The organism is Sphingobacterium populi (genome assembly GCF_001586775.1).
Classification (GTDB): Bacteria; Bacteroidota; Bacteroidia; order Sphingobacteriales; family Sphingobacteriaceae; genus Sphingobacterium; species Sphingobacterium populi.
This window is the reverse complement of sequence record NZ_LQXS01000007.1, coordinates 1-57671: the sequence shown is the minus strand read 5'-3', so window position 1 is coordinate 57671 and position 57671 is coordinate 1. Positions and strand designations below refer to the sequence as shown.

General features: G+C 42.1%; 52 protein-coding genes (1 of these 52 running past the window's edge). 21 read left to right on the top strand and 31 right to left on the bottom strand.

Annotated elements, in window-relative coordinates:
• A protein-coding gene (locus A0125_RS14415) for a GH92 family glycosyl hydrolase (RefSeq protein ID WP_066757863.1) crosses the window boundary here: on the top strand, positions 1–162 show its 3' end. 2109 nt of this gene lie to the left of the window's left edge; only the last 162 of its 2271 coding nucleotides appear in the window; the start codon falls outside the window, past its left edge; it ends in the stop codon at positions 160–162.
• 66 nt (positions 163–228) lie between these two features.
• On the opposite strand, the gene A0125_RS14410 is transcribed toward A0125_RS14415, so the two are convergent.
• The 4 genes from A0125_RS14410 to A0125_RS14395 all read right to left on the bottom strand — a co-directional run bounded on the left by A0125_RS14410 (position 229) and on the right by A0125_RS14395 (position 4098).
• Entirely contained in the window at positions 229–1473 is a 1245-nt protein-coding gene (locus A0125_RS14410; RefSeq protein ID WP_066757861.1) for a nucleoside permease, read from the bottom strand.
• A 40-nt stretch (positions 1474–1513) separates the two neighbouring features.
• Positions 1514–2179, bottom strand: a complete 666-nt coding sequence (locus A0125_RS14405; RefSeq protein WP_066757858.1) for a bifunctional nuclease family protein — start codon at positions 2177–2179, stop codon at positions 1514–1516.
• 184 nt (positions 2180–2363) lie between these two features.
• Positions 2364–3341 carry an electron transfer flavoprotein subunit alpha/FixB family protein gene (locus A0125_RS14400; protein ID WP_066757855.1) on the bottom strand — a complete coding sequence of 326 codons (978 nt, stop codon included), beginning with the start codon at positions 3339–3341 and terminating at the stop codon, positions 2364–2366.
• A 25-nt stretch (positions 3342–3366) separates the two neighbouring features.
• Complete coding sequence (locus A0125_RS14395; RefSeq protein WP_066757852.1) at positions 3367–4098, bottom strand: electron transfer flavoprotein subunit beta/FixA family protein; 732 nt, start codon at positions 4096–4098, stop codon at positions 3367–3369.
• Between the two features lie 320 nt (positions 4099–4418).
• Between A0125_RS14395 and A0125_RS14390 the strand changes: the two genes are divergently transcribed.
• Together A0125_RS14390 and A0125_RS14385 are read left to right on the top strand one after the other, a co-directional pair.
• Positions 4419–4754 (top strand): hypothetical protein, encoded by a 336-nt coding sequence (locus A0125_RS14390; protein ID WP_066757849.1) that lies wholly within the window; start codon positions 4419–4421, stop codon positions 4752–4754.
• Positions 4755–4845: 91 nt separating this feature from the next.
• Positions 4846–5259 (top strand): copper resistance protein NlpE, encoded by a 414-nt coding sequence (locus A0125_RS14385; protein ID WP_197464890.1) that lies wholly within the window; start codon positions 4846–4848, stop codon positions 5257–5259.
• Between the two features lie 88 nt (positions 5260–5347).
• Here A0125_RS14385 and A0125_RS14380 read toward each other — a convergent pair whose 3' ends face one another.
• The 6 genes from A0125_RS14380 to A0125_RS14355 all read right to left on the bottom strand — a co-directional run bounded on the left by A0125_RS14380 (position 5348) and on the right by A0125_RS14355 (position 10339).
• The gene (locus tag A0125_RS14380; RefSeq protein ID WP_066757843.1) at positions 5348–6481 is read right to left on the bottom strand and encodes a cysteine desulfurase family protein; all 1134 of its coding nucleotides are present in this window, start codon (positions 6479–6481) and stop codon (positions 5348–5350) included.
• Positions 6482–6516: 35 nt separating this feature from the next.
• Positions 6517–8127 carry an apolipoprotein N-acyltransferase gene (lnt, locus tag A0125_RS14375; protein WP_066757834.1) on the bottom strand — a complete coding sequence of 537 codons (1611 nt, stop codon included), beginning with the start codon at positions 8125–8127 and terminating at the stop codon, positions 6517–6519.
• A gap of 8 nt (positions 8128–8135) precedes the next feature.
• Entirely contained in the window at positions 8136–8840 is a 705-nt protein-coding gene (locus A0125_RS14370) for a PH domain-containing protein (RefSeq protein WP_066757832.1), read from the bottom strand.
• A 64-nt stretch (positions 8841–8904) separates the two neighbouring features.
• Complete coding sequence (gene rsmI, locus A0125_RS14365) at positions 8905–9573, bottom strand: 16S rRNA (cytidine(1402)-2'-O)-methyltransferase (RefSeq protein ID WP_066757830.1); 669 nt, start codon at positions 9571–9573, stop codon at positions 8905–8907.
• A 22-nt stretch (positions 9574–9595) separates the two neighbouring features.
• Positions 9596–10045, bottom strand: a complete 450-nt coding sequence (locus A0125_RS14360; protein WP_066757825.1) for an acyl-CoA thioesterase — start codon at positions 10043–10045, stop codon at positions 9596–9598.
• Positions 10046–10126: 81 nt separating this feature from the next.
• Positions 10127–10339, bottom strand: a complete 213-nt coding sequence (locus A0125_RS14355; protein ID WP_066757818.1) for a DUF6965 family protein — start codon at positions 10337–10339, stop codon at positions 10127–10129.
• 84 nt (positions 10340–10423) lie between these two features.
• Here A0125_RS14355 and A0125_RS14350 point away from each other — a divergent pair, with 84 nt between their 5' ends.
• A complete protein-coding gene (locus A0125_RS14350) occupies positions 10424–10630 on the top strand; it encodes a YwbE family protein (protein ID WP_066757815.1) in 207 nt (68 codons plus the stop codon).
• Between the two features lie 27 nt (positions 10631–10657).
• Here the strand turns inward: A0125_RS14350 and A0125_RS14345 are convergent, their stop codons facing one another.
• On the bottom strand, positions 10658–12892 hold the full coding sequence (locus A0125_RS14345; RefSeq protein WP_066757807.1) for a GAF domain-containing sensor histidine kinase: 2235 nt from the start codon (positions 12890–12892) through the stop codon (positions 10658–10660).
• Positions 12893–13011: 119 nt separating this feature from the next.
• Between A0125_RS14345 and A0125_RS14340 the strand changes: the two genes are divergently transcribed.
• Positions 13012–13257, top strand: coding sequence for a hypothetical protein (locus tag A0125_RS14340; RefSeq protein WP_066757804.1), 246 nt, complete (start codon positions 13012–13014; stop codon positions 13255–13257).
• 185 nt (positions 13258–13442) lie between these two features.
• Entirely contained in the window at positions 13443–14555 is a 1113-nt protein-coding gene (locus A0125_RS14335) for a DEAD/DEAH box helicase (protein WP_066758032.1), read from the top strand.
• Between the two features lie 108 nt (positions 14556–14663).
• Here the strand turns inward: A0125_RS14335 and A0125_RS14330 are convergent, their stop codons facing one another.
• The 4 genes from A0125_RS14330 to A0125_RS14315 all read right to left on the bottom strand — a co-directional run bounded on the left by A0125_RS14330 (position 14664) and on the right by A0125_RS14315 (position 18112).
• On the bottom strand, positions 14664–15095 hold the full coding sequence (locus A0125_RS14330) for a cold-shock protein (protein ID WP_116776776.1): 432 nt from the start codon (positions 15093–15095) through the stop codon (positions 14664–14666).
• Positions 15096–15368: 273 nt separating this feature from the next.
• A complete protein-coding gene (locus A0125_RS14325; protein ID WP_197464889.1) occupies positions 15369–15842 on the bottom strand; it encodes a PA2169 family four-helix-bundle protein in 474 nt (157 codons plus the stop codon).
• 108 nt (positions 15843–15950) lie between these two features.
• Positions 15951–17027, bottom strand: a complete 1077-nt coding sequence (locus tag A0125_RS14320; protein ID WP_066757801.1) for an NADH:flavin oxidoreductase/NADH oxidase — start codon at positions 17025–17027, stop codon at positions 15951–15953.
• A 59-nt stretch (positions 17028–17086) separates the two neighbouring features.
• Complete coding sequence (locus A0125_RS14315; RefSeq protein ID WP_317038827.1) at positions 17087–18112, bottom strand: NAD(P)-dependent alcohol dehydrogenase; 1026 nt, start codon at positions 18110–18112, stop codon at positions 17087–17089.
• A gap of 260 nt (positions 18113–18372) precedes the next feature.
• On the opposite strand from A0125_RS14315, the gene A0125_RS14310 reads away from it, so the two are divergent.
• Positions 18373–19092, top strand: a complete 720-nt coding sequence (locus tag A0125_RS14310; protein ID WP_066757798.1) for a ferritin-like domain-containing protein — start codon at positions 18373–18375, stop codon at positions 19090–19092.
• Positions 19093–19115: 23 nt separating this feature from the next.
• Positions 19116–19949, top strand: coding sequence for a ferritin-like domain-containing protein (locus A0125_RS14305; RefSeq protein WP_066757796.1), 834 nt, complete (start codon positions 19116–19118; stop codon positions 19947–19949).
• A 244-nt stretch (positions 19950–20193) separates the two neighbouring features.
• On the opposite strand, the gene A0125_RS14300 is transcribed toward A0125_RS14305, so the two are convergent.
• Positions 20194–21015 (bottom strand): anti-sigma factor, encoded by an 822-nt coding sequence (locus A0125_RS14300; RefSeq protein ID WP_156472567.1) that lies wholly within the window; start codon positions 21013–21015, stop codon positions 20194–20196.
• A 5-nt stretch (positions 21016–21020) separates the two neighbouring features.
• Positions 21021–21587 (bottom strand): RNA polymerase sigma factor, encoded by a 567-nt coding sequence (locus A0125_RS14295; RefSeq protein ID WP_066757786.1) that lies wholly within the window; start codon positions 21585–21587, stop codon positions 21021–21023.
• A 136-nt stretch (positions 21588–21723) separates the two neighbouring features.
• Here A0125_RS14295 and msrB point away from each other — a divergent pair, with 136 nt between their 5' ends.
• The gene (msrB, locus tag A0125_RS14290) at positions 21724–22257 is read left to right on the top strand and encodes a peptide-methionine (R)-S-oxide reductase MsrB (protein ID WP_066757784.1); all 534 of its coding nucleotides are present in this window, start codon (positions 21724–21726) and stop codon (positions 22255–22257) included.
• 85 nt (positions 22258–22342) lie between these two features.
• A complete protein-coding gene (locus A0125_RS14285; RefSeq protein ID WP_082785057.1) occupies positions 22343–22906 on the top strand; it encodes a fasciclin domain-containing protein in 564 nt (187 codons plus the stop codon).
• Between the two features lie 80 nt (positions 22907–22986).
• Here the strand turns inward: A0125_RS14285 and pafA are convergent, their stop codons facing one another.
• Positions 22987–24633 carry an alkaline phosphatase PafA gene (pafA, locus tag A0125_RS14280; protein ID WP_066757783.1) on the bottom strand — a complete coding sequence of 549 codons (1647 nt, stop codon included), beginning with the start codon at positions 24631–24633 and terminating at the stop codon, positions 22987–22989.
• A 141-nt stretch (positions 24634–24774) separates the two neighbouring features.
• A complete protein-coding gene (locus A0125_RS14275; RefSeq protein ID WP_156472566.1) occupies positions 24775–24969 on the bottom strand; it encodes a hypothetical protein in 195 nt (64 codons plus the stop codon).
• 600 nt (positions 24970–25569) lie between these two features.
• Between A0125_RS14275 and A0125_RS14270 the strand changes: the two genes are divergently transcribed.
• From A0125_RS14270 to A0125_RS14245, 6 genes are all read left to right on the top strand, one after another.
• On the top strand, positions 25570–26661 hold the full coding sequence (locus tag A0125_RS14270) for a sensor histidine kinase (protein ID WP_066757776.1): 1092 nt from the start codon (positions 25570–25572) through the stop codon (positions 26659–26661).
• Entirely contained in the window at positions 26658–27410 is a 753-nt protein-coding gene (locus tag A0125_RS14265) for a LytR/AlgR family response regulator transcription factor (protein ID WP_066757774.1), read from the top strand. The genes A0125_RS14270 and A0125_RS14265 overlap by 4 nt, the downstream gene beginning before the upstream one ends.
• A gap of 129 nt (positions 27411–27539) precedes the next feature.
• Positions 27540–28679 (top strand): efflux RND transporter periplasmic adaptor subunit, encoded by a 1140-nt coding sequence (locus A0125_RS14260; RefSeq protein WP_066757772.1) that lies wholly within the window; start codon positions 27540–27542, stop codon positions 28677–28679.
• Positions 28680–28716: 37 nt separating this feature from the next.
• Positions 28717–31866 carry an efflux RND transporter permease subunit gene (locus A0125_RS14255; protein WP_066757766.1) on the top strand — a complete coding sequence of 1050 codons (3150 nt, stop codon included), beginning with the start codon at positions 28717–28719 and terminating at the stop codon, positions 31864–31866.
• A 2-nt stretch (positions 31867–31868) separates the two neighbouring features.
• Positions 31869–33284: an efflux transporter outer membrane subunit gene (locus A0125_RS14250; RefSeq protein ID WP_156472571.1), complete on the top strand. Its 1416-nt coding sequence runs from the start codon at positions 31869–31871 to the stop codon at positions 33282–33284.
• 86 nt (positions 33285–33370) lie between these two features.
• A complete protein-coding gene (locus A0125_RS14245) occupies positions 33371–34249 on the top strand; it encodes a pirin family protein (protein ID WP_066757762.1) in 879 nt (292 codons plus the stop codon).
• Between the two features lie 124 nt (positions 34250–34373).
• On the opposite strand, the gene A0125_RS14240 is transcribed toward A0125_RS14245, so the two are convergent.
• The 7 genes from A0125_RS14240 to A0125_RS14210 all read right to left on the bottom strand — a co-directional run bounded on the left by A0125_RS14240 (position 34374) and on the right by A0125_RS14210 (position 46784).
• Positions 34374–40190, bottom strand: coding sequence for an alpha-2-macroglobulin family protein (locus tag A0125_RS14240; RefSeq protein ID WP_066757761.1), 5817 nt, complete (start codon positions 40188–40190; stop codon positions 34374–34376).
• A gap of 297 nt (positions 40191–40487) precedes the next feature.
• On the bottom strand, positions 40488–41336 hold the full coding sequence (locus A0125_RS14235) for a sulfurtransferase (protein WP_066757760.1): 849 nt from the start codon (positions 41334–41336) through the stop codon (positions 40488–40490).
• Positions 41337–41438: 102 nt separating this feature from the next.
• The gene (gene rpsA / locus A0125_RS14230) at positions 41439–43373 is read right to left on the bottom strand and encodes a 30S ribosomal protein S1 (protein ID WP_066757759.1); all 1935 of its coding nucleotides are present in this window, start codon (positions 43371–43373) and stop codon (positions 41439–41441) included.
• Between the two features lie 124 nt (positions 43374–43497).
• The gene (locus A0125_RS14225) at positions 43498–44475 is read right to left on the bottom strand and encodes a YihY/virulence factor BrkB family protein (protein ID WP_066757757.1); all 978 of its coding nucleotides are present in this window, start codon (positions 44473–44475) and stop codon (positions 43498–43500) included.
• 1 nt (position 44476) lies between these two features.
• Positions 44477–44884, bottom strand: coding sequence for an acyl-CoA thioesterase (locus A0125_RS14220; RefSeq protein WP_066757755.1), 408 nt, complete (start codon positions 44882–44884; stop codon positions 44477–44479).
• Between the two features lie 59 nt (positions 44885–44943).
• Positions 44944–45993 carry an endolytic transglycosylase MltG gene (gene mltG / locus A0125_RS14215; RefSeq protein ID WP_066757753.1) on the bottom strand — a complete coding sequence of 350 codons (1050 nt, stop codon included), beginning with the start codon at positions 45991–45993 and terminating at the stop codon, positions 44944–44946.
• 11 nt (positions 45994–46004) lie between these two features.
• Positions 46005–46784, bottom strand: a complete 780-nt coding sequence (locus A0125_RS14210) for a PASTA domain-containing protein (RefSeq protein WP_066757750.1) — start codon at positions 46782–46784, stop codon at positions 46005–46007.
• Positions 46785–47072: 288 nt separating this feature from the next.
• On the opposite strand from A0125_RS14210, the gene A0125_RS14205 reads away from it, so the two are divergent.
• From A0125_RS14205 to A0125_RS14190, 4 genes are all read left to right on the top strand, one after another.
• A complete protein-coding gene (locus A0125_RS14205; RefSeq protein ID WP_066757748.1) occupies positions 47073–47489 on the top strand; it encodes a DUF3995 domain-containing protein in 417 nt (138 codons plus the stop codon).
• A 58-nt stretch (positions 47490–47547) separates the two neighbouring features.
• On the top strand, positions 47548–48573 hold the full coding sequence (locus A0125_RS14200; RefSeq protein ID WP_066757746.1) for a D-alanine--D-alanine ligase family protein: 1026 nt from the start codon (positions 47548–47550) through the stop codon (positions 48571–48573).
• 206 nt (positions 48574–48779) lie between these two features.
• Positions 48780–49499: an N-acetylglucosamine kinase gene (locus tag A0125_RS14195; protein WP_231863237.1), complete on the top strand. Its 720-nt coding sequence runs from the start codon at positions 48780–48782 to the stop codon at positions 49497–49499.
• A gap of 25 nt (positions 49500–49524) precedes the next feature.
• The gene (locus A0125_RS14190; RefSeq protein WP_066757744.1) at positions 49525–50046 is read left to right on the top strand and encodes a glutathione peroxidase; all 522 of its coding nucleotides are present in this window, start codon (positions 49525–49527) and stop codon (positions 50044–50046) included.
• A gap of 163 nt (positions 50047–50209) precedes the next feature.
• On the opposite strand, the gene A0125_RS14185 is transcribed toward A0125_RS14190, so the two are convergent.
• The 5 genes from A0125_RS14185 to A0125_RS14170 form a co-directional block, all read right to left on the bottom strand.
• On the bottom strand, positions 50210–50884 hold the full coding sequence (locus tag A0125_RS14185) for a TetR/AcrR family transcriptional regulator (protein WP_066757739.1): 675 nt from the start codon (positions 50882–50884) through the stop codon (positions 50210–50212).
• Positions 50885–50948: 64 nt separating this feature from the next.
• Complete coding sequence (locus A0125_RS14180) at positions 50949–52214, bottom strand: aminotransferase class I/II-fold pyridoxal phosphate-dependent enzyme (protein ID WP_066757737.1); 1266 nt, start codon at positions 52212–52214, stop codon at positions 50949–50951.
• A 263-nt stretch (positions 52215–52477) separates the two neighbouring features.
• Positions 52478–52741 (bottom strand): hypothetical protein, encoded by a 264-nt coding sequence (locus tag A0125_RS14175; RefSeq protein ID WP_066757736.1) that lies wholly within the window; start codon positions 52739–52741, stop codon positions 52478–52480.
• Positions 52708–52905: a hypothetical protein gene (locus tag A0125_RS15655; RefSeq protein ID WP_156472565.1), complete on the bottom strand. Its 198-nt coding sequence runs from the start codon at positions 52903–52905 to the stop codon at positions 52708–52710. The genes A0125_RS14175 and A0125_RS15655 overlap by 34 nt, the downstream gene beginning before the upstream one ends.
• Before the next feature lie 160 nt (positions 52906–53065).
• A complete protein-coding gene (locus A0125_RS14170) occupies positions 53066–55618 on the bottom strand; it encodes an ATP-dependent Clp protease ATP-binding subunit (protein WP_066757733.1) in 2553 nt (850 codons plus the stop codon).
• 174 nt (positions 55619–55792) lie between these two features.
• Between A0125_RS14170 and ettA the strand changes: the two genes are divergently transcribed.
• Positions 55793–57475, top strand: coding sequence for an energy-dependent translational throttle protein EttA (gene ettA, locus A0125_RS14165; protein ID WP_066757730.1), 1683 nt, complete (start codon positions 55793–55795; stop codon positions 57473–57475).
• The last annotated feature ends 196 nt before the right edge of the window (positions 57476–57671 follow it).

The following is a 57671-nucleotide window of genomic DNA, read 5'->3' as shown; positions in this document are numbered from 1 at the left end:
AAATACATACAGTCGGCAACGCTTAATGGCAAAACTTGGGACAAACCCTGGTTTACCCACCAGGAATTGGCGCAAGGCGGCGTGTTAGAATTTCAGATGGGCGATCGCCCCAATAGAGATTGGGGAGCCGATGCGCCGCCACCATCATTTCAAATGCCTTAGGGAAACCTAAGGCATTTGCCGTTTTATTAATGTCTATGATTGGAAATAAATCTTTCTAAAGGAATGTTAGGCGGCAATCGCCGGATCGTGCTTATGCTTAAACATAAAGGAGAATAGGAAGGCGATCACGAGCGAATAACCGGCAAAGCAAAGCCAAATCTCCGTCCACATCATGTTTCCCTGTGCATCTAGCAAGAAAGTATCTATCGCATAACCACTCAGGCGGCTACCTAAGATAGCACCAAAACCGTTAGTCATCATCATAAACATACCTTGAGCCGAAGAGCGGATATCTGGCGTGGTGGAAGTTTCCACAAAAAGAGAACCCGAGATATTAAAAAAATCAAAGGCCATGCCATATACAATACATGAAAGTACGATCATCCACAAGCCATCAGCTGGATCACTGTATGCCAATAGCGCAAAGCGCAATACCCAAGCCAACATACTGATCAACATCACTTGCTTAATACCAAATCGCTTCAAAAAGAATGGAATTGCTAAAATGAAAACCGTCTCTGAAATCTGAGAAATGGACATAATGATGGTCGAATTGCGTACGATTAACGAATCGGCATATTCTGGATACGATTCAAAATGGGATAGAAACGTATCGCCATACATATTCGTAAGCTGCAATGCAGCACCTAAAAACATCGAGAAAACGAAGAAAAGCGCCATTTTGTAGTTCGCAAAAAGGCGAAATGCCTTTAATCCGAGCTGTCCTGCCAAGGTGGATTTTTCGGATTTCGAACGCAACGGTGGACAGGCAGGTAAAGTAAATGCATAAATCCCTAAAGCGAATGCAGCAAATGCAGAAAGGTAAAACTGACCTTCGGATGCTTTATTTCCGGATAAATTGGTCACCCACATCGCAGCGATAAAACCGATCGTACCCCATACACGAATCGGCGGAAATACTTTGACGACATCCAACTTGGATTTCTCCAGAATAGTGTAGGCTATAGAATTGGATAAGGCGATGGTCGGCATATAACAAAACATGGCCGCGAGTATAATCCAAAAGAATTGGTTTGGATCGTCGACTTGCGGCAGGTAAAGAAAAATGGCACCAAATAAGATGTGCAGCACACCGTACAACTTCTCCACATTTAACCATTTGTCTGCAATAATACCTGTCAACGCGGGCATTATTAAGGAAGAAATCCCTAAGGTCGAAAATACGGCTCCAAAATCATTGCCTGACCAACCTTTGTTTTGAAACCAGTAGACACCAATAGTAATCAACCACGCTCCCCACACAAAAAATTGGAGGAAACTCATGATGGTCAATCGCAATTTTATAGACATATAAAAAAGTAGTAAGAAAAAATGCTATGTATTTTGATTGTTATGCTTTTCTTTGATCGATTTCGTCGCGAATTTTCGCTGCGGTCTCGTACTGCTCATTTTGTATCGCTTTTTCCAAATTGATTTCTAATTGTTCTAGAGATAAGGAAGTGTATGGCGAAACGGGAGCTGGTGCATTTTGAGCAGTATTGTTAGCCTTTGCATCTTTATTGTCCGAAGGCTCATCCTGCTGTACGTTGCCCGTGTGCGTACTCTCAAAGCGTTCAATATTCTCCAAGAAAGCGAAATCGTTGCCTTCAATTACTATTCCAGCTGAGCTCATGATAAAGTCGTAGGTATAGATTGGGCATTTGAATCGAACCGCCAAAGCGACAGCATCTGAGGTGCGTGCGTCAATCTCCGTAACTACTTGCTCTTTGTTTCGACAGTGTAATTTAGCGTAGAAAATACCATCTACCAGATTATAAATCAATACTTCAGAAACGGTTAGGAAGAATGTTTCTGCAAAGGTTTTGAAAAGATCATGCGTCAGTGGCCTGCTAGGGGTCATTTTTTCAATTTCTACCGCAATGGCTTGGGCTTCAAATCCACCAATGATGATGGGTAACCTCCGGTTGCCTCCTACTTCGCCTAATACTAGCGCGTAAGCGCCAGACTGGGTTTGACTGTAGGATAGTCCTACGATATCTAATTGTATTTTCTTCATGCACAATGTCCCGTTGGTCGTTTGCGAAGTCTTTTTTATCGTTCGAAAAAATCTCTGTTCGATGGCCAAGACCAAGTTGATCCGTTTCCGTTACAAAGATGAGAATATTAACAGCAAAAAAAAGCAACCAGGCCATTTTTTACAGCGTGGTTGCCTTTGAATCAGCAATTAACCAATTTGTTTCTTAGGAGTTTGCTTTATGCGCCTGTATCGCTGCGGTCAGCTTTGGTACAATCTCTAAAGCATCGCCCACAATACCATAATCTGCTACTTTGAAGAATGGTGCTTCTGGATCTTTGTTGATGACAACTATTGTTTTAGACGAACTAACACCGGCTAAATGTTGAATGGCTCCTGAGATGCCAATTGCGATATACAAATTGGGACTCACTACAATTCCAGTTTGGCCCACATGCTCCGAATGAGGGCGCCAGCCGGCATCAGACACGGGTTTGGAGCAAGCGGTTGCTGCACCCAGTACCTCAGCAAGTTCTTCTATTATGGCCCAGTTTTCTGGACCTTTCAAGCCACGACCCGCGGATACAACAATTTCTGCTTCTGGTAAAGAAATTTTATCGGTAGCGCGTACGATATCTTTAATCACAATGTTGAGGTCGGCAGCATCTAATGAAGGAGTAAGTGTTTCAATTGTTGCGCTTGCTTCATCACGTACAGGTTCATGCGAGTTAGGATTTACTGCAATCACTTTTTTAGTTGCCGTGATCACTTCCGTTGCAAACGCTTTGTTGGAGAAAGCAGTCTTCTTGACCTGCAGATCAGACCCAGAAAAGGTGGGTAACTCCATCGCGCCGTCTGCCAAACCGGCCTCCAGCTTGGCAGCTAATCTCGGTGCAAGCCCTTTACCACTAAAAGAGTTGGATAGTATAATGAGATCTGCCTGTTCGCTCGCAGCGGCAGCTGCTATAACCGCGGCATAGGCTTTATTGATAAACTGATTAAGTTGATCTTGATCGACCTTTAGAATTTTGGAAGCACCAAACCCTGCTAATTTGTTCAACTCTTCGTCGGCGACATTGCCGATAGAAAGCGCTGTGACATCGGTTCCTTGTTCATTAGCGATGGCTTTAGCGTAAGAAACGACCTCGAAGGCCGATTTTTTAAATTTGCCCTCTATATTCTCTACATATACAAGTATTGCCATGATATTTTTTTCTTTTTTGTATTGATTATAAAACCTTAGCTTTTGTATGCAATAGGTTTACAAGTTGTTCCACATCATCTACCATAGCTACCTGGCCACGAGGCGCCGGAGATTCGTATTTAGATATTGTGCTTAAGGTAGGCACGTCTACTGCCGGCAAAACTTGTAAAGGCTTGGTCCGGGCAGACATGATTCCGCGCATATTGGGTATTCTTGGCTCTGCGACTCCCTCTGCTGTGCCCAAGATAACGGGCAGTTGAGTGCTCAGCACTTCTTTGCCACCTTCGATCTCGCGCTCAATAGTAATATCGCGATCCTGAATGTCAAATTTCTTTACGATCGATACAGATGGAATATTTAGTAATTCTCCTACTAAGGCTGCTACTTGTGAGCCATTGAAATCAATTGATTCACGTCCGGTTAGAATCAAATCAAAGGATTGTTCAGATGCATATTGCGCGATTTGCTTGGCTACAAACCATGCGTCGCGAGGTGCAGCATCGATGCGTACAGCATCAGTAGCACCAGCAGCTAATGCTTTTCGAATAGTAGGCTCGGTACTAGCATCACCGACATTGATAACCGTAACGGTTCCGTCAGTTCCCTCAACTAGCTCCACAGCACGCGATAATGCGATTTCGTCGTATGGGTTAATGATAAATTGTACACCGGACTGGTTGAATTCGGTGTGGTCACTATTGAAAGTGATTTTGGACGTTGTGTCCGGCACATGACTAATGCAAACTAGGATTCTCATAATTTATATTTAAACAATGTGTGTGCGTTCTATCTCAAACTTACAGTATTAATAACCAAATCTTGCATTGTATTGTTGTGTTGTTCTCTACAATTTCTTTTTATTTAATTATTAATAACACATTTCTTTGTCTTATTTGTTGTATTATGTTTAATAATAAGTTCATTATATTATAAATTCTTGTTCTTTAAGGTGATTTGGGTGTGTTTTTCATAAATATCAATTTTATGTCAAAATCTATGCTAGCATAGTAAATGTGCTGGTCGATTGTCTTTATTCTCCTTCTTCGTAATAGCGCTTCAATTTGCTAACTTTGAAATATGAACGAACGTTTAGTGCAATTACAACAGTTATTGAAAGAATCGCCGAAAGACCCTTTTTTACATTATGCTATCACGATGGAGCATGTCAAATTAGAGAATAAGGATGATGCATTAGCTGGATTTGAAGGCCTAATATCGAGTTTTGCTGACTACGTGGGCACGTACTATCATTTTGGTAAATTTTTGGAGCAGCAGCAGCAGCTAGATCGTGCCTTAGAAATTTATCAGCAAGGAATGAAAGTAGCTCAGAGCAAACGGAATATGCACGCCTTGGGGGAGTTGAGGGGTGCGTATGCGATGGCTATCGGAGAAAGTGATGATGACGACGAATAATTGTTAAACATCATATAATGTTAATTATGCAAACAAATTAGGGGAATGGTACATTTTTTGTTTGGGTGTAGTAAGTGTGAAATTTATGCGCATGAGGATCTACTTACATATCATCTCCCTGTTGGCTACATGCTTTATGTTGGTATCCTGTATCAATAATAAAGCTAATGCTGATGTAGAATCAACAGCGGATCGCACTCGACATAAATACAATCTTTCAGGCCGTTACGAAGGGAATCTACCATGTGCAGATTGTTCTGCGATATCAACCACGTTAGTGCTTAATAGAGATCGCACCTACTCATTGCATTATAAATACGTTGGTAAGAGTGACGAATTATTTCGTAGAGATGGCGTTTGGCGGGTAGACGCAGATATTTTACATCTAGACACCGAAGATTACAATTATAAAATTGAAGAAGATAGATTGAGTCAACTGGATTTATCTGGTAAAGAAATGACCGGAAATCTTGCTGGAAAATATATTTTAGATAAAGTACGCTAATAAACTTACTATACAGAGCATTACGATATAAAATTAAGTAAAATACCAAAGCGGGCTTATCAGATAATGATAAGCCCGCTTTGCATACTTATGATTTTACATAGAGTTTTTCGATTTCGTCAACGACATAGTTGATTTCCTCATGCGTGTTGTATTTGCAAAATGAGAAACGTACAGACGGTCTTTGAGGATCTGCGCCAATACCACGCAATACGTGTGATCCGATATCGGAACCCGAACTACAAGCACTACCGCCCGATGCAGATACGCCCTTAATATCTAAGTTGAATAGCATCATGTCTGCCATACTGTTTGGAGGCAAGGAAACGTTCAGTACAGTGTACAGCGAATCACTGTCCTCCGTCACACCATTGAAAGCTACGCCAGGAATGCGATCAATCAATAGTTGTTTCATGTACGACTTTAGCTCTTGGATCGTTTGCTGATGGCTCTCCATATCTTCGTAAGCAAGTTCCAGGGCTTTGGCTAAACCAACGATACCGTATACATTTTCAGTGCCACCACGCATGTTGCGTTCCTGCGCGCCACCAAATAGCAAGGGTTTTATTTTATTTTTTCCGTTGATGTAAAGAAATCCTACACCTTTAGGTCCGTGAAACTTATGTGCCGCACCAGTAATGAAGTCGATCTGCAAATCTTTTAAATCATGTTTATAATGACCCATGGTTTGGACTGTATCCGAATGGAAAATCGCTTCGTATTGCTGGCAGATTTGCGATACGCGTGCAAGGTCGGTCAGATTACCCAACTCATTGTTTGCATGCATGATCGATACGAATGTCTTTGGGTTTTTAGCCAACAATTCTTCCAAATGTGCTAGATCAATTACTCCTTTTTCAGAAACACGCAGTAAGTCTAAATGCACTTTACCTTCCTTTTCCAATTCTTCTAAAGTATGCAACACCGCATGGTGTTCTAAAGGCGACGTAATTGCATGCGTAATGCCATAGCCTTCGATCGCACGTACGATTGCCATATTGTCGGCTTCTGTACCACCCGAAGTGAAGAAAATCTCCGAAGGTGAGGCATTGATCAGATTTGCAACCGTTTTGCGTGCCCGTTCGATCATTGTCTTTACCTCACGGCCATGTCCATGAATAGACGATGGATTTCCATAACTTTTTGTCATAGCTTCTACCATTACTTCGATCACCGAAGGATCGATCGGGGTAGTAGCGGCATTATCCAGATAAACTTGCATGGCGCAAATATAGCAAATGACAAAACAAAAACGTATTATCTCTTAGGTCGCACAAATAATAAAATGCATGAAAGCAGACCGGTGACCAAAAAGCCGTAAGCGATGAGGTCCTTGAATTGGGTGTAGAAGGTGAGTTCCTCATTCAGATTGATTTCTTGACTCAAAGCGGCCGGTACCCACCAGTCACTTTTTTGTACGACATCGCCGCGCTGATTGATAAACCCCGAAATACCTGTGTTAGCCGATCTTACGATCCAGCGGCGGTTTTCGATAGCGCGAAGGCGCGCATACTGAAAGTGCTGATCTTTGCCAGAAGTATCACTCCACCATCCATCGTTCGTTACGATGGCAATAAATTGTGCTCCAGCTTCAATATATTTAGCCACATAATCGCCCCATATAGATTCGTAACAGATCACCGGTGCAGCGCCAATGCCACTTTGCGAATAAAAAACAGAGGGTTCTGCTTGGCTACCATATCCGCCTGTAGTGCCACCAAAGTGGGCAAACAACGGTTTCATAAAAGCCATCATCTCTCCAAACGGAAGCTGCTCCGCTCCGGGAACCAATTTCGATTTATGATAAAAATCTAATTTACTGGATTGATCGATCAACACCGCAGCGTTGAAATGATCGATATATACGCCTTCGTTATATTTTCTCGCGGTAATGCTCTGCTGATCCGAATAGATGCGGTAACTTTCGATTCCCGAGAGCACATTACCGTTGCGATATTCATTCAAAAATTCGAAAATCCGATCATATGCCGAATATTCTCTAAAATCATCTTCATTAATACCGCTTGGGGAAGATATTGCCGTCTCTGGCCACACAAAAAACTCCGTGTTTGGTGGAGCAACTTGACGTGAAAGATCTAGCAAGATATTGAGCTGTTGATCTGGGGTGATCGTTCCAAATTTTTGATAAGGATCAATATTCGGTTGTACCACAACGATTTGTGACGGATTGATGTGCTCTTCGTATTGCGTATAACGCCATACGGATATGGTAACGGGTAGGATAATGACAGCGGCCAATATCATTGCTAATGTACGTGACGAATACGTATTGATCCGCATTTTGTATTGCCAGAAAATGAGGAAAATCAAAATATTAACAAGCCAGATCCATACCGTACCACCATATACTCCAGTGTATTCGTACCACTGTATGAGCTGATGAGCTGATGCAAAACCATTGCCTAAAGTCATCCATGGGAAAGACAGATCCCATGTCTGGTGCAAATATTCGTACGCGATCCAGAAGGAAACAAGACCAAGGAAGCTGAGCCAAATATTCCATTTCTTACGCAATGCGTAATATCCTCGAAAAGCCAGAGCCATCAGTAAAGGGCCTAAGCAAAACGGAATAAGCGCGACCAATAGCGAAGCACCAACGGGTAAAAATGCGTTCATGGCATTGTACACCCAGTATATACAAGCAGTATTCCACACAGCTCCAGTTGCAAAAGACAGCAAAAATACGTTGCGGCCTTTTTGTGAGAAATCTCCACGTATAACCTGCTCTATAGCGATTAGTAAGGGTACAAATCCGATAAATAGGAGTGGGCTGCTAAACGGAATAGGCGGCCAAGCAAACCACAATAAAAAGGCACTTAAAAGTGCCAAAAGATATTTGTTGCGCATTATGCGGTTTATAAGTCTCTTAAAATTTCTGCTTTCTTCGTTTCATATTCCGCTTGGGAGATGAGTTGTCTGTCGAACAGATTTTTCAAACGAGTCAGTTTTTTTGTACTCTCATCGTCTTCTTCTTTAGGCGAAGAAGGTGTTGGCGTTGTGGCAGGTGGCGGCTCGACTGCGGTCGGCGCCGGGCGATCTAAACTTGGCGCATGCTGTCCAGGAAGCTTGCTTTCAGCATCATCAAATGTAATAGCTTTTGGTGCTGGTGGCGTACTCGTAGGCTGTGGCGTAGCAGGCGTGCTTTCAGTCACTTTCGGACTGCCTTTTGCGTCTTGCAATGTATCCAAAGCTTCTTTAATAAGTTGGTACAGTTTGCGCGCTTGTACTTTTGGGATATAATCTACTGTGAGGTTTTCGCCCGTAAATGGAATCACGGTCACTTTAGAACCAAATATTTCTTCCTTAAAAGAGATGTCCTTGATATCTTGCCACGAAAATATTTCAAAATTGGTAGCCAAGCCCAATTTTGCAAATTCACATAAAAAAATCCGTTTGTTACTCAGTGTGATGCTGTCCGGTAATAGCGTTACCGCTGGTTTTTTTTGCACAGCGATATAGTTGATGGATTCTCCAGAGGTCAGCATATCCAGGATTTTACCATGGATTTTCTCGACAACTTTGGCATCTTGGCCATCCCATGTATATTTTTCGATACTCATTTCTAATCTATAAAATGTTTAAAACGAAGGCTATGTATTTCTCAAAGATACGTAAAATGCGGTACTAACTTTCCTGTCCGGCTACGCAGAATACAAATTCGCCTTTCGGTGGATTTTGCTCGAAATGTTGTTTTAGTTCTATTAGGGTACCTCGCACAGTTTCTTCATATAGTTTTGACAGTTCGCGTGATATGGAAGCTTGCCGATCTTCCCCAAAATATTGGATAAAATCGTTAATCGTACGGCCGATACGATGAGGCGATTCATAGAAAATCATGCTGCGGCTTTCGGTGCTCAACGCTATCAGCCGCGTTTGTCGGCCTTTCTTTACGGGCAAAAAACCTTCGAAACAAAACCGATCATTCGGTAGGCCCGAATTCACTAAAGCCGGTACAAATGCGGTGGCTCCTGGCAGACACTGAATCTCAATGCCTTCTTTGATCGCTTCGCGAACCAGAAGGAAGCCAGGGTCTGATATGGCTGGAGTACCAGCATCTGATATTAATGAAATCTGCTGACCTTCTTTCAAAAAACGAATGATCTCCTGTACAGCTTTGTGTTCATTGTGCTGATGGTGGGCAAATACTCTTTTCTCGATACCAAAATGTTTTAACATTGGCGCGCTGGTGCGTGTATCTTCAGCTAGTATAAGATCGGATTCTTTCAGCACGCGGATCGCACGAAATGTCATGTCTTCCAGATTGCCGATAGGGGTTGGTACTAAAAATAGCATGTGTGACGGTAATTATTATACTTTATTGGTCGATCTGCACATAATCTTCCGATGTAGGAATGCGATCTAAATAGGATTGCCAATCTGTCGGTACGGCGACTAATTTGCGTGTCTTTAAATCTAACCAAGCACCATCTACATTCACTTCCGCCGCTTTAACACCATTTTCTTTGTAAATGGTGTGGCGAAATGAGAATCGAGAATTAACCGTGTTGTATTTATTCATCTCTACTTCCACTCTTATATATTCATCTAAATGAATCTCTCTGTAATAGATAAGTTCTTCTCGGAATAGTATAGGGCCGATCTGATTTTTAGCAAAATCAGTGAGTGACAGGCCAATGCTTTTCAGCATGTTTGACCGTGCTTGCGCGCAAAAATCGGCATAAGCCGAATGCCGAAGATGTCTATTGGCATCGATCTGTGCCCAGAGTACTTGGCCTTCGTAATACGTGTTGTCAGTTGTCGCCATAAGTGAACAAAGTTGTTAATGTGTCGTCTTTATCTAAAGTTAGAGAATCCTTTTGGGATTTTCTCAAGAAGTATTAGCCAGCTAGGGGTTTTCGTGTGTAGCGGCGTAGAATTCTTGCAATCTTTGCCACGCGGCACTCCGTTGCAAATCACCTTTGTGATGGGCTACCATGAGGAATTGTATGGCCAGAAACTGTTTGGCATTAGTGACCACAGTAGCCGGATTAATCTGAATACTTGCAGGGTATTCCCTGTTCAACAGCTTTTCTTGTAATTGTTCTGGTGTGAGATCCATCTTGCGAAGATACTCATTGGAAATTCAAATAATACTGCTGGTGCTCACTTTAAGTTTTTGTATTTTTGGGGAAAATACACAGTAATGGACGGCAAAACTAGAGCAGATATAAAGCGAGGTACATGGGTAAATATTATCTTAAAGAAAGATCAGCGTACCGGTAAATTAACGGAGGGCGTAGTGAAAGATTTGCTAACATCAGCGCCTTATCATAGCCGTGGGATCAAAGTACGCCTAGAAGATGGGAGTATAGGAAGGGTTGCTGAAATACTGCCTGAGGAAGATTTTTAAGCAGATATTGGAAATCAGGCCGGCACGTTAACCGGCCTGTATGCTATGAGGAAGCATTTCAATCGGAATATCTGCGTTAGGGAATACCAGATGAACTACAGTGCCTTTTTGAAGTTCGCTTTGTACTTCGATTGTTGCATTCAGGCGCTCAATTATCCTTTTCACAATTGCCATACCAACGCCTGTACCCTCAAATCCACTTGAATTCGACATCCGCTTGAAAACATCGTAAATATTCGTGAGCTCCTTTGCGTCGATACCAATGCCATTATCCGATATACTGTAAGCAACCGTGTTATTCCGTATATAGCTACTTATACTGATATGCGCTCGCTCAGATTTGCTACTATATTTGATAGCATTGCCGATTATATTGGCGAAAATTTGGTGAAACAGCGTTTTCTCGCCATACAATGGCAGTAGGTTTTTGATTTCAATATCTGTATGATGCGTTCCGTATCGTTCTAAATTCTCTTGAATAATCTTATGGATGGAGATAGATACATCGACCCACTCTGGTTCATACTTATAAACTTTTGCGCGAGAAAATTCGAAAATCTTTTCCATCAGATTTTCCATTACTGTCACGGAGTTCAAAATATTGGTTGCTCCGCTGGCAACTAGATCATGATCTTTGCCGAGTTTTTTCTGAAGAAATTGACTGGTTAGTTTGATCGATGACAAGGGGTTGCGCAGATCGTGCGACACAGTATATGAGTAGGTGTCGAGTGCATTATTTAATTGTATGAGTTCTTGATTAAGACCACTTATCTCTTCCGATTTTCGCAGCATACTTTCTCTCAAGAGCTGTCTGATACGCTTCAATGCAGATATTTGGTCTGCCGTCCATTGTGGCGCCGTATGATGAATCTGCTTTCTCCATGCGGCAAACGACTGTCGCGGAGAAGGTCGAAATAAATCGTGATTGGCGTCATACTCCATGATTTTTTCAGGCTTGCCGGCCCATTTCTCCTCGGTAATTACTTCATTGCGTAGCGCATAGATGCTAAATGAGCGACTCAAATCAATATCTACACGCAATAAGCCAGCAAAAGGTAGATCAAAAGGCAGCTGATCTCCATAGTTGACGGCAAAACAATGATCTTCAAACACCAGCTTATCAGTTTTATTGGAAACAAACTGATGTAACTCAAGAATTTGATGGTTGGTTAAGCTGGTGGCATGTACCTGTAATTGATCTTTATTGACGACTAAAATAGCATCTGCTTCGATGAGTTTGGCCAATTCGCGCATGCTTGATCGCAAAGCGGTGAGAACATCGCTCTTTATCAACATACTTTCTTTTAACTTTAGCTCTAAGGAAGATATTCGACGGTCAAATTCCAGATCTTGCTCACTCGAGATGGTGAGGTATTTGTTGACGGCAAACTCCACTAGTACTAATCCGATTGAACGCTTAGGATAATCGATATGTAGTGCTTGACTATGCTGACAAGCTACTAATCCCCACAATTTACCTTGCACAATGATAGAAAAACTCATACTCGCTTGTGCACCTGCATTTTTTAAATACTGAATATGAATAGGTGACAATGCACGTATGTTGCACGTAGTGAGGTCAAATGCGTCTTTTCGGTTGGATATGATCGCATAGGTTGGGTCATCACTGTCGCACACCTGCCGTACATGATGCTGCAAATAAAGGGCGCGAGCCTGTTTTGGAATGTCAAATTCCGGAAACCTAAATCCGAAGTAAGAAGGAATATCGCCTCTTTTTCGTTCTGCAATAACTTGTCCGCTATGGTCTTCCAAAAATTGATAGATCATTACGCGATCATATCCTATGATTGTTCGAATTGTTTCGCACAAGGCGTCCCAAACTCGCTCTCCGGCTTGATTAATTTTCTTAGTAAAAGAGGGCAATTGCAGGGAGTAGGCATGTACATCACCTACTTCTTCAAATTCAATGTATATGTCGTCACATACTGAATATGCTATTACGATATGCTGTTGATTGGCTAGTTCTATTTGTAAGACGTGGCGCTCATCGGAGTTTGGCTCAACACCGTCGATAAATGCTTGAAACTGCTCACGCTGCGATGGTACCGAATGTTCGATAAAATCGCCTACTGGCTGATTTAGAAAACTCGAAAGATTTTCGATGAAGGTATAATTTTTCCAATTCTCGCTCAGACCAACGATCTTTTGACTCTCGTTTAGAATAATTAATTTCCCACAACTTTGAACCTTGCCCACCAAGTGAATCGGTTCGTTCTCACAGAGAACTTGGTTTAACGCCATACCTATAGATAGTTTATAAAGGTAAAACAATAAAATGAATTTGCAATCGTCCGTAAATGCAATTGATTTTAAACAGATAAGATCGAAAACCACATGCCGTCTTCTTTTGTTGATCTATTATGAATACACACACCATCACTAAAGAACAGCTAGCAAAAATTGTAGAATCGATTGATGCTCAATTTGAATCTTATTTTTCAAAATCTGAAACGAAAGAAAAATCGATTAAATCGTGCTTTTATCAGCCAGAAATGTATGAACACCAAGGCTTGTGGGCACTGAAAGACGATGCTTTGTCAGACTTTCCGAATGAAATCAAAGAAAAAACACACGAAATGATTGCCACGATTAGCAGTGTAGATTAATATTGCATTATCAAGTTTTATATACCTACTTTTGTGGACGATGTAGTAGGCTCTACCTTCGGTTAGTATCTTTGCTTATGCTAGATAAGTCAGACCTAGTCTACCATCTAAATTTATCTCATTGATGCAGCGCATTTTTTACTTCTGTAAGGAAGGTGCGGTTCAATGTTCAACCACAGAAATACATGACATTTGATGAATTAGGATTAATTGATCCTATAAAAAAAGCCTTGCAAGAGGTGAACTACGTGCAAGCTACTGCCATTCAAGAGCAAGCTATTCCAGTAATTCTTAACGGAAATGATTTGATCGGTTGCGCGCAAACCGGAACCGGAAAGACGGCCGCGTTTGCTATTCCTATAGTGCAGTTGCTCAGCCAAACAAAATCGACTTCGCGTTCAAGCATCAAGGCGCTTGTACTGGCGCCAACTCGCGAGCTGAGTATACAAATCGGTGAGAGCTTCGCGCTAATTAGTAAGTTTACAAAATTGAAACATGCAGTTATTTTTGGAGGCGTTTCGCAGGCTAAACAAGTGGACGCTATCAAAAGTGGTGTAGATATCGTCGTAGCGACACCTGGGCGTCTTCTAGATTTGATGAATCAAGGTTTGGTTAGGCTGAATGATATTCAATATTTGGTATTAGATGAAGCTGATAATATGTTGGATATGGGATTTATACATGATATAAAACGTATCCTAAAGCATGTGCCTGAGCAGCGCCAAACTTTATTTTTGTCTGCTACGATGCCTCCTGCAATACGCAAGTTTGCGGGAACGATTCTGCAGCAACCAAAAGAGATTTCTGTGTCGCCAGTGTCGTCTACGGCAGAAACAGTAAAGCAAGCGATCTATTATGTGGAGAAGGCTGATAAGGTAAATTTCTTACTAAAAGTCGTGAAGGAGAATAACATTGCACAGTGCTTGGTATTCACTCGTACGAAACATGGTGCTGACCGCCTCGCTAAGAAACTTTCTAAGCAGGGTATTACCGTCGCCGCGATCCATGGAAATAAATCCCAGAATGCGCGTCAGAAAGCACTATCAGATTTTAAATCAGGCGCTATCAGTATATTGATTGCCACAGATATTGCTGCCCGCGGTATTGATATCCACGAATTACCCTATGTGATCAATTATGATTTGCCGGCTGATGCCGAAACTTATGTGCATCGTATTGGTCGTACGGGACGCGCTGGGAAGGGAGGAATTGCATTGTCTTTCTGTAGTCAAGAAGAGCGCAGTGTCTTGAAAAGCATCCAGAAATTGATCGGCTTCCAAATACCTGCTGGTAAGTAGTAAAGAGGTTGGCAAGGAAAAAATCCCTGATCGAACTGATTTCGATCAGGGATTTTTTTTAAATATAGTAAATGCTGTTTAAGCATTTGAGGAGCACTCTATGAAGAGTTAGCTCTGTAGCTCGACTTCGGTGATTTGATTGCCTTGTTTGCTTCGCGCGTATTTGTACTTTACCTTATCACCGATCTTTAGATCGATGCCTGCAAGCCGATCGTTGAAATATACCGTCTCACTCGTTTCGTTATCACGGATGAAACCATATCTTCCGGCATCATTAAAATAAGAAACCTTTCCGAAGTGTTCTACTTCTGTAGGGTCAGCAGGACGCTGCAAGTCTTCTTCTTTGAACTTGTACGTCGTTTCTGGTGGAGTGTTTGAGATATTACCGAACTCATCAACATAGGCAAACATCTCTTCTAGATCTTTTCCTTTGTTGTTGTTCGCTTTATTGTATTCTCGCTTCTCCAACTTTTCTTTTTTCTTTAGTTGTTGCTTTTTAGCGCGTTCTTTCTTTTTGAATGTGAGCTGATTTCTTGACATATAAGGATTTAAGTGAAACAATAATGAAATCGTCAACTTTTGATCTGTCGACTAATCCCGTGTCCTAGCTAGTCTAGCTGGACTATCTTAAGGTGTTGGTACAAAGATACGTATTTTATAGCAAATTTCCTAACTCATCAGTGCTTGCATCTCGTACTTTCCGTATAGTATGTGCATGCTCGAAGTAAACCTTGCTACGTAAGATCGGCTTACTGATCTCACATGCACTACTATTGGAATAAAGAACGGGAATATTTATATTCCTTTTTCGATTCAGGTATTCACACGAGAATTGTCGTACAACATTTTTATATGTTCGTAAGCATCGCGTTGCTCGTGACTTTGGCGCATCACCATATCGTAAATAGGATTGTCTTCCCCAATTTCATTCTGCAAGAAATGATCATAGACACTGACAAACTCATCTTCTCCACGTTCTGCCAGCTCCAATATCGCAGTGCGATTGGAAGAAGACAATGCCGTCTTCAAACTCATCCACGTGCGATATATCTTTCCACTAAGTCGAGTACTGTTGGTCAATTCTTGACCGATCTGCAGTACGAGTGGCGCAATCTCCGCTTTGAAGTCGGCAGATTGATCTCGGTATTTCTCAAATACAGCTCGTAGATCTGTATGCTGCCCACCAGGCAATAGTTCGATGGCTTTAGTATAGCCTTCGATACGGTCATTATTGATCTCTACAAGATCGTACAAAATATCTAAAGGCTCTCTTGTTGACTGTTGCATATACTTATTTTCATTAGCGTGTCTATACAATACGACAATCTTGTCTCGCATTAGTTTTATCAGACGCAATTATTACAACGAGCACACACTAGATAGAGTTTACTACAGCTACTTGCTAAATGCACGGGTATATTGCACTGGTGGCTGTGGCTCAGTACCTAATGCTGCCGCGGCGTGTAACGGAAAATATGGGTTGCGCAATAGTTCTCTTGCCAGAAAAACAAGATCTGCATCGCCATTTACCAGAATAGTTTCGGCTTGTTGTGCGTTAGTAATCATGCCTACAGCACTTACAATGGCTCTGTCGCCTAAGCTCTGTTTTAATGCACTAGCCAAAGGTAATTGATAGCTTGGCCCAACGGGTATATGCACACCGCCAATAACACCACCGCTGGAGACATCAATAATATCGATTCCAGCATCCACTAGTTTAGATGTAAGCCATTTCGAATCTTCGATAGTCCAACCCTCCTCCGACCAATCTGTAGCAGATATACGTACAGAAATTGGAAGATCGGCTGGCCATTCTTCCTGTACTGCGGCGACGATCTCGAATAAGAATTTGGCACGATTCTCTAAACATCCACCATATTCATCTTGGCGTTTGTTGGATAAGGGGGATAAGAATGCGTTGATCAAATAGCCATGCGCCCCATGTATTTCTATCCATTCGAAGCCGGCTTGCAACGCTCTCTTTGCCGCAGCTTTAAAATCTGCTATTAGCTGTTGAATATCTTCCACGCTCATCTCTTTAGGCGCAGGCATATGCGATGAAAAAGGGATGGGCGAAGGAGCCAGTAAAGTCCAGCCACCTTCTTCTTCAGTATGTAAGGTTTTGCTTTGATCGCCCTGAACCCATGTGCTGCCTTTGCGTCCTGCGTGTGCCAATTGTATGGCTGGCACTGCACCATTGTCTTTAATGAATTTGGCAATACGCGAAAGCCCTTCTACGTGGGCATCCTTGTAAATTCCGAGGTCGCCAACGGAAATACGTCCGTCTGCACGTACAGCAGATGCTTCTAACATAACCGTACCTGCACCGCCCATCGCACGCGTGCCATAATGCACCAAGTGCCAATCTGTCGCAAAGCCATCTTCTGATGAGTACATGCACATGGGCGATGTAACGATACGATTTTTTAGAGTAACGGATTTGACAACGATCGGACTAAATAATTTTGACATAACTTTATTTGATAAAAGTGATTTGATGGTGAAAATCCACTACAATGTTGACATATCGATTACGAAACGATATTTGACATCATTTTTTCCATTCTCTCGTAGGCTTGATCGATGTAATCAATATTGATGACTTCTACATCGGATACGATATCATGCTCACCACAGAAATCGAGCATTTCTTGTGTTTCTGCCACGCCACCAATAGACGATCCGCTGAGACTATTTCTTCTTCCAATTAAAGAGAATGGTGGAATCTGTGCCGGTTTCGACGGAACACCTACACAGATATGAGTTCCATTTGTCTTAAGGAGTGACATATAAGCCGCGATGTCATGTTCAGCACTAACGGTATCTAGAATAAAGTCAAAAGATCTACGTGCAGCTTTAAACTGTTCTTTATCCGTGGTTACGATGAAGTGATGTGCGCCCAAACGCTTTGCATCTTCGCGTTTACCTTCGGAAGTACTCAATACCGTTACCTCGGCACCAAACGCAACGCCAAATTTAACGGCCATGTGGCCTAAGCCACCCAGGCCCAGTACGGCAAGTTTTGATCCTTTTCCTACGTTCCAGTGGCGAAGTGGCGAATATGTTGTAATCCCTGCACACAATAGTGGAGCAGTCGCAGCGAGAGAAAGATTTTCTGGTACGCGTAGTACGAACTCTTCCTTAACGACGATGGTTTTGGAATAACCGCCATAGGTTGGCATGCCATCGGTATATTTATTCACATTATTATACGTCTGTACATTTCCTTCCGCACAATATTGTTCTTCTCCATCTTGGCAGCTTTCGCATTGGCCGCAAGAATCCACCATACATCCAGTGCCTACCAAATCACCAACTTTGAATTTACTTACCTGATCACCTATTTGTGCTACCCTTCCTACGATTTCATGGCCAGGTACCATCGGGTACAGACCCTTGAACCAATCGTCGCGAATCTGGTGCAAATCGGAGTGGCATACTCCACAATACAAAATATCAAATTGTACATCTTTAGGGCCTAAATCTCGGCGTTCAAATTCCCAAGCCACCAATTTTTCTCCGGCTTTCAATGCGGCATAACCTTTTGTTGCTATCATGATACTTTCTTTTTTTTGTCTATGCAAATTAATACATGTTTAACCACAAATACTAAATTTTAGTTTGCACCCGGATCATGTGATATAGCTTCCTATTAGGACAAATTTCATCAAGCTCATGCTGTTTTTAAAAATATTTTATGGCTTTTTGATATGCTGGGGGCAGATTAGGTAAAATAATTACCTAAGAGAAAATCCAATCCTATAGGTTTAATCGTAGATGTCATAAAACTATCATATTAAAACTAAAATATATTGTCATGAAAGAAACAAACGCATTGAAAGACCAATTGTATGCGGAGGAATCCGATCATACAAGCAAAGGACTTCAAAGAAGAAATTTTTTGAAACTCGCTGGCGGCGGTCTCGCTGGTGTTGCCTTATTAAACTTTGCTAGCTGCGCGAAGGATGACGGACCAGATGATATGAATGGCAGCGGCCTTTATTTTGGCAGCGGTGATATTGCAATTTTAAATTATGCATACGCTTTAGAGCAATTGGAAGCAGCATTCTATATTGAGGTAGCCAACAAACCTTTCTCAGGAATGACGGATCTTGAAAAACAGTTGCTAACAGATGTGCGTGACCACGAGGTTGCCCATCGCGAATTTTTCAAGGCAGCATTGGGAAGAGGTGCTATCAACTCTTTGGAGTTTGATTTTTCTGCTGTAAATTTTTCGAGCAGAGATAGCGTATTAGGTACAGCGAAGGTATTTGAGGATTTAGGTGTTTCTGCGTACAATGGTGCAGGATGGCTGATCAAAGATGAGCAGTACTTATTGTTGGCCGGTAAGATTGTATCGGTAGAAGCACGCCATGCGGCAGTGATTCGCGATCTGATTAGCAATGGATCATTTGCTAACAGCGAAGTAATTGATGGTAATGGATTGGATGTTTCAAACAGTCCGACCGCGGTGCTACAAGCTGCTGCACCATTCATTAAGTCCAAAGTGGATGTACGTGATTTACCAACTTATTAATTTCTAACTACACACAGAACGTCATGAATTTACAAAATATTTTCGAGTCTATTTCTCAGGTAGATCCTGAGTTCAACGAACGAATCAGCCCGCGTCGTCAGGCGATTCGCAATATGTTCAATATTGGACAAAAAGTGTCATTAGCGGCATTACCATTTGCCCTTAGTGCTTTATTTAACAAGGCCTACGGCCAATCTGCTCCGACCGATGTCAATGGTGTATTGAACTATGCACTTACGCTTGAATATCTAGAAGCTGAGTATTACACACTCGGATCCAATAGAGTAGGTTTGATACCATCTGGAGCAGCAGCCGAAGCGATCCGCACGATTCGCGATCACGAAATCGCGCATGTCGAATTCTTAAAAGGCGTATTAGGATCAAATGCAGTGGCCAAACCTAATTTTGATTTTACAGCAGGCGGTGCCTTTGCTAACGTGTTTAGTGATTATGATACGTTTTTGGCACTAGCACAAGCGTTCGAAGATACAGGAGTTCGTGCTTATAAAGGCCAAGCTGGAATCTTGAAAGGTAATCGGGTCGTGCTGACAGCAGCTTTGCAGATTCACTCCGTAGAAGCACGCCATGCCGCACATGTAAGATCGATGCGTAGAGCGAGAGGAGGTGCAGCCGCAAATCAAAAACCTTGGATTACTGGAGCGAACGATTCAGGAATCGGAGCAGCGGTAGATCCAGTTTACGCAGGTGAAGACAATCTGGAGCAAGGTGGTGTGAATATCACTACATTGACTGGCGTGAGCGGTCGTTTTACACCAGCAATTGCCACACAATCTTTTGACGAACCATTAACAGCACCAGCTGTATTAGATATCGCTACACTTTTTATTGAAGCATAAGCTAGAAAAGTACGATATGAATTAGATTTTTATGGGAGGGGGATGTAGGTGTAAGGCCTGTTTCACTAGAAACAGGCCTTTTTCGTTGTTTGCTACCGCAATATAGAGTTGAAAAGCGATTCTATAAACGACCATAACACAATATTGTAGTTCGTTAGGATAATAAGCGAACTATTAAAGGACGATATCTACTAATTACCGCTAGAAAGAGATTGCGAATTTTCTGTTAAGGTAGTACTTGTAACTAAATCTCGCCGATTACGCGTAGATCAGCAAGAGTAGGAGATGGGCTTCCACCTTTATTTTCCAAAGTAATGGCGAATGCCTGAGCATCGTTGATAGATTTCATCGTATGCATTAATTCTCCTTTTTCTAAAGGAACTACACCCGCGTCAATGGGTTGACCATCTAGCAAAGCCCATAGTTGGTATTGTTTGCCTGCCGGCGCACTTGGAAGCTTGTCGGCCATGAGGTATACTTTGCTTTCCTGCTTGTTCCAGAGTACCAGGGCACTCAATTGAGGGTTGCTTTCCACGCCAGCTAAAGATATCATGCTAACTGCTGGATTTTGCAACATATCTAAACTTTGATAAGCATCTGCCAATAGTAGTTCGGAAGATTTGCTCTGCGTTTCCATCTGTGCCATCGCTTCTTTGGCATCATTTTGTTGCTGATACAAGAAGGCGTTGTAGCCCACACTACATACCAATAACGTTGTGGCGGCGATTGCCAACGGACTAAGCTGTATCACACGGCGATTTGGAGCAGCGCTGTTCGTAATGGCTGGCACTTCCGTATTTTCTTCGATCGATACGGGCGATTGTCCGCGCTTACTTTTTTCTTGCTGCTCAATACTTGCCCAGATTGTGTCTTTTAGTGTAACCGGAGGAGGTGCGGATTGCAATGATGCAGTATCTTCCATCAACACCTCCACCTCTCTGATCACTGCTTCCACTTCAGGATGTTTGCTGCGCACGCATTCTAATATGCTTACCTCCTCATCGGTGGCCATACCCAGAACGTACGATTCTATGATTCCTGACGATATGTATTCTTTAATATCCACTATTATTATTGATATTCATTCAATACTACTTTCAGCTGCAACAGTGCTGCTCGCACACGAGTTTTTACGGTACCAATAGGCAAATCTAACTCTTCAGCGATTTCCTTTTGGGTGTATCCCTGGTAGTAAGCTAAATCAATAAGCTTTCTCCATTCTGGCTTCAATTTGTTGATCACATCTTGAAGTCCAATTAAATCCGTTTTTTCCTGAGGTTCAGTCACAGCATAATTCGAACTCTCAGACCTATTTACGACATCGGGGAGCGATTGGTTTTTTTGTTCGTTTTTTACTCCCTTAGATTTGATATAATCAATCGCCGCATTACGAGCAATATTGAGCATCCAGGTGTACACACGTCCCTTCTGCTTATCGAATTGTTCAATATTATTCCAAATTTTTACAAACACATCTTGAATCACTTCATCAGCGTAATTCTTATGCAAGACAATACGAATCACGACACCATATAGCGCGCCAGAGTAACTATCATAAAGATAATTGAATGCTCTGCGATCTCTTTTTTGGAGCAAACTGATTAGCGTTTCTTCGGAAAGATGTGTAATGGGACTCAATCAAATTGTATTTATATCAAATGTATGCTTTACAAGTTAAAAATCAAGCGATCATCGAATTTTATTTTTAAATAAATCAACGCAGCAAAACTTTATCCAAGAATGGTACGTATATGACATATAAAAAGGGATCATTATGAAAATAAAAAAATCAAACTTGATAGCTGCTACGATTCTGCTGCTGGCAGTATGTATGATGAACGGAAGTACGCAGGCTCAATCAAAGCAAAACCCATATTATAGCCGCACTGACACAAAAAAAATCGACGTGTCTAATGCCGAGTGGAAAAAGATTCTTCCGCCAGATCTTTATGCCGTAGCTCGTGAAGGTGCTACAGAGCGTGCATTTACCGGGAAATATACCGATCTGGATGCGCCAGGGACTTATTATTGTGCGGTATGCGGCAACCAGTTATTTAGAGCTGACGCCAAATTTGCTTCAACATGCGGTTGGCCATCATTTTATGAGCCTGTGCGCAAAAAGTCGGTCATATACCTGAAAGATCTTTCACATGGTATGGAGCGTACAGAAGTACAATGCGGTCGTTGTGAATCACATTTGGGGCATATCTTCGATGATGGACCAGAACCAACCGGAAAACGTTATTGTATGAATTCGATTAGTTTAGATTTTGAGCCTGACAATAAGGCGGTTGCCTCTAAGAAATAAAAAAACTCAGATTTTTACATCCAAGTTTTGCCTATTATCGTAAATGATGGAAAGCAATTTAAATTTATACTTTAATCATAGAATCATGAAAAAAGCAACCTTATTTAGTGCAGCATTATTAGGCCTAGCACTAACGTACCAAGCAACGGATGTGCAAGCACAGCAAAAAGAGAAAACCGTCATGGTAGGCGGAGCAGCGATGTATCCATCTAAGAATATCGTGGAGAATGCAGTGAATTCTAAAGATCATACCACATTAGTAGCTGCCGTAAAAGCAGCTGGCTTAGTGGAAACATTATCTGGGAATGGCCCATTCACAGTCTTTGCGCCTACAAATGCAGCATTCGATATGCTTCCAGCAGGTACGGTAGATAATTTAGTAAAGCCTGAAAATAAGGCTACATTAACAAGTATCCTAACGTATCATGTGGTACCTGGCAAATTGGATGGTAAAGCCATTTGGAAAATGCTCGATAAAGATGGCAAAGCTACATTGACTACCGTACAAGGCGAAAAACTCACCGTCTGGAAAAAAGATAAGGATTTGTATATCAAAGATAGTAAAGGCGGAGACGCAAAGATTACGATCTCGGATGTGCATCAATCTAATGGGGTGATTCACGTTATTGATCACGTGCTAATGCCTTAACAAATAATCGAATTGGTCGATTGTGTTTGAATATTAATGTGAAAAGCCTCCATCGTTTTCGGTGGAGGCTTCTTTTATGCTTAATGATTTAGCACTTCGGTGATTGGCTTGCCAATATTTCCATTGGGTTCCATGATATGGAGCAAGGAAGAAATGGTTGGCGCAATGTCGGTTATTTCTACCGGACGATTGCTTTTGCCTTGCGGAATTCCCCAACCCATAAAGATTAACGGAATGTGCGAATCATAAGGTGACCATACACCGTGCGTAGTGCCTGGCGAGCGCGGCGTACCTGCATACCACTGTGGCTCTACGACAATTTGTATCGATCCACTTCTTTTGCGATTGTAACCATTAATAATTTTTTCACGGAGCGGCGCTGGGAGCAGCATGTTTTGATTGCCTTCCAGATCAATCACATAAGCAATACCTTCTTCCTTGTTCAAGGTTTTGATAATACGATTTCTGATCGCTTGCGGATCAAATCGCAGCGAGTCAATAAGCTTATTATTCAAATGAACTTGATAGTTGGTTAGGCTGATAACCAATCCATCTACGCCGGTTTCTTCTTTCAGCTCGCTGTTCAGCGTGCGTTGTATTTGCCGTGAAAATAGGTAACCGCCGCTGCCTTTCTGATCGGTGTAATACAAAGGATTGTAGGATACGGCATGGTCTGCTGTTAGAAAGAATGTATAATTGCCTTCGCCAACCGTTTCATCCAAGTATTTTAAGAATTCGGCAATATCTTGATCTAATCTGAGGTAAGTGTCTTCAATTTCAACCGACGACAACGAGTAGCGATGTCCGATATAATCCGTGGCCGATAAGCTTACACATAGAAAATCAGTTTGCGCGTCCGGATTATTACCTAATTGTTCATTTTTAATTGCGTCCTTCGCAAAATCTAGTGTAAATGTATTGCCTTGAGGCATCGTTTTAATCAATTCTAGACCAACGTCTTTCATGATTTTAGATGTCTTTCGTGGGAATACAGGCTTATCTTCTCCCGGCCAAGTGCCTTCATAGATATTATCGTCTTCGATACTATTAACATAGGTGTCGATCGGGTACAATGTATTCCAGTCCTGCTGTACGTATTTGGTAGCAAGATCCTTCGTGTTGAAATGATTCACCCAATCAGGTAGAGATTCCATATAAAAGGTGCTCGAAATCCAATTTCCTGATTTGCTGTCAAACCAGTACGCGGCATTGGCCAAATGTCCGGCAGGCAATATACCGCCTCGATCTTTGATCGAGATGCCGACTACCTTTGATCGAAAGTTGCTCGCCAAACGCAATTCATCAGTTACCGTAGATGCCAACAAATTTCGTGGCGATTGCTTCCCAACGTTACCAGTTGCACCTAATCCCGTAACAAAGTCATCTTGCGTACAGTACATCGACTGCCCAGAAGATTGCTCAATCCAGTCATTTCCAGCAATGCCGTGAATGGACGGTACCGAACCAGTATATACCGAACTGTGGCCTATCGCGGTGAAGGTAGGTACATAGTTAATCAATGTGTTTTCGCACGAAAATCCCTGTTTTAACAACCGCTTGAAGCCATCATCGCCGTAGCGATCAGCAAAACGATAGAGATAATCCCATCGCATCTGATCAACCATTAAACCAACAACCAGTTTTGGACGCTCTACTTGTGCATATACAAAGGATGTGATGCTACAGACTATTAGATAGGAAAAAATAAGGAAAGATGTTTTTTTCATAATTGTGAATACCAGAATCGATGATGGCGCAAATTTAACAAATCTTTTGCGATCAGCTTAAAAGGCTTTGTCACGATATAAACGGTAAAGGGCCATCGATGATGGCCAAAAACTATGAACTACGCAGAGATAAGCTGGGCACTACATGCGAGGCGATTCTGGTTCATTATAATCAACCGAATCGCTCGTAAGCGAATCTAACTGTAAGCTATCCGGAGGAGTAGGATTCTGGCCAAATGGCTCATTTTCCTGCTGCTGCTGATCTTCCGTATTATTACAAGATGTAGCAAATGCTACTATCAAAGACATCACGATTAAATAGAAGGAATTTTTCATATTCATTTGTATTAAGTGTCAATATGAACTGTATATCAATAGGAACAAGAAGAATAGTGAAATGTTATTTAGAGCAAAAAAAAAGGTTTTCAAACGGGGAGAATGAAAACCTTTACTAACCAATTATAAACCTAAATTATGATGACACAAAGATAGTGTAAAAAATACACTATGCAAATCTTTTTAAAATAAATTTTTGTTTTGGACAAAATCATGACAACCTGTTGCAATTAAAGCTACAATCTAATAAAACAGTAGGAAGGTAAAATGACTTCGGGAAAGCACCGCTTATAAAAACAAAAGTCATCCGGGGGGTGGATGACTGATGCTAATTATATGCTGTGTAAAAAATGTGCTATTGTGCTAAATCGTATACAAACTGAATGCCACTCATCCGTAAATTATGCCATTTGCGTATTATTCACCATTGTATTCAGGTATAAATAACAATTGATCTAGAACCGTTTCAGCCTGCAATAGCACATTTCTGGTGAACGATTTCGCTACTTTAGTCGTATTTTGGATACGGTCTAGTATTATATTCTACAAATTTGTAATCGGACCTCATATTTAGGAAACAAGAAGTAGCACAGGATACTGATGAACAGTACTAGAGAAAATTTTTTGACGAACACCTCAAAGCGTATTATATTCGTTATCTCCGCTTTTTTACTACTGTATCTTGTGGTATACCTAATTGATCCGTTCTCCATTTATTGGAAAACATTCCTATTGCGTCCTACCGAGCAGATCATGTTGGATTTCATGACGTCCCTATTATTCTGCTTTATGATTTCTGAATCGAGTATGCATATTGGTACCTGGCTGAATACAAAGATCTCTTGGACTCACCGGCCCGGTGCACGCTTCGCAACCGAAGCAGTGCTGAATGTTAGCGCTGTACTACTAATCAATCAAGTATTTGGTCTCATTTGTCCCTATTTATTTTCAGCGCCGGATACTGCAGATAATAACCCGCTGACGTTGGAAGCCGAAACGCGTGAAACGATGCAGTGGATATTGGTAAGTATGGTTCTTTCGCTTATGATAATGGGTATTCATATCGGCAATTATCTCGTAGAGAATTGGAAGAATGAAGCTATTCGATCTGCCGAACTCAGCCAAGTGGCGATGGAAGCCGAGTTGCAGTCCTTGAAGTTGCAGATTGATCCACATTTTGTATTTAACAATCTCAGTGTTCTGTCGGAGCTTATCTTAGAAGACCAACACGTGGGTTATGAGTATGCCGAGAATTTTAGCCGAATATATCGCTACCTTTTGGTCAATGCCAAGAAAGATATGCTAACGCTCGACGAAGAGCTTAAATTTCTCGAGCCTTATCGCTTTCTGATTCAGCAGCGTTTTGGTGAGGGAGTGCAGTTCAGTATTCAGATAGATCCGCGATATCGTTCGTATAATCTGCCGCCACTCACGCTACAGTTACTAGTCGAGAATGCCCTTAAGCACAACCAGACAAATAAAAAAAATCCCCTACAAATCAGCATATTCACGACAGATGCAGGACAGCTACAAGTAGAAAATTCGCGGTTGCCATTAAGTAAAGTAATCCCATCGTCGGGCATCGGTATTAAGAATATCAACCGTCGTTACAAACTACTTTCCAAGCACACGCCTCATATTTATCAGGATGAACACATCTATACGGTAACGCTTCCATTATTTAAGCCATGAAAATACTCCTTGTCGAAGACGAAAAGCCAAATGCAGATCGGTTAAAGCGATTGCTTAAAGAACTTCGGCCGCAGGCCGAAGTGTTAGCCGTGTTAGAAACCATCGCGGATACGTTGGAATGGTTGTCAGCAAATCCTTGTCCTGATCTGATGCTGATGGACGTGCGTTTATCCGACGGCTTGAGTTTTGAAATCTTGGAGCGAGAGCCTATTGCATGTCCCATCATCTTTACGACAGCATACGATGAGTACGCCGTGCGCGCATTCAAGCATAATAGCGTGGATTATTTGCTCAAGCCTGTGGAGAAAGAGGAGCTATCTGCCGCTTTGGACAAATTGGGCTCGAAACAGAGCCATCTGCTAGATCCATCAACCCTCGAAGGCTTAATGAATTTCTTTCAACCGAAGAAATTTCGCAAACGTTTTTTACTACCGTACAAGGACGGATACAAATCGATTCTGGTACAAGACGTTATCTTTTTTTATTCCGAATGGAAAATCACTCGAGCGCACCTGTCCGATGGTAGTGAAGAAGTAATCCCGCTTACAATGGAAGAGTTGGAACAACAACTAGATCCTTCTATCTTCTTTCGAGCCAATCGGCAATTTATATTATGCGTAGATGCGATTGGCCAAGTTCACAATTACTTTAATGGAAAGCTGAAAGTAGACGTCAAGAACAATCCTGAATTGGAAGTCATCATTAGTCGAGAAAAGGCACCTATGTTTAAAAACTGGTTGAATTACTAAGTTGCGAATTCAAGTACGGGATTGAAACATTGTCGTTTTAGTACCTAAATATTACACTTCGGTAAACTTGCCTGACATTTACCTATTGCTATTTACTTATTTTTGCACTTCAAAATAGAATCTTACCTTATGAAAAAGCGTATTGTCGCGAACAGAATCGTCGTGCTTTTCACGATATGTATTGGAACGATAGGGCTGCTTGTATCCTGCGGCGCACAAGAAGAATCAGCTCCCCCGCCAGCCACTCCTGATGTGGATTTCATGGAATTACACAATGGAGAAGCAAAAGTAGAAAAGAAATATCCTGGATCTATTGAAGGTACCGTTAACGTAGATATTAAAGCACAAGTTAGCGGTTATCTAGATCAAATATTTGTGCAAGAAGGTAGCTATGTCCAAAAAGGACAATCCTTATTTCGCATTAAAGCCGATGTGTTCAATGAACAAGTAAACAGTAGTCGAGCGGTGTATGAAGCTGCGGTGGCGGCAGAGCAAAGTGCCAAGATTGAGTTAGAAAAAGTGCGCCCTTTGGTCGCTGGTAAAGTATACACAGAATTACAACTCGAAACAGCAGAAGCCAACTACGCCGCTGCCAAAGCACAAGTATCTCAAGCACGAGCTACATTGGGATCTTCGGAGATCAACGCCGATTTTAGCTTGATCAAAGCGCCGGTAAGCGGTTATATCGGTCGTATTCCGAAACGCATCGGAAATTTGGTTACGCCAAACGACGCGACGCCCATGACAACTCTTTCGGAAATCAACGATGTAAATGTCTATTTCTCGTTGACCGAAGCCGACTTTATTGAATTTGTCAATAATAGCAAAGGTGATCAAGGTGTGGAAAGTGTAAAATTCATTATGGCCGATGGTACAGCGTACGCGCATCCTGGTCGTGTAGAAATCGCCAGCGGAAACATCGATCGTACCACAGGAAGTATCGCCATGAAAGCCACTTTCCCGAATCCAGACAAAATACTACGTGCTGGTGGAGCTGGTAAAGTCGTTTTGACGCGCACTATATCCGAAGCGCTGACCATTCCAATGGCTAGTGTGCGCGATATTCAGGATCGCTATTTCGTATTCTCCCTAGCAGATAGCAATAAAGTGGTGATGAAACCCATTATGATCACGGGCAAATCGGGCAACAATTACATTGTGAAGTCCGGCTTACAGCATGGCGAAAAAATAGCACTAAACCGCATCGATGTGCTCAATGAAGGCATGATGGTACAGCCCGTGCTGGCAGCAGACACCGTTGGAAAATAATATCTATCTAAAAACATAGTATAAAGAAATAGTATCCATGATACGAGGAATAATAGACCGGCCCGTGTTGGCCACGGTCATATCAGTAATATTCGTAATTCTGGGCGTAATTGGTTTGCTGCGTTTGCCGCAAACCCGATTCCCAGATATCGCGCCACCTACCGTGCAGGTTTCAGGAAGCTATCCCGGCGGTAATAGTGAAACCGTTTTACGTTCGGTTGTTACACCACTTGAAGAACAAATCAACGGTGTAGAGAACATGGAATACATTAGTTCTACAGCCAGTAATGATGGTACATTCTCCGTTCGCGTAGTATTTAAGCAAGGTGTAGATCCCGATCAAGCGGCTGTGAACGTGCAAAACCGCGTACAGCAAGCAACTCCAATCTTGCCGCAAGAGGTAATCCGCATGGGATTGACTACTTCTAAGCAGCAAAATAGTATGATCATGATCTTCAGTGTATACACCGAGGACAATGATCGATACGATGAGTTGTTTTTGCAGAATTATGCCAACATTAACTTGATCCCACAGATTAAACGCGTACCCGGAGTAGGGCAAGCACAGGTATTTGGTGCCAAAGATTACTCCATGCGCGTTTGGCTAAACCCGCAAAAGATGTTCAGCTATAATCTGGTGCCCGAAGCTGTAACAGCCGCTATCGCTAAGCAGAGTTTGGAGTCGGCACCCGGCAAGTTGGGAGAAGAATCGGACGCGGCATTAGAATATGTGATTCGTTACAAGGGAAAGAAAACCCAACCCGAGGAATATGAAAATATCATCGTAAAACGCAACGGGACTGATTTGGTACGACTGAAAGACGTAGCTCGGGTAGAGTTTGGATCCATTAGTTATAGTGGTGACAACCGTTTCAACGGTAAGAATGCGGTAACCATCGCTATCTTACAAACCTCAGGCTCGAATGCGAACGAGATCGAGATCGGTGTGCGCGAGGAATTGGCAAATGCCGCAAAGAGATTCCCTCCGGGAATCAAACAAAGTAGCTTGATGAGTACCAAAGAGCGTTTGGATGAAGCGACAGGACAAGTGAAATCCACCTTGATTGAAGCCTTTTTATTGGTATTCGTTGTGGTATTCCTATTCTTGCAAGATTGGAGGTCTACCATTATTCCTGCCATTGCCGTTCCGGTAGCGATCGTAGGTACGTTCTTCTTTTTGCTCGCCTTTGGTTTTACGATCAATATCCTAACCTTATTTGCCCTCGTGTTAGCGATTGGTATTGTAGTCGATGATGCGATCGTGGTGGTCGAAGCGGTGCATGGTAAGCTCGAAAGTTCGAAGATGGATGCGCGCGAAGCTACGCACAGTGCGATGAGCGAGATTACGGGTGCTGTTATCTCCATCACTTTGGTGATGTCAGCGGTATTTATCCCGATCGGCTTCATGACCGGATCTTCGGGTATTTTCTATAAGCAGTTTGCCTATACTTTAGCGATAGCGATTATTATCTCTGCGATTAATGCCTTGACATTGACGCCAGCTTTATGTGCCTTGTTGCTGAAAAACCAACACCACGGTGAAGATGCGGAAGGGCAGAAGAAAGGATTTGGAGCACGGTTCTTTACTGCTTTCAATAGCAGCTTCAACCACATGACGAACCGCTATATCGTCGGTGTCAAATTCTTGGCTCAGAAAAAATGGTTAGCGACTGGATTGATCGCCATCATTACGGCAGGAGCAATCTTAATCATGAACAATACGTCACGTAGTTTTGTGCCGATGGAGGATGATAATTTTATCGTCTATAGTTTGAGTATGCCTCCCGGAACGGCGCTAGATCGTACCACGGCAGTTGCTGAAAAAATCAACACCTTGTTGATGGATATGGAGGCTGTTGAAAGTAACTCGGGAATCACCGGTTTCAACATCTTGAGTAATAGTGCGGGGCCGGCTTACGCGATGGGTTTCATTAAACTAAAAGAGAAAAAAGATCGCGGTGAAATCAATGATATCGATGAGATATTGGGAATCATTTCCGAGAAGTTTGCTGGCGTAAAAGAAGGAACTATTATGGCATTCCGTTCGCCGCCAGTAGATGGTTATGGTATGACTTCTGGTGCGGAATTGGTCTTGCAAGATCGGATGGGAAATAACCCAACATCACTCAAAGCAAGAGCCGATGAAGTGATCGGACAGATTATGCAAAGGCCAGGTGTGCAATATGCATACACGATGTTCAGAGCGGATTTCCCACAATTTGAATTGGAAGTTGATGAAGAAAAGGCAGCGCAAATAGGTGTGGATGTCAGTGCCATGTTGGGTACGATACAAACGTATTTTGCCGGAGATCAGTCCTTGAACTTCACACGCTTTGGTAAGTTTTACCGTGTGAACATCAAAGCAGACGGGATCTTCAGAACGGATGAAGAAGCTTTCAACGAGATCTTTGTGCGCAATGATGCAGGTGAAATGGTACCTGTAAAATCACTGGTGACATTGAATAAAGTGTATGGTCCAGAATCGGTGAACCGCTATAATTTGTACAATTCGGTCACAATCAATGTGGTCGCCAATCCGGGCACGAGTAATGGTGCCATCATGGATGACCTGGAGCAAAATGTATTGAGCAAATTACCAGGCGATTATAGCTTTGAGTGGACAGGTCTGAGTTTGGAAGAAAAATCAGCTGGCAGTCAAACCTTGGTGATCTTGATGTTGAGTATCTTATTCGTATACTTCTTGTTATCCGCTCAGTACGAAAGTTACTTATTGCCATTGGCGGTATTGCTTTCTATTCCGACAGGTATCTTGGGCGCTTTCTTGGGCATACGAGCGATTGGCTTAGATAACAATATTTATGTGCAGGTCGGTCTGATTATGTTGATCGGTTTGCTAGCCAAAAATGCGATTTTGATTGTCGAGTTTGCGGTACAACGCCGTAAAGCCGGACTTTCCATTTTGGAGGCCGCATTGGACGGTTCCAGAGCGCGTCTTCGTCCGATTATCATGACTTCGCTCGCTTTTATTGCGGGTATGATTCCCTTGATGTTGGCTACTGGTGGTTCGGCTTCCGGAAATAAATCCATCAGTACGGGCGCAGCAATGGGAATGTTGAGTGGTGTGATATTAGGAGTTTTCGTGATTCCAATATTGTACATCTTCTTCCAATACTTGCAAGAATTGGTTTCGGGTAAACCTAAACAAATTACACCTACAAAAGATTAATGATGAAAGAGATCACAAAACATGTTCTTTCTGTCATGGGGATAGCCTTAGTGCTCACCTCATGCCAGGTAGGGCGTAAATATGCAAGACCAGAAGTGGACTTGCCAGATACATACAGAAACGAGATTACGGGAGTAACTGCAGATAGCGTGTTATTACCTCTGCATACATTTTTTAAGGATGAGATCCTTTTATCCTTAATCGACAAAGCGTTAGCGCATAACAACGACATTATGGTTGCGAAACTGTCTATGGATCAGTTGGAGCTCACGTACAAGCAGGCAAAGTTACAATTGCTACCGACGCTGGATCTAGCAGTCGGAGCGAACCGCATGTGGTTATCACGCAACTCCTTGAATGGTTCTTTAAGTGAGCAATTTCTGGGAACGCCATACATGGACGATTATGCTGCAACGTTGCGGTTATCTTGGGAAGCCGATATTTGGGGCAAAGCCAAGATGCAACGCGAGGGCGCATGGGCTCGTTACTTTTCCGAAAAAGAGAATATGAATGCTTTAAAGACTCGCATTGTAGCGCAAGTGGCGCAGGCCTACTATTCGCTGATTACACTAGATGAGCAGTTGAAAGTAGCGCAGCGCAATGTGGTATTGGGCGACAGTACTTTAGACATGATTCGGTTGCAATATCAGTCTGCGATGATTAGTTCGCTGGCCTTGGATCAAGCAGAAGCACAGAAAAAAACAGCGGAATTACTGATTCCGCTGGCAAAGCAAAATATTGCTATACAGGAAAACGCATTGAACATTCTTTGCGGAAGTTTTCCTTCTGCATTGGAGCGTGCTGGTAGTTTGAATGCAGCCATGCCAGAAGAGTTTTTTGATACAGGCGTACCCGCCATGTTGTTAAGCAGAAGGCCAGATGTAAAAGCGGCGGAGTATGCGATCATTAGTGCAAATGCGCAAACGGGCTTAGCGAAAGCTGCGATGTATCCTGCCATCAGTCTGACGCCTTCGATCGGCGTCAATTCCTTTCAATTCAATAGTTGGTTTGATATCCCTGGCTCTGTAGTGAAAAGTGTAGCGGCCAATCTGACACAACCGATCTTCCAGAAGAAAGAATTGAAAACGGCGTATGAGATCGCACAGATTGAGCAGGAAAAAGCAGCTGTGCAATTCCGTCAATCGCTGTTGACCGCGGTAGGTGAGGTATCGGACGCGTTGGCGATGTCTACGCATGCTGATGAGCGTTTGAAGTTGGTCGAAGCGAAGAAAGATCATTTGACGAAAGCCACGAATGATGCCTTGCTCTTGTACCGTAGCAGTATGGCTACGTACTTGGAAGTAATCACGGCACAAAACAGCGCCTTGGAAAATGAGCTAGAAGCGATTAATATCAAACGCGAAAAGTTACAAGCTATTACCGATCTGTACCGTGCACTCGGCGGTGGGGTAGAGTGATCAATCCTGCTGGCATGCTCGTACATGCCAGCATGGATTTTCGAAATATTAGGATTATCTTTATATAACTAAATGGAGATAAGGGTATGTCTAATATTGATTTTATACTTGAGGAAAAAGCGGCCGATATTGGCAATTTTCTAGTGGGAAGGCTTTTGCCATTCCGTCAGAAAAGATCCATCGGTCCTTTTGTATTTATAGACCACATGGGGCCAGCTTGTCTGGCAGATCACGAAAACCTGGATGTGGGTCCACATCCTCATATCGGACTTTCTACGTTAACATACTTATTTGACGGAGCCATCTTTCACCGCGACAGCATCGGAACAGCCATGGAGATTACGCCAGGTGCTGTGAACTGGATGACTGCCGGAAAAGGCGTCGTGCATTCTGAACGTACGCCAGAGCATCTGCGTACGCGGGATAAGTACATGCATGGATTGCAAATTTGGGTGGCTTTGCCCAAGAAATTGGAATTTATGGAACCTGAATTTCATCATACTGAAGCGAAGGATATTCCTGCTTGGGAGGATGAGAAGGCCAGTTATAAGCTAATCGCTGGAGAAGCATTCGGGCGCAAATCTCCGGTGCCGGTGTACAGTAGATTGTATATGCTAGAAATCAAAGCGAAACAAGATGCCGTAATTGATATTCGTGGTGAGCTTTACGGCGAGAGCGGCTTGTATATCTTGGAAGGGGAGATCAAAAGTGGCGAACACACTTATGGACCCAAACAGATCTTGATTACGAAGGATGCGCACTTGTGTACTTTCGAGATTACGGCAGGTACTACGGTGTATATTTTTGGTGGCGAACCTTTTCCGGAAGAACGCTATATTTCATGGAACTTCGTCGCGACGAGCAAAGAGATTCTAGACCAAGCCAAACAGGATTGGGTCGATCACAAATTCCCGAAGGTACCCGGCGATGATGGTTATGTGCCTTTGCCAGCTCCGAGAGTGTAATACTTTCTGAAGCGTGAAATTACCGCTATTAAAAGGTTGCCTCATCTTCAAAGACAAGTTTTGATACATGGATAGAAAATGCATTAGTTGCCACAGAAATAAGGTGGCAACTAATGCATTTTTACTAATCGTGAATGGTTAATCTTACATTTTCCGATCTTCCGTTTATCGTAGGGGCATACATACACTCGATTTGCGTAATGCCGCTGCTAAATGTTCCGCTATTATTGGTTTTAACTTCGTACTCATAGACATGCTCACCTTTAGGTAGGTAGTCGAAAAAATAGTTAGTAGACGCATCCTTGATAGTGTAGTAGTATCCTTTCCAGATTTGGTAGCCAGACGGCTGATAGATTGGCTCAAATCCAGAAGCTCTGCTATCGCGAAGGTGAACGTAGCTAAGCGGTTCATTACTCACGACCGTGAGCTGTACTTTGATATTGTCCCCTTTTTTGAACGAGGTTGTTTCTACCCAATCTGTCCCGTGTTTCACTAGGAATTTTTTAGACACTGATAGTTCACGTTTTTGCTTTTGTACCTGATCTAGCGGCACAAAGTACTGATGATAGATACCTCCGTATATTTTCCGGTTATTTGTGTTGGAAATCTGGATAGTGCGGTCTTTTACCAATTTTTCAGCACTTAGTGTGGTGCTTATTTCTCCCATAACTTTATCCTCGACAAAGGCGGGCGTATCATCTATTTTGATGGTAACAGTATTATCTAGTACAAAATCTTTAGGGTCATTGGCTAAGAGCAGTGCATATATGGCATCTACCGTGTTCCAGGTGGTTTGCCAGCTGTTTTGCTGCTTATTGTAATAAATCCATTGGGTAATCTGCTCCAGTTTTGAGGAGTCCAACTGTTTGTAGGCCTCCACCATGTAGCTTTGCAAACTCATGCTGTTATAACGAGAAGCATTGCTTTCCCAATAGGTTCCCCGATCCTTATCATGAATAGCCTCTTGAGTTATCCGATTTTTGACCTCGATGCTGGCGATGCGGTAATCGTATGAGGCATTCACCAGCCAAGCTTTTGCTGCCAAGCCAGCGGGCTGGTTGGAGGTGTAAGCGGCTGATAGGTCAATGTGTTTACGAAGTTGTTCGACCTTTGCAGCAGGTAAAATATAGCGATCATTCCACAGCGAGCGTATATATAGGTAGTCAATTACGGTATTTGTAGCTGCTTTTTGGCCGTAAATAGCGGTATCTTGATCAGCGAATTGCATGATTTTTTCGCTAATTTTTTGAATAGACGAGGCGATAAGTGTTGCGTCCAATTTGTTGACCTTACCAAATATCTCCAACAATCTTAGGGAAATGCTTATGTCGGATTTGCCACCTTCAAACCAACTGAAAGCTCCACTCTCCAGTTGATTTCTTTGTAGTTTTTGCTCAAGTAGCCGTATTTCCGATTCCAGATCAGTTTTAAAAAGAGTAGCTAAATACTTCACTTTTTCCTTGTCTTGTGTTATCTGTCGCATCCAAGGCATCTCCGTGGCTAGTATTTCGCCTAGGTTGCTGTTGTTTTCCAATTTGGACTCCGCTTTGTTTAAGTCAATTGTGTTAAAATAGTTGGCAATAGCAGGATATTTATTTTTAATGTATTGTACCATCTTTAACCCGTACCATTTACTGGCTATTTGTTCGTTACATTCGTAAGGATAATTTTTGAGGAAATCTAAAGCGGAGATAATTTCTAAAATCGGATTGCTCTGCACTTGGATTTTGGCCTGTACATTTTCTTTATCTTTTGCCTGTATAGTGAAGTCCATACGCTCGCCTTTATCTAGAATAATTTTTTCAGTATCTGTGATCAAAATACGATTCGGCAAAATCGCTAATTCGTGTATCTCACCGTCTGAAAAATCGGCGGTAGCAGCTACAACTTTCAGTTGTATGATCGGGTAGCCCTTTGGCACCTTCAAGATCCATGATGCGGTATAGTTTTGTTTCGGTGGAGTGGTGAAATCCCGTGTTCCATTATCCATCAGGAATTCCGAAGAAATAGTTTCATTTGTTTCGGGGTTAATGATTTCTAGCCGCGCCGAGCCATTTTGGCTTACATCGCTGAGATTTTGAATCTCCGACTTGATGACGATCTCGTCACCCTCTCGTAAGAATCGCGGTAAGTTGGGCCGCACCATCAGTTCTTTTTGTGTTTGTGTGAAGAAGGATGCAGAGCCCGACATGAGGTTTTCGGTATGCGCGAAGAGCATCAGTCGCCATCGGGTCATCGCTTCGGGACTGTCAAATGTAAAGCTGATATTTCCGTCTTGATCAGTCACCAGATCTGGATAGAAAAATGCGGTTTCCTGTAGATTCGCTCGCGCTTGTACGGCGTTAAGTTTGGTTTGATTTTCGAAGCCCTCTTTTGTCGTGATGACCACTACACCGTTGGCTGCACCAGCGCCGTAAAGGGCAGTTGCTTCACCGCCATTTAAGACAGTAATCTCATGTACGCTGCTGGAATCGAGGCTATTTAGATCAAAATCCTTCACCACTACACCATCGACGATTGCTAGTTGCTGTTGGCTAGTGGCAGATGCAGTATTTCCACGGATCATTACGCTCGAGGCCTGACTTTCCACTCGTTTAGGACCAAAACTACCCGTAGGTAATGCACCTTCACTGAAATAGCCAGAAGTTACTTGTTTACGAAACTGTGTCCCATAAATGATATATTGTGTGTGCATTAGGTTGTAGTCATGGAGACTTGGTGGACGCACGTAGAGTTCGTAGGACGGATAAGGGTTTTCGAAGAGCGTATTACTCCTTGTTTGATGAATGAAATCGTTCAGAGTCCAACCCGAATAAATCTGGTACCACTTCCGATACTGTTCATTAGCGAATGCATCTGGAAATTGATGGTAGCCAAAGTGATCTAAGGCTGTATCATACATAGTAGCTAATAGTTCACTCTCAGCGGCTTTTTCTTTGTTTTTGATCGTGAAGCTCCATGTTTCTTTTTGTCCTGGCGTGATTTTATCGCGAAAGGTTTTAAGCTGTATGTCCAAGGACTTGTCGGCTCGATTGAAAGGAATGTCTACGCGACGGGTCACTATTTTATTCTCATTGATCATCATCACTTCAAACCAAGTATTGTACCTGATGTCATGTTCGGTGATCGTATGCGCGTATGATGGGTTGCCTTTGGATAAAGGGATAAATATCGCTTTGCTTGCGTTATCTTTTCGTACTTTCCATATATATATACCTGCGGCATTTTCAAAGTCCGTCTGAAAATGTAGCGTCATTTTTTCGCCAATGGCATATCCATCTTTGTCTTTTCTGATGATTAGAAAATCTTTATTTGATATTTTTTGATCTTCTTTGGAAAAGACGTTTACTAGGCTTGTTGACCTTACGGTATCTGATTTCTGAATACTAAATGCTTCGACCAAATATGAACCGTATGTGTCCGCGAAATCTACACGTATAGTATCCGATCCCTTGCTATCAAAGTGGTAAGTAGCCACATGCTTCTTCGGTCTTTCCGGGAGTAGATCGATCTTATCAAAGTACCATGGGAATTGTCTTTCGTAATCCGCGGTGTCTAATAGGTGATATTCAGCGTTGAAATTAAATGGTTTTCGATCCATCTGTATTATGGATGGCATCTTATATTTGTAGATATTCACTAGGCCAGTCGCCGGTAGAGGTTTGCCATTAGGATTCGTACTGTGCACTACGATCGTTTCCCATTTACCCTCTACTATATTTGACAGCGAGCTAGTGTTAATACGTAAAGGATTGTCAGAATAGGTGTATGAGGTGCTTTTCGTTTGGATTTCTCCGGTCTGGCTGATCGCTTCTGCTTGCACCTGAAGGTAAAAATTTGTCCATGGTTGAAATACCGTATCTGTTAATGGCAGCTTAATTGAAAATTTTCCATTTTGGTCTGCCACAGTTGTACTATCGATATGCACAATTTGCCGGTAGGTTGTCGGATGGCGATATTGGATACGGTATTTGATGGTCGATTGCGATAAAGCTACACCGGAAAGGCTTTCTACTTTTCCTGCGAATACAGCTGTATCCTGCTTGGAATAGGTTTCGTTATTCTCATCGAAACTTACGGAGAATGTGGGGCGTTTGTATTCTTCTACCCGTACCGATTTTTGAGATAATAAAATACCTTCCTTATGCACTTCGATAAAAAATACCCCACTTAAAGTGTTCTTCGGTACACGCAAACTGCCATGAACAGAACCAAATGCATTTGTGCTCAATTTAACGCTGTCTATCGCTTGTTGGTTGGCATCTTTACAGATGATGTTTACCCATTGATTTTGCACGACTTTACCGTTCAATATGTCCTGTGTGTACATTGTTGATTTAAAAAATACTTGCTGTCCAGGTCGGTATATGGCGCGATCCGTCATAATCAGGGCATTTTCAATATGTGCATCCTCGGTATCGTTTTTAGCACTATTCTGCCTAGGGATGTTGTGAAAATAATCCAAAGCAATAAGCTGCTGTTCATCTGGTATAAATAGGAGTAAGTCGTCCAGATCTTTACGATTCTTTCTGTTATCAGCCAAATAGGTGAACAACCCATTTTCGTCTGTTTTGCAAGTTTGCACTCTGGTTATCTTCTCATTATTGTCTTCATACAATTCTATAGTTTGACCTTTATAAGGACTTCCATCCTTGCGATTAACAAGCAGTACGTTGTAATGATCATCCCCTGGATAAACATCCTTGTCGTTGATTGTTGGAGAAATGAAGATATCGCTCACCACGAGATGTACTTCTGAAACATCATGATCCTGTCCGTCGTCTTTAAAATCAGGATTATTGGAGACTAGTATTTTATAATTGCCATAAGGCAATGGATTCACTTTGTAGTTTGTGATATGCTCCTTGTAGTCGTCGAAAGTTTTTAACCTGATATGCTCTTCGTATACCAATGGCGCATTAATGGTGACTTTGTTGGAGAGCGAGTCGAGAGTAGATGGGAATAATTGGAATTTTTTCGGTGTGGTGCTTGTATTATAGACACGTAAGTAGGCTCGATCCGTATTTCGCGCCATCAGTTTGATCGGTGTATGAAGGTTGCTAGGACTGATTTTAGGAGTTTCCACATTTACGGATGATTGACTTATCGTTTTAAACATGGCTTGAACATCATTTATCCACGGGGAATTTGGCCAAAGTTCCATAGCCTCTTTTAAAAGCGTCATCGCCTCTCTATTCTTTCCATCCTCTTTCATCGCGTTCGCAATAACAAGTAGGATATGTGCGTTGTACGGGGTTTGTTGGCTTTGAAGCGTTTGTTCAATCTCTTCCAATTTCTCCACGATATCCCATGAACTACCAATAGTATATGGCCTAAACCACAAATAAGCATGCGCATCGCTATAGTTGTTCTCGGAATTTACGTCTTGTAAAATTTTGATCAAGTCTGATTTATGGCCTGAGTCGTTTGTGTGGTAAAAGTCGAATAAGTCAAGATAATTGTAAGCTAATAAATGAAAGATAGTAGGAGCGATGGATTGATTTTTTACATCAGAAACGATCGTCTTCCAAGAGGTAATTGTTTCATTTATTAATGCGGATTTGTTCGATAGCGATAGGCGGAATAGTGAATCTATAGTTGCGGTTTTTTGGTTGATGTCCCAGCTCAAATAACCATCCGTCTCTTCTACACGACGGGTATATAAGTTGCGAAGAAGAAATGTTGCATAGATATTTTGCAATACGCTTTTCTCTATGCCATTCGCGTTGTCAATATGCGCCAATAGATGGTTCTGATTGCGGTAAAAAGCAGAGTCCGTAGGCATATTTAAAGTCAGACCGTGGTGCTCTGCTAGTACGGCCCTGATCCATTCTGGACTATTTCCGTTGACTTTCGCTTTCTTTTTTATCGCCTGTATGATTGGTAATGTCTGTTGGTAGTTTTTGATGCTGATTAGTCGGTCTATTTCTTTCCATTGCATTTCTATGTCTTGACCGAAGCAAAAGACGGGTAGTACTATTAGACAAATAATCGCTATATATCGCATAATTAGGGTTCAGATTTATACAAAAGAATACGCAATTCTTACGAAGGGATGCTGTCCGACGTACAATTCCATAAATATTGTGGCAATATGTTGAAATAGAATAATGATCTCCATACTACCAGTAAGAAGATCTATTGAAAATAGACTCTAATTCAGCTATTAGACAGTCAACGGTCTCGTATTGGTAGGCTGAAACTCGGAAGGTTACCGCCGGAAAAATTCTGCTATGTATTATTCCTTCTCAATCGGCAGATTTTCATCCGCACCCCATTCAGCCCACGAACCATCATAAATAGCGAGATGATCGAAACCTATTTGGTATGCTGCTAGGGCAATGATAGCGGCAGTAATACCAGAGCCACAGCTAAAGACAACGGATTTGTCGTCGATAAAGGGCTCGAAGATCTTCTGTAATTCAGGCACAGTCTTGTAACGTGTGCCTGAAAGGACTTCATCAAAGGGCAGATTGTGCGAGCTAGGAATATGGCCAGATCGTAAGCCAGCACGCGGCTCTGGGCTCTTTCCTCCATAGCGGTTAGCGTTGCGCGCGTCGATAATAGTTGTATCATTTTCTTCCAGCCCTTTTAAAAGATCGGTTTTGCTTTTCCAAAAATAGGGTTGCGGATGGACAACGAAGTTGCCAGTTGCGATGGTACGGGTTGATTGATGCTTGGATACCACGGGAAGATGCTGTTCTTTCCAAGCGGGTAATCCACCTTGCAATACAAATGTGTTCTCATGTCCCATTGAACGAAACATCCACCAAGCTCTCGGACTGGAATATATTCCCCAACGATCGTAAATAACTAAAATGGAGTCTTGATTGATACCCATCGCGCGGGCTTCCCGTTCAAACGTTGCATCGTCGACCATCGTATGCGGTAAAGGATTGCTATGATCTGAAAATTTCTCTTCCAGATCCATAAAGACAGAGTCAGGAATTAGTTCTGGAACGGAATCCTTTGAATCAATACGTTGATTGACTTTGTCGATAGTTGCATCAATCAACACAACAGGTTTGCCTTGTGCTATAAGTAGGTGTAGTTCGGGAATATCGATGATTGGAGGTGTATCGTGCATATGCTGTAAGGAATTATGAGTTAGCATTACACGAATATAACAAAAAACCCTCCGCTATGCGGAGGGTTTGAGTATTTAAAATGAATCAGTTACGATCAAAAACTATTTAGAGTTTTTCTCGTCGCCTTCCATTTGTTGTTTCAACTGAGCCAATACACCTAGATCTCCTAGAGTAGATTTCTCAACAGAATCCTTCACTTTTTTCACAGCAGTGTTGGCAGCTTTTGCCTCTTTCTTACGTGCGTTGAATTCTTCTACACGAGCTTCAGATTTCTTGTCTTCCCAGATACGAGAGTGAGAAATTACCAAACGCTTGTTTTCTTTGTTGAACTCAATGATTTTGAACTCGTTAGTTTCGTCAACTTTCAATACAGTACCGTCTTCTTTAACAGCATGTTTCGATGGACAGAATCCTTCTACACCATATTGAAGTGCAACGATATCACCTTTGTCACCAACTTTGATCACAGTACCTTCGTGAAGTGAACCTTCAGTAAAGATAGTTTCGAAAGTATCCCAAGGGTTTTCTTCCAATTGTTTGTGACCTAGAGACAATTTGCGGTTTTCTTCGTCAAGCTCTAATACAACAACCTCTAGTTCTTCACCTACTTTAGTGAATTCGTTCGGGTGGTTGATTTTTTTAGACCAAGAAAGGTCAGAGATGTGGATCAAACCATCGATACCATCTTCTAATTCAACGAATACACCGAAGTTAGTCATGTTTTTAACAGCCGCTTTCACTTTAGACCCGATTGGGTAACGCTCAGCGATGTTTTGCCATGGATCTGGAGTCAATTGTTTGATACCTAAGCTCATCTTGCGGTCTTCGCGATCCAAAGTCAAGATTTGTGCTTCAATTTCGTCACCTACTTTCAAGAACTCTTGTGGAGAACGTAGGTTTTGAGACCAAGACATTTCTGATACGTGGATCAATCCTTCAACGCCAGGGATGATTTCAAGGAAAGCACCGTAATCTGCAACAGTTACGATTTTACCTTTTACTTTAGAACCGATCTCAAGATCAGTGCTCAAAGATTCCCAAGGGTGCTCAGAAAGTTGTTTTAGACCTAGAGCGATACGTTTTTTCTCATCATCAAAATCAAGAACAACCACGTTGATTGTTTGATCCAATGCAAGAACTTCTCTTGGATGCTCGATACGACCCCAAGAAATATCTGTAATGTGAAGTAGACCATCAACACCACCCAAATCGATGAATACACCGAAGTCAGTGATATTTTTAACAGTACCTTCCAATACTTGACCTTTTTCCAATTTCGCAACGATCTCTGATTTTTGGTTTTCCAAATCATCTTCGATCAATACTTTGTGAGATACGACAACGTTTTTGAATTCGTGGTTGATTTTAACCACTTTGAATTCCATTGTTTTACCTACATAGATATCGTAATCGCGAATAGGCTTGATGTCGATCTGTGAACCTGGTAAGAAAGCTTCTACACCTTTAATGTCCACGATCAAACCACCTTTGGTACGTGATTTCACGAAACCATCAATGATTGCATCATTTTCCAAAGCTTCGTTGATTGCTTCCCAAGATCTTTGTGTCTTAGCACGTTTGCGTGACAATACTAATTGACCGTTTGCATCTTCTTGCGATTCAACAAATACGTCAACATTGTCGCCAACTTTCAATTCAGGAAGGTCGCGGAACTCAGAAAGTGCTACTAAACCATCAGATTTAAATCCAACATTCAATACCACGTCTTTGTTATTGATAGATACTACAGTACCTTCAATAATTTCACCTTGGTTAATTTGATTGAATGTACCAGCGTACTGCTCTTCTAGTTTCGTACGCTCAGCCTCGCTGTAGTTACCGAAGGCTTTTTCATCGAAATCCCAGTCAAAGTCACCTTCCGGGGTGCTTAGTGAACTAGATTTGATCTCGTTGATTAGGTTTGAATCTGCTTCAGACTCGATGGTTTCAGTGTCTTTCACTACTTTAGTGTCAGCACCTTGTAGCTCTGCGTTTTTCGCCGCTAACTCTTTTTCTGCTTCTTGTTTTTTTGCCATTAATTAATTTTCTCCTTTTCCCTGCGTTGCAGAGACTGCAAAAGTACAAAAAACTTTTATATACAACTATTTATGTAGAAAAAAGATTAAGGAAAAGTGAAAGGCTATATTGATAATCCTGCTTCTACTTTTGTGTGGTATCGGACTTGAAGGAGTTGTAGGTGCGTGGACGCACAATTTTGATGCTTTGCTTGGACAAGGCGATGCTGGCATTGAGTTCGAATCCGACAATCAGAATCAGTGCATTAAGGTACATCCATATCATCATCACGATCAATGTACCGATAGATCCATACAACTTATTGTACGTACCAAACTGGTTTATATAATAAGCGAATCCTGAAAAAGATAAAATAGCCAGCACGGTGGCAAGCGTAGCACCTGGCGTGAAAAACTTCCATCTTCTACTACGGCTTGGCCCAAATTTATAGACCAAGCTGACGGTGAAAAAGTAGATCCCGAACATAAATAGCCACTGTACAAACTTGATCAGAAATCTCCAAAAGTAATTTAGATCGTAATCGATTGTATTTTTAAGGTAATTAATCAAAAAGTTGGCGCCAGCGTACAAGAATATACCAATGGCCAATGCTAGTACGATAGCAACGGACAATGCTAATGCTACGATGCGTTTCTGCCCCCAACTACGGTCTTCTTTGGAAAGGGAAGATTTATTAAAAGTCATCATCAACGTGGTCATGCCATTCGTAGCGAAGAATGTACATAAGACAAAACCTACTGATAGTAAACCGGTGTTTTGTCTTTTAATAATATCATTAAGGGTAACTTCTAGAAATTCGTACGCACTGTATGGCATCGCTACCTGCATGAGTTCCATCAATTGATCTTGAAAATTATCGACTGGAATATATGGAATGAGCGTGAATAGAAAGATAATGCCCGGAAAAATAGCCAGCATAAAGTTGTAGGCTAGGGAAGAGGCCTTATTCAGAATGGATTCGCGCGCTATCTCTTGAAAGAAAAAGGCAAAAACCGTATACAATGGCAACGAGCCAAACCCTGGCAATACAGCACTCTTAGTCCATTCGATGAAGTTATCGTAGATTCTTACATTTAAAAGTCTATGGTGGACTTTTTTCATTTTAGGAGAAATAGTGTTTTATTTTTTCCGTGAATACGGCTGGTGCGCGACAAGGTTTGTTCTTGGCCATATCGACAAAAACGAGCAACGTTTTACCAGTATTCAGCAATATGCCGGCCTCATTAAAGAGTTCGTACTCGAAGCAGATCCGTACGTTCGGCATTTCCCGAATCGTAGTTTTGATGGTGATCAAATCGTCATATTTTGCAGGTTGTAAGTACCTGGTTTGCATTTCGATCACGGGCATCATCACGCCCATGGCTTCGAGTTCTTTGTAGGAAATACCAGTACTTCGTAGCATATCGGTGCGGGCGACTTCGTAATACGTAGCATAATTACCATAATACATGTATCCCATCTGATCGGTCTCGGCATAGCGAACACGTATTTTGTTTTCAAATACAAACATATTGGCGAAGTTAAAATTAATTAAGCGAAATGACAAAAGAAGCCAGTACGCAGCCTATTCTATCGCTTGATGTTCCTCTCGTCTAGAGCGCGCTGAAATTTGCGTGCATTGACCAGATGTTCTGCCATCGTTTTGGCAAACAAATGGTATCCGCTAAAATCATCTTTAGCACACATATAGATATAATCGTGCTGCTTGTGATTGAGCACGGCATCTATAGCGGCGATGCTTGGCATCATAATTGGTCCTGGCGGCAAGCCTTTAAAGCGATAGGTGTTATACGGATTATCAATAGTGAGATGACGGTTTAAGACCCGACGAATGGTGAAGTCATTATTAGCAAAGATCACGGTTGGATCTGCTTGTAGAAGCATGCCACGCTGTAAACGATTGATGTACAAACCTGCAATCGCAGGCATCTCATCTATATGCATTGCTTCACCTTTTACGATGGCTGCCAATGTACTTACTTCTTGTGTGGTCATGCCCAAGGCATCTGCTTTTGATTTGCGCTCTGCATTCCAAAAGTTGGTGTACTCGGTATGAAAGCGTGCCATAATCTTTTCTGGATTGGTATTCCAATAGATCTCATACGTGTTTGGGATAAACATCGAAAAGAAATTATCGGTGGTAAAGCCATATTTCTCTGCGGTTTTTGCGTCTTTGAGTATATTCAAGAACTCGATCGAATCGGCCTCAAAACTTTGGCCTAACAAACCGGCAAAGTTTTCCTTTAATCGTACATTTTGAAATCTAAATTTTACGGCTTCCTGATATCCACCGCGCAGATTGCCAATCAGTCGACGATTGTTCATCTCCGAATCCAAACGATACCGACCGGGATTGATGTTTTCTGGTAGATCCATGGCTTTAGCCATGTATTCAAAGATGGTGTAGTTGCGAACGATATTTTCCTCTTTGATGCGTTGCATCACCTTTTCGTACGTATCGTCACTGTGTACATAGAAATAGTCGGCATCCGTCTGCACCGTAGGAGCCAATACGGCTAAATAGCCTAACCATGATATGATCAGGGCAATAACAATGAATATGATTCCGACAGGAATCCATACGCTTCTTCTTTTTTTCTCTGATTGAACTTCTTGCATGGCAGGTGGAGCTATTCGTTGGTAGTTGGAACTACTGAGTTCGACAGTTTTAAATGTACGGCAGCGCCCAACGGAATAAATTGAGCGGATATATCTGGCGTTTGTTCCACGACAGTTCCGTTTACGGTATCTCTTGATCCATCAGCAAAGCTAATACTTCCTACTACTAGGCCCAATCCACGTAGCGCGAATTCTGCCTCGCTATATGGTAGTCCGACTAATTCAGGGATGTTCACTTGGTCGTTGCCACGACCATTGCCCAATACCAAATTAATCCGAGATCCTTTTGGAATCATGCGTCCGGCGGTAATTGGCTGACCGCCAAATGTAGCGTCAAGAACTACATCGCGAGCGATATCATTAACGTAGGTCGTATCACCCAATTTTAAGGAGTGATTTTTAATGATGGACATTGCTTCGATCAAGGTTTTGTCTGTAACTTCTGGGAAAGCGATTTCCGGCGCGCTTTGCGTGATAATGGTCAGATAGATGGTTCGTCCGCCTTTGACGGCTGATGCGGGTTCTGGATCTTGCTCAATCACCAAGCCTGGCCGCGCATCCAATTGATAAATAGAGTCTACCTGATATTCTAATCCTACTTTATCTAATAGTGCAATTGCCTCGCTGATATGCAAACCTTTTAGTACAGGTACTTCTTGGCGATCACCATGCTTGGTATAGACCCGTAAACCTATGTAGAGGATTATAAACAATGCGATCACACCGACAAGGGCGTAAATCAGATTTTTGCGGAAGGTATCAGTTCTTAGGTAGAGAAAAAATTTTGACATATATCTTGCTGTGATATCTAGTTTGCGATAACGTATGATGTATATAGCTGTGGCTACTTTTTTAAAAAAATATAATTATACAAATACCGTACAAATATATACATAAACCTGTCTTGTCGTATGATTGAATTGCAGTGTTGGCTTTTTTGTCGATAACCTCACATCAGGTAAGCGATTTTTGCGTGCAAAATCCCTCAGTGTCAAATTATATTGATGAACAGGGATAAATGAGCAATTGCGACTGATAATTTTGTATTTTGTAGCTTATTTATAAAAAAAACCTTGAGTATGGTGCAGCTTTCTAAGGCGCTCTTAACACTGATTTTTGCTGGTATTGGAGCAATACATTTTTACTGGGCATTTGGAGGTGTGTGGGCAAAGCAGCTTGCTATTCCTACTACGCAAAATGGCGTTCCCCTCTTGGCGCCGGGATTTAGTGATTGTGTGTTGGTTGGATTGTTTTTCGCCGCCTTGCTATTGCTTAATACGATGGCAGTATCGAAATTTATGTCATTGTTGTTGGAAAGGATTGTGTGGGTAATCATTGCATTCATATTTCTTGCCAGAGCAGTTGGAGATTTTCAGTATGTGGGTCTGTTCAAACAGGTGAAAGATACGACCTTTGCGTACCACGATAATCTTTATTTCACGCCATTATGTCTGTTTGTATTCTCTTTGATCGTGGTAAAACTATTCGTGCGATAATGTGAGGCGAAAGTAACTATATTTGTTAGCCAAAACAGGACAGGTCAGACAATTTTATATGAAAACAAAAATTGCCCTTATCACGGGCGGGTATACCGAAGAAGCAGCCGTCTCTTTCAAAAGCTCTGCATTTGTACATTCAAAATTAGATACAGAGCGCTACGAAGTGTATCCAATATCGATCATGCGCGATCAATGGTTTTATGTAAACGATGCCGGGGTGAAATTTGATGTGAATAGGCATGATTTCTCCTTGTCGATAGACGATCATCAAATTACCTTTGATCTTGCATTCATCGTTTTGCACGGAAGCCCTGGTGAAGATGGGCGATTGCAAGGCTATTTTGACATGATCGGTTTGCCGTATACAAGTTGCGATGCGCTCACGTCGGCACTGACGATGAACAAAGGCTATACAAAGGCAGTGCTAGCGGGTATTCCGCAGCTTTATCTCGCTGATTCAGTACTGCTCTTCGCGGCAGATCGCCTAACCGCCGTGCAGCAGGTGAAGGATAAATTAGCTTTGCCGTTTTTTGTAAAACCCAACGCTGGAGGGAGCAGTATTGGAATGACGAAAGTCAAAGCTTTAGATGAATTAGAAGCCGCCATAGCGAAAGCATATGATGCCGCGCATACAGGCCAGCAAGTGTTGGTCGAAGAATTTATTGAAGGTCGCGAGTTTTCGCGTGGCATATTTCGTAATTTAGCCGGTGATCTAGTGGTGCTGCCTGCTACAGAAGTGAAAACCAGCAGAGAGTTTTTCGATTACGAAGCAAAATATATCCCCGGATTGACGGAGGAAATCACACCTGCTGATCTTACTGAAGAACAAGATGCGCTTAGTACTCGCATAATAAAAGATGTGTATCATAAGTTGAATTGTCGTGGCATGGTACGTGTCGACTTCTTTTTACAGAAAGAAACTGGTCGGTTTTATTTCATAGAGATCAATACCACTCCCGGGCAAACTGCGCAGAGTTTTATCCCGCAGCAGGTCCGCGCGTTTGGTATGACGGAAACCGACTTTTATAGCCAGATTATCGAAACCGCTTTACTTACTTCCAAAACAAAATCGGAAGAATAATAGTATATTTGAAGTAGTGAATAGGAGTGATAAATTATGATTTTAGTAGCAGATAGTGGGTCGTCGAGTTCGGAATGGATGTTGCATCTTCCAGATAGCGATCCTTTGTCTTTTCGTACGAAAGGATTAAATCCATATTTTGTAAGTGAGAAGGAGATCGCTCGTGTACTAGGTGAGGTGCCCGAAATCATCCTTATATATCGGAGGTGCATGAAGTTTATTTTTTTGGTGCAGGTTGTTCTACGCCTGATCGGAGAGAAATCGTCTCTAATGCATTGTCCGCCATTTTTCCGGATGCTTTTATTGCTGTAGAAACAGAATTGATGGGCACAGCTTATGCTACTTTAGGTACGCAGCCAGGCATTGTGTGCAATATAGGCACCGGATCTGATATGAGTTTTTTCGACGGTGAGTACCTTTCAGCGAGTTTGCATGGTAATGGCTATGTGTTGGGCGATGAGGGCTCGGGCGCTTGGTTTGGAAAGCAATTGATTATGGATTTTTTGTACGGAACAATGCCAAGAGATGTGGCTAAACTATTCGAAGAACAGTACCATGTCACCAAAGAAGTCGTCGTCAAAAACGTATACCAAAAAGATCGCCCAAATGCTTATCTGGCCTCTTTTGTTCCATTTATGGATCAAAATAGATTGAATCCGTATATCGATACTTTGTTACGAAATGGATTTGACGAATTTGTACGTACTCATATAATGACTTACCCTAGTTATGCCGAGCATGAATGTAATTTCGTGGGGCGCGTAGCCTTCCATTTTGACATGCAGCTGCGAGATGTATGCGAACTGCATGGCGTGAATGTGGGACGGATATTGAAAAGTCCGATCAAACCACTTTTTGACTTCGTCATTCAGCGCGAAATGGATAATGCGCTAACGGTTGGTAATTTTGGCGCCGAATTTGAATAGATAGATTTCACTTAAAATAGTTTATATGTTGCAGTTGTTAATGGTTTTTACGATGCTGATGCCGATGAATAATGGCGTTTACGATTATAGCATCAACACGATTGATGGTAAAGAGATCCAGCTTTCGTCTTTCAAAGGCAAAACCTTGGTATTAGTAAATACGGCTTCCAAATGCGGTTTTACTAAGCAGTACAAGGATTTGCAGGCGCTTCATGAGCAGCACGGTGATCAATTAGTGATCATAGGGTTTCCATCCGATAACTTTGGAGGCCAAGAGCTAGAAGAGAATAATGCTATTCAAGCTTTCTGCGAAGAAAATTATGGCGTAACATTTATCCTGTCGGAAAAAGTAGATGTGAAAGGAGAGAAAGCTATACCATTGTTTAAATATTTGACATCAGCCGAAAACCCAGATTTTACGGGTGATATCAAATGGAATTTTGAAAAATTTGTGATAAACGAAAATGGAAAACTGATACATCGTTTTAGATCTGCTGTCACTCCTTCAGATGCTCAATTCATGAAAGCGGTCTTAAGCAATAAATAGATACCACCATAACCTAATAAATAAGTAGGTAAGTTTATATCTATGTTGGAAAGATAAAAAAAGGGTTGATTTCACGAGTGAAATCAACCCTTTTTTTATACTGAATTCGCTAAATATGTGTGCTGTGCGAACATCAATTTTTTGACGTCGGTGTTAGCTGCGTTTATTTAGCTGATGATCCGGGAGGAATAATATCTACACTGTCATACGTCCATTTTAGTATGAGCTTTACAGCATCCTCAATACGTTTCATACCTTCTTCGGTCGTGAGATCAATCTCACAGAATAAACTGTCTGTGTTTTTAGAATGTAAAACCAAATAGTAGATTCCGGCCACCAAGACGCTAGTAATTGCGCGCAAATCTAGTTGATCAGGTCCGATCTCTCTATCGGCAAAAGCAAAGAACAAGGCGCTCATTTTTTCACGCTCTTGGGTAACTTTTGACATGATGTCGCTATTTTCGCTTATCTGCCATAATACTACCTTCTGCATCTCTTGGTTACTAGCAAACTCTCTCATCTGATTAGTCAATAGCGATTCTAAGAATCCTTTCGACCCTTCCTTAGGAGCTTGGCCAAAGTATTCCATAGCGCCCACAGTAGCGGCAACCCAATAATCTTTGTCTTTTATATAGGTTTCTACTAGGTTTTCTACCGAACCAAAATATAAGGTTACTAATTTTCTATCTACGCCAGCTTTCCTAGAGATATTCGCAATAGTTAGTCCAGTGTAGCCTTTTTCTTCGAGAACTGCTCCGACAGCTTGGACGAGCTTTCCCATTGTCCGCTCTTTATCGTTTTTTACGCCGCGGTAAGTTTTTCTTTGTTGTTTCGCCATTATTACTTGTCTACCTGTTCAAAACTAGTTATTTATATCCGTATTCGAAAAGAAATAAACTCATTTAGCGTAATTTTTGCAAGCTAATTTTCTTTCCTATGTCTTCCAGCACGTTCAGAGTATGATCTAAATGTGCCTTAGTGTGTGTTGCCATCAAGCTAGTGCGAATTCTGGCGTCTTTTTTCGCAACGCCGGGATAAACTATACAGTTGGCATAAATTCCTGCTTGTAACATTAAGCGAGCTACCGTTGCGGTGCGGTGTGGGTCTCCGATCTTGATGGGGATGATAGGCGATGCACTTGTGCCTATATCAACACCTAGTGTCAAAAGACCATTGCGGAAGTAGTCTACATTATCTGCTAATTGTTTACGCCATTGTGGTTCCTCATCTATTAAATCAATTGCTTTGAGTAGGCCGTACGTGGCGGGCGTAGAAGTAGAGGAGAAGACTTGCTGTCTGGATTGATAACGCAAATAGTTTACAGTGTCTGTTGAAGCAATGATAAAGCCTCCGATATGGCCGAATGCTTTACTAAGCGTGCCAGCGATAATGTCTACATCTTGCAAAGCATCGTATACTTCAATGGCACCACGTCCATTCTCGCCCATAACTCCAATGCCGTGCGCATCATCAACCATAAGATACGCTCCGTAGGCTTTTACTAAAGCTTTGATCTCATCTAATTTTGCCAAATCACCGTTTTGCGAATAGACGCCATCAATAATAACCAAGCGCGTACGATGTGTGTCTTTGGTGTCTGCCAATGCTCGCTCTAGATGAACCATGCTATTGTGTGGGAAGCGCTTAGTGTTGGTATTTAACAAACCTTCATACACACTAGCGTGCACTTCCATGTCTACAATGGCACAGTCCTCGGGTTTCAATAGTGCAAGCAATGTGGCACTATTAGCAGTGTAGCCAGTCGTGAACACGATACTACTACCTTTTGGCTTGCCAAAAAAAGCTGATAACTTATCTTCCAGCATTACATGGTACTCATGATGGCCACCGATGAGTGGAGATGCTCCTGCTCCTGTGCCATATTTCATAATACCGTCAATAGCTGCTTGTTTGACTTTCGGGTGTTGGGTGAAATTTAAATAATCATTAGACACTAGGCTAATACAAGAGGTGGGTTCTTTTAAGAAAGGGGAGGTAACCGTAACTTCTGGTCCAGATCCACGGGTAATGAAGCGAAAATTCATCTGTTCATTGGTTTCCATGTAATCAGTGAACTCTTTAAAAATCTTCGTGGTAGCGGCTAGATCGTGGTTTGGGATGTTTTCGAATTCTTTAAATGTTGCAGTTTCAAAATTAATTGTACTCATAATAATGATGGTCTTGGAATGATTGTATACACCGCAAAGTAGCTAAAATTTGTTTCCTACAACGCATCATCATATTAATATTTCACATTTTTTTGCTATTTGTTTTTTATCAACGACTCATACTAATTTAAGAGAAGAATAATATTCCTATTACTGTCCAAAAAAAGTCGGGGCATATAAAAAGGCCTTAAAATTATCGATTGACAATTTTAAGGCCTTTTTAATAATAGTTAATATTTTATAGGGCCTAATGGTAAATTTTATTAGTTTCCTATATCAGCAGTCGTAAGAACGATTTTTGCAACTTGAGCACCGGGTACTGTCCCTGATGGAGAACTAACTGTAATAATCACTCGTCCTATTCCGTAACGTACACCGTAAGTAAATCCGCCAATAGGTCCAGGACTTGGAATATTGGTAAACTCTTGAATTCCATCGCTGGCTCTAGTGCCGATTGAAACACTTACATGACCATCCTCAAACACTACATCATTCAATTCTGGAATAGATATGGTTTGCTCAAACAAGTTAGCTGTACACTAACGGGTCTCCAAGCTGAGCCACCAAGAAGATCTTCATAAAAACTTACTCCAGGTAGAAACTCATTATTCGTGATATACTCTTTAGTACAGGAGTTGAAGGATAGCATAGTAGCAGAGGCTATCACTAGGGCTAATAGAATTCTTTTCATAATGTTTTATTTGTTTTAAATGTATTGCTAATTGTTATCTAAGTATAGGTGTCTTTTGAGTATGACTCTCAAAGTAGATTGAGGGTTTAAACACATCTAACAAAAATATTGCCATAAAAAAGAGTGCTACGAATAGCACTCTTTATATATATCTGGATTCTTACTTTTTCTTACCCGGTTTGTCTGATTTTACATCATCATCCTCTGGCGTGTTGATAGTTTTTGCCGATACTACGATCTCCGATTTTTCCTTATCGAATTCTACCAAGATGGTGTCTCCGCTTTTCAGATTATCTTTTAAGATCTCTTCGGCTATTGGATCTTCCAAGTGCTTTTGAATTGCTCTTTTTAAAGGCCTAGCACCAAAATTAGTGTCATATCCTTTCTCTGCAATATAATTTTTAGCATCGTCAGATAGTTCGATGGTGTGGCCAAGATCAGATATTCTTCCAAATAAGGCTCGTAATTCGATATCGATGATCTTAAATATGTGCTCCTTGATCAAGGAGTTGAATACGATGACGTCATCAATTCTATTTAAGAACTCGGGTGCAAATGCCCTTTTCAGCGCCGTTTCAATCACACCACGAGAGTGTGAATCTGCCTGATTTTCTTTTGCCGAGGTAGTAAAACCAACTCCTTGACCAAATTCTTTCAGTTGGCGAGCACCAATATTGGAAGTCATAATGATGATCGTATTGCGAAAGTCTACTTTCCGCCCCAAACTATCTGTCAACTGACCTTCGTCTAATACTTGTAAAAGTAAATTGAAGACATCGGGATGTGCTTTCTCAATCTCATCCAACAACACCACAGCATATGGCTTACGACGCACTTTCTCCGTCAATTGACCACCTTCTTCATAACCCACATATCCTGGAGGCGCACCTACTAATCTGGATACAGCGAATTTTTCCATGTATTCACTCATATCCACTTGAATTAGTGCGTCTTCTGTATCAAACATAAAGCGTGCGAGCTCTTTAGCCAATTCTGTTTTACCGACACCGGTAGGGCCCAAGAAAACGAATGAACCAATTGGTTTCTTCGGATCTTTCAACCCGGCACGTGTACGCTGAATTGCTTTTACCAGCTTTTGTACCGCTTCATCTTGTCCAATGATGCGACCTTTCATCGATTCGCCCATGTTGAGCAATTTCTGACTGTCAGTCTGGCTAACGCGTTGTACCGGTATGCCAGTCATCATTGCGACCACTTCAGCCACATTGTCTTCTGTTACGGTGTGGCGTGTTGTTTTGGTTTCTTCTTCCCAAGCCGCCTTTTCGCGTTCCAATTCTTCGATGAGCTTTTTCTCGGTATCACGGAGTTTTGCGGCTTCTTCGTATTTCTGGCTGCGAACTACTTTATTCTTCTCGACCTTCACCTCTTCGATTTTTTCTTCGATATCAATGATGGTTTGTGGTACATGAATATTGGTCAAGTGCACGCGTGAGCCTGCTTCGTCCAACGCGTCAATAGCCTTATCTGGCAAGAAACGGTCAGTGATATAGCGCGTAGTCAATGAGACGCAGGCGTTGATCGCTTCTTCCGTATACACGACGTTGTGATGCTCTTCGTATTTGTCTTTAATACGATTCAGGATCTCGATGGTTTCGTCGTGACTTGCGGGCTCGACCGTTACTTTTTGAAAACGACGGTCTAATGCACCATCTTTTTCGATGTACTGACGGTATTCGTCTAGTGTGGTAGCACCAATACATTGGATCTCACCACGCGCTAACGCAGGCTTGAACATATTCGATGCATCGAGCGAGCCCGAAGCTCCACCGGCACCAACAATCGTGTGAATCTCATCAATAAACAAGATGACATCTGGTGATTTTTCCAACTCATTCATCACCGCTTTCATGCGTTCTTCGAATTGGCCACGGTATTTGGTGCCCGCTACTAACGAGGCCAAATCCAATGTTACGACCCGTTTGTTAAACAACACGCGCGAAACCTTGCGCTGTACAATGCGTAGTGCCAATCCTTCGGCGATAGCCGACTTACCTACACCCGGCTCACCAATAAGAATAGGATTGTTCTTTTTGCGGCGCGATAAGATCTGAGATACGCGTTCGATCTCTTTCTCACGGCCTACAATTGGATCTAATCGTCCTTCCTCTGCAGCCTTTGTCAAGTCACGCCCAAAGTTGTCCAATACCGGAGTTTTGGACTTAATGTCCGAAACCTTTTTCGGTTGGGCAAATTGTGCATCATCCTCTGCAAAGTCATCATCACCCGGAGGTGTGCCAGCTGCTTCGCTCGTAATGTCAGGTTTGTTTTGAGCCAATTCATTTTTGAACAACTCATACGTAACCTGATGTTTATTTAATATTTGTGAGGCGATATTATCTTCGTCGCGCAGTATAGCCAACAGCAAATGCTCTGTCCCAATAATATCGCTTTTGAAGATTTTAGCTTCTAAATACGTGACTTTAAGAACTTTTTCTGCTTGCTTTGTCAGCGGAACACTGCTAATAGGTGTGCGTGACATCGAAGAGCCTTTGACGGCATCTTCTATGGATTCCCGCACGGCGGCCATGTCCAATCCAATGTTTTTGAGAACATGAATTGCTACACCATCCCCCTCACGTATCAATCCCAATAAAAGATGCTCCGTACCGATATAATCATGACGAAGACGCAAGGCTTCCTCCCGACTATACGAGATCACATCCTTTACTCGTGGTGAAAATTTAGCTTCCATCTATAAACCTTTCTAATTTTTGTGCTATCGTAAATGTAAGTAAAATAACAAATAACACTTACGTTAATGTTTCAATAAATTTATCAACAATCGCGCCACCGACCAAGGACGATCAAAATGGCAGTAATTGACTTCAAATCCCTATATTTGTCTGAAATAAGTTACAATTTTGCTATGTCAGACGAAAAAATAATCTTCTCGATGGCAGGGGTTTCCAAGATCTACCCACCATCCAAGCAAGTGCTCAAAAATATCTATTTATCATTCTTTTATGGCGCCAAAATTGGCGTAATTGGTTTAAATGGTTCTGGTAAGTCCTCTTTGCTGAAAATTATCGCTGGATTGGACAAATCTATACAGGGTGAGGTCGTGTTTTCACCGGGTTATTCGGTCGGATATCTCGAGCAAGAACCGCAATTGGATCTCGATAAAACGGTTAGGCAAATCGTAGAAGAAGGGGTGGCAGATACGGTTGCTGTGCTAGCTGAATACGAGGAAATTAACGAAAAATTTGGTCTGCCAGAGGTCTATGAAAATGCCGATGAAATGGACAAACTGCTGGAGCGCCAAGGCGTGTTGCAGGATAAAATTGATGCGACGAACGCGTGGGAATTAGATAGTAAATTGGAGCGTGCTATGGATGCGCTTCGCTGTCCTGATCCAGATGCGGTGATTGCCAATTTGTCAGGAGGAGAGCGACGTCGTGTGGCACTTTGTCGCTTGTTGTTGCAAGAACCCGACGTTTTGCTACTCGATGAGCCGACCAACCACCTCGATGCCGAATCTATTGATTGGTTAGAGCAGCATTTAAAACAATATCAGGGTACGGTGATCGCGGTAACGCACGATCGATACTTCTTAGATAACGTAGCAGGTTGGATTTTAGAATTGGATCGGGGAGAAGGTATTCCTTGGAAAGGAAATTACTCATCTTGGTTAGATCAGAAAGCGAAACGCTTAGCACAAGAAGAAAAACAGGAAACCAAGCGTCAGAAAACCTTGGAGCGCGAGCTCGAATGGGTACGCATGGCACCTAAAGCACGACATGCCAAGTCGAAAGCACGTCTACATAATTACGAGAAGCTGGCTTCGGAAGAAACACAGGATCGCGAAGCGAAATTGGAATTATTCATTCCGCCGGGCCCACGTTTGGGGAATGTCGTGATCGAAGCCGATCAAATTTCCAAGTCGTACGGCGACCGCATTTTGTTTGAGAACCTAAGCTTTTCACTCCCGCCGGCAGGTATCGTTGGTATTATAGGTCCTAATGGTGCTGGTAAAACGACATTATTCCGCTTAATCACCGGTCAAGAGCAACCAGATACAGGTACGTTCAAAGTCGGCGAGACGGTAGCTTTAGGCTATGTAGACCAGATGCATCATGATCTTGATGCCGAAAAATCCGTTTGGGAAAACATTACCGACGGCAACGAAAACATTAATCTTGGTACGAAGTCGATAAATTCTCGGGCTTATGTGTCAAAATTCAACTTCAATGGTGCGGATCAACAGAAAAAAGTTGGCGTCCTATCTGGTGGCGAGCGCAACCGTGTGCATTTAGCGATTACCTTGAAAAAAGGATCTAATGTATTATTACTGGATGAGCCGACGAACGATATTGATGTGAATACGCTGCGCGCGCTGGAAGAAGGTTTGGAGAACTTTGGCGGTTGCGCTGTCGTCATCTCGCACGACCGCTGGTTTTTGGATAGGATCTGTACACATATTCTGGCTTTTGAGGGCGATTCGCAAGTGTATTTCTATGAAGGTAACTATACAGAATACGAAGAGAATCGTAAGAAGCGCTTAGGAGATGTGGCTCCACAACGTATTAAGTATAAGAAATTGGTGAAATAGAACATCATTATGGATGATGAGTCATTCATAATATCGCACTGACGTACTATACATATGATATCGCTAATACAGTCTATGCATCCGGTGTAGATCGTATTAGCGTTTTTTTTGCTTTAATCGCCTGATGTTTTTGCGCCAGGGCGCTCATTTTAGAAAATATATTGACGCCTTGCTGAGGCAACTTAGAATTCCATTC

Bases quoted from the DNA above. Each gene is read 5' to 3' on its own strand.
- A0125_RS14275 (WP_156472566.1), bottom strand. From the start codon at position 24,969: ATGAAAAATTCCTTCTATTTAATCGTGATGTCTTTGATAGTAGCATTT.
- pafA (WP_066757783.1), bottom strand. From the start codon at position 24,633: ATGAAAAAAACATCTTTCCTTATTTTTTCCTATCTAATAGTCTGTAGC.
- A0125_RS14395 (WP_066757852.1), bottom strand. From the start codon at position 4,098: ATGAGAATCCTAGTTTGCATTAGTCATGTGCCGGACACAACGTCCAAA.
- rpsA (WP_066757759.1), bottom strand. From the start codon at position 43,373: ATGGCAAAAAAACAAGAAGCAGAAAAAGAGTTAGCGGCGAAAAACGCA.
- A0125_RS14170 (WP_066757733.1), bottom strand. From the start codon at position 55,618: ATGGAAGCTAAATTTTCACCACGAGTAAAGGATGTGATCTCGTATAGT.
- A0125_RS14255 (WP_066757766.1), top strand. From the start codon at position 28,717: ATGATACGAGGAATAATAGACCGGCCCGTGTTGGCCACGGTCATATCA.
- A0125_RS14265 (WP_066757774.1), top strand. From the start codon at position 26,658: ATGAAAATACTCCTTGTCGAAGACGAAAAGCCAAATGCAGATCGGTTA.
- A0125_RS14260 (WP_066757772.1), top strand. From the start codon at position 27,540: ATGAAAAAGCGTATTGTCGCGAACAGAATCGTCGTGCTTTTCACGATA.
- A0125_RS14245 (WP_066757762.1), top strand. From the start codon at position 33,371: ATGTCTAATATTGATTTTATACTTGAGGAAAAAGCGGCCGATATTGGC.
- A0125_RS14325 (WP_197464889.1), bottom strand. From the start codon at position 15,842: ATGCAACAGTCAACAAGAGAGCCTTTAGATATTTTGTACGATCTTGTA.
- A0125_RS14315 (WP_317038827.1), bottom strand. From the start codon at position 18,112: ATGATAGCAACAAAAGGTTATGCCGCATTGAAAGCCGGAGAAAAATTG.
- A0125_RS14380 (WP_066757843.1), bottom strand. From the start codon at position 6,481: ATGCAAGTTTATCTGGATAATGCCGCTACTACCCCGATCGATCCTTCG.
- A0125_RS14340 (WP_066757804.1), top strand. From the start codon at position 13,012: ATGAATACACACACCATCACTAAAGAACAGCTAGCAAAAATTGTAGAA.
- A0125_RS14335 (WP_066758032.1), top strand. From the start codon at position 13,443: ATGACATTTGATGAATTAGGATTAATTGATCCTATAAAAAAAGCCTTG.
- A0125_RS14210 (WP_066757750.1), bottom strand. From the start codon at position 46,784: ATGTCAAAATTTTTTCTCTACCTAAGAACTGATACCTTCCGCAAAAAT.
- A0125_RS14405 (WP_066757858.1), bottom strand. From the start codon at position 2,179: ATGAAGAAAATACAATTAGATATCGTAGGACTATCCTACAGTCAAACC.
- A0125_RS14320 (WP_066757801.1), bottom strand. From the start codon at position 17,027: ATGTCAAAATTATTTAGTCCGATCGTTGTCAAATCCGTTACTCTAAAA.
- A0125_RS14390 (WP_066757849.1), top strand. From the start codon at position 4,419: ATGAACGAACGTTTAGTGCAATTACAACAGTTATTGAAAGAATCGCCG.
- A0125_RS15655 (WP_156472565.1), bottom strand. From the start codon at position 52,905: ATGAAAAGAATTCTATTAGCCCTAGTGATAGCCTCTGCTACTATGCTA.
- A0125_RS14305 (WP_066757796.1), top strand. From the start codon at position 19,116: ATGAATTTACAAAATATTTTCGAGTCTATTTCTCAGGTAGATCCTGAG.
- A0125_RS14250 (WP_156472571.1), top strand. From the start codon at position 31,869: ATGAAAGAGATCACAAAACATGTTCTTTCTGTCATGGGGATAGCCTTA.
- A0125_RS14410 (WP_066757861.1), bottom strand. From the start codon at position 1,473: ATGTCTATAAAATTGCGATTGACCATCATGAGTTTCCTCCAATTTTTT.
- A0125_RS14270 (WP_066757776.1), top strand. From the start codon at position 25,570: ATGAACAGTACTAGAGAAAATTTTTTGACGAACACCTCAAAGCGTATT.
- msrB (WP_066757784.1), top strand. From the start codon at position 21,724: ATGAAAATAAAAAAATCAAACTTGATAGCTGCTACGATTCTGCTGCTG.
- A0125_RS14360 (WP_066757825.1), bottom strand. From the start codon at position 10,045: ATGGCGACAACTGACAACACGTATTACGAAGGCCAAGTACTCTGGGCA.
- ettA (WP_066757730.1), top strand. From the start codon at position 55,793: ATGTCAGACGAAAAAATAATCTTCTCGATGGCAGGGGTTTCCAAGATC.
- A0125_RS14310 (WP_066757798.1), top strand. From the start codon at position 18,373: ATGAAAGAAACAAACGCATTGAAAGACCAATTGTATGCGGAGGAATCC.
- lnt (WP_066757834.1), bottom strand. From the start codon at position 8,127: ATGCGCAACAAATATCTTTTGGCACTTTTAAGTGCCTTTTTATTGTGG.
- A0125_RS14205 (WP_066757748.1), top strand. From the start codon at position 47,073: ATGGTGCAGCTTTCTAAGGCGCTCTTAACACTGATTTTTGCTGGTATT.
- mltG (WP_066757753.1), bottom strand. From the start codon at position 45,993: ATGCAAGAAGTTCAATCAGAGAAAAAAAGAAGAAGCGTATGGATTCCT.
- rsmI (WP_066757830.1), bottom strand. From the start codon at position 9,573: ATGCTATTTTTAGTACCAACCCCTATCGGCAATCTGGAAGACATGACA.
- A0125_RS14180 (WP_066757737.1), bottom strand. From the start codon at position 52,214: ATGAGTACAATTAATTTTGAAACTGCAACATTTAAAGAATTCGAAAAC.
- A0125_RS14235 (WP_066757760.1), bottom strand. From the start codon at position 41,336: ATGCACGATACACCTCCAATCATCGATATTCCCGAACTACACCTACTT.
- A0125_RS14285 (WP_082785057.1), top strand. From the start codon at position 22,343: ATGAAAAAAGCAACCTTATTTAGTGCAGCATTATTAGGCCTAGCACTA.
- A0125_RS14220 (WP_066757755.1), bottom strand. From the start codon at position 44,884: ATGTTTGTATTTGAAAACAAAATACGTGTTCGCTATGCCGAGACCGAT.
- A0125_RS14385 (WP_197464890.1), top strand. From the start codon at position 4,846: ATGAGGATCTACTTACATATCATCTCCCTGTTGGCTACATGCTTTATG.
- A0125_RS14225 (WP_066757757.1), bottom strand. From the start codon at position 44,475: ATGAAAAAAGTCCACCATAGACTTTTAAATGTAAGAATCTACGATAAC.
- A0125_RS14330 (WP_116776776.1), bottom strand. From the start codon at position 15,095: ATGTCAAGAAATCAGCTCACATTCAAAAAGAAAGAACGCGCTAAAAAG.
- A0125_RS14240 (WP_066757761.1), bottom strand. From the start codon at position 40,190: ATGCAATGGAAAGAAATAGACCGACTAATCAGCATCAAAAACTACCAA.
- A0125_RS14190 (WP_066757744.1), top strand. From the start codon at position 49,525: ATGTTGCAGTTGTTAATGGTTTTTACGATGCTGATGCCGATGAATAAT.
- A0125_RS14400 (WP_066757855.1), bottom strand. From the start codon at position 3,341: ATGGCAATACTTGTATATGTAGAGAATATAGAGGGCAAATTTAAAAAA.
- A0125_RS14345 (WP_066757807.1), bottom strand. From the start codon at position 12,892: ATGGCGTTAAACCAAGTTCTCTGTGAGAACGAACCGATTCACTTGGTG.
- A0125_RS14350 (WP_066757815.1), top strand. From the start codon at position 10,424: ATGGACGGCAAAACTAGAGCAGATATAAAGCGAGGTACATGGGTAAAT.
- A0125_RS14200 (WP_066757746.1), top strand. From the start codon at position 47,548: ATGAAAACAAAAATTGCCCTTATCACGGGCGGGTATACCGAAGAAGCA.
- A0125_RS14355 (WP_066757818.1), bottom strand. From the start codon at position 10,339: ATGGATCTCACACCAGAACAATTACAAGAAAAGCTGTTGAACAGGGAA.
- A0125_RS14185 (WP_066757739.1), bottom strand. From the start codon at position 50,884: ATGGCGAAACAACAAAGAAAAACTTACCGCGGCGTAAAAAACGATAAA.
- A0125_RS14370 (WP_066757832.1), bottom strand. From the start codon at position 8,840: ATGAGTATCGAAAAATATACATGGGATGGCCAAGATGCCAAAGTTGTC.